Annotated in this window: 43 protein-coding genes, 1 tRNA gene and 2 pseudogenes (1 of these 46 only partly in view); 16 read left to right on the top strand and 30 right to left on the bottom strand. The window is 59.6% G+C overall.

The genetic code is table 11. The features are described from left to right. The 5 genes and pseudogenes from DBR44_RS19825 to DBR44_RS13840 all read right to left on the bottom strand — a co-directional run. Positions 1-214 (bottom strand): annotated as a pseudogene (locus tag DBR44_RS19825) (acid-shock protein); the annotation flags it as partial. Positions 215-350: 136 nt separating this feature from the next. Beyond that, complete coding sequence (gene rquA / locus DBR44_RS13855) at positions 351-1052, bottom strand: rhodoquinone biosynthesis methyltransferase RquA (protein ID WP_124644617.1); 702 nt, start codon at positions 1050-1052, stop codon at positions 351-353. 153 nt (positions 1053-1205) lie between these two features. Continuing rightward, positions 1206-1979 carry an exodeoxyribonuclease III gene (xth, locus tag DBR44_RS13850; RefSeq protein WP_124644616.1) on the bottom strand — a complete coding sequence of 258 codons (774 nt, stop codon included), beginning with the start codon at positions 1977-1979 and terminating at the stop codon, positions 1206-1208. 67 nt (positions 1980-2046) lie between these two features. Continuing rightward, positions 2047-3675: a phosphoethanolamine transferase gene (locus DBR44_RS13845; RefSeq protein WP_124644615.1), complete on the bottom strand. Its 1629-nt coding sequence runs from the start codon at positions 3673-3675 to the stop codon at positions 2047-2049. An 875-nt stretch (positions 3676-4550) separates the two neighbouring features. Next, positions 4551-6587: a M3 family metallopeptidase gene (locus tag DBR44_RS13840; RefSeq protein ID WP_124644614.1), complete on the bottom strand. Its 2037-nt coding sequence runs from the start codon at positions 6585-6587 to the stop codon at positions 4551-4553. A 138-nt stretch (positions 6588-6725) separates the two neighbouring features. Here DBR44_RS13840 and DBR44_RS13835 point away from each other — a divergent pair, with 138 nt between their 5' ends. From DBR44_RS13835 to DBR44_RS13825, 3 genes are all read left to right on the top strand, one after another. Next, the gene (locus DBR44_RS13835; RefSeq protein ID WP_124644613.1) at positions 6726-7268 is read left to right on the top strand and encodes a gamma carbonic anhydrase family protein; all 543 of its coding nucleotides are present in this window, start codon (positions 6726-6728) and stop codon (positions 7266-7268) included. A gap of 221 nt (positions 7269-7489) precedes the next feature. Next, positions 7490-9076 (top strand): methyl-accepting chemotaxis protein, encoded by a 1587-nt coding sequence (locus tag DBR44_RS19520; protein WP_124644612.1) that lies wholly within the window; start codon positions 7490-7492, stop codon positions 9074-9076. 91 nt (positions 9077-9167) lie between these two features. Next, entirely contained in the window at positions 9168-10451 is a 1284-nt protein-coding gene (locus DBR44_RS13825) for a methyl-accepting chemotaxis protein (RefSeq protein WP_124644611.1), read from the top strand. Between the two features lie 75 nt (positions 10452-10526). Here the strand turns inward: DBR44_RS13825 and tpx are convergent, their stop codons facing one another. The 9 genes from tpx to DBR44_RS13780 form a co-directional block, all read right to left on the bottom strand. Further along, positions 10527-11024 (bottom strand): thiol peroxidase, encoded by a 498-nt coding sequence (tpx, locus tag DBR44_RS13820; RefSeq protein ID WP_124644610.1) that lies wholly within the window; start codon positions 11022-11024, stop codon positions 10527-10529. A 109-nt stretch (positions 11025-11133) separates the two neighbouring features. Continuing rightward, positions 11134-11523: a carboxymuconolactone decarboxylase family protein gene (locus tag DBR44_RS13815; protein WP_124644609.1), complete on the bottom strand. Its 390-nt coding sequence runs from the start codon at positions 11521-11523 to the stop codon at positions 11134-11136. A 44-nt stretch (positions 11524-11567) separates the two neighbouring features. After that, complete coding sequence (hisC, locus tag DBR44_RS13810; RefSeq protein WP_124644608.1) at positions 11568-12626, bottom strand: histidinol-phosphate transaminase; 1059 nt, start codon at positions 12624-12626, stop codon at positions 11568-11570. 157 nt (positions 12627-12783) lie between these two features. Beyond that, positions 12784-13686, bottom strand: coding sequence for a DMT family transporter (locus DBR44_RS13805; RefSeq protein ID WP_124644607.1), 903 nt, complete (start codon positions 13684-13686; stop codon positions 12784-12786). Between the two features lie 863 nt (positions 13687-14549). Continuing rightward, a complete protein-coding gene (locus DBR44_RS13800) occupies positions 14550-15413 on the bottom strand; it encodes an MBL fold metallo-hydrolase (protein WP_124644606.1) in 864 nt (287 codons plus the stop codon). Between the two features lie 82 nt (positions 15414-15495). Beyond that, a complete protein-coding gene (locus DBR44_RS13795) occupies positions 15496-16725 on the bottom strand; it encodes a DUF2399 domain-containing protein (RefSeq protein WP_124644605.1) in 1230 nt (409 codons plus the stop codon). 72 nt (positions 16726-16797) lie between these two features. Next, positions 16798-19617, bottom strand: coding sequence for an ATP-binding protein (locus DBR44_RS13790; protein ID WP_124644604.1), 2820 nt, complete (start codon positions 19615-19617; stop codon positions 16798-16800). Beyond that, a complete protein-coding gene (locus DBR44_RS13785) occupies positions 19617-20399 on the bottom strand; it encodes a hypothetical protein (RefSeq protein ID WP_233578560.1) in 783 nt (260 codons plus the stop codon). Before DBR44_RS13785 ends, DBR44_RS13790 begins: the two co-directional genes overlap by 1 nt. 3 nt (positions 20400-20402) lie before the next feature. Continuing rightward, positions 20403-21686: a hypothetical protein gene (locus DBR44_RS13780; RefSeq protein WP_124644603.1), complete on the bottom strand. Its 1284-nt coding sequence runs from the start codon at positions 21684-21686 to the stop codon at positions 20403-20405. A gap of 435 nt (positions 21687-22121) precedes the next feature. Here DBR44_RS13780 and DBR44_RS20100 point away from each other — a divergent pair. Both DBR44_RS20100 and DBR44_RS13765 read left to right on the top strand, forming a co-directional pair. After that, positions 22122-22351 (top strand): annotated as a pseudogene (locus tag DBR44_RS20100) (IS3 family transposase); the annotation flags it as partial. Between the two features lie 906 nt (positions 22352-23257). Then, the gene (locus DBR44_RS13765; RefSeq protein ID WP_124644602.1) at positions 23258-23575 is read left to right on the top strand and encodes a hypothetical protein; all 318 of its coding nucleotides are present in this window, start codon (positions 23258-23260) and stop codon (positions 23573-23575) included. A 65-nt stretch (positions 23576-23640) separates the two neighbouring features. Here DBR44_RS13765 and DBR44_RS13760 read toward each other — a convergent pair whose 3' ends face one another. From DBR44_RS13760 to rplU, 7 genes are all read right to left on the bottom strand, one after another. After that, positions 23641-24408 (bottom strand): ABC transporter ATP-binding protein, encoded by a 768-nt coding sequence (locus DBR44_RS13760; RefSeq protein ID WP_103523493.1) that lies wholly within the window; start codon positions 24406-24408, stop codon positions 23641-23643. Between the two features lie 23 nt (positions 24409-24431). After that, positions 24432-25145 carry an ABC transporter permease gene (locus tag DBR44_RS13755; protein ID WP_124644601.1) on the bottom strand — a complete coding sequence of 238 codons (714 nt, stop codon included), beginning with the start codon at positions 25143-25145 and terminating at the stop codon, positions 24432-24434. Then, positions 25142-25831, bottom strand: coding sequence for an ABC transporter permease (locus tag DBR44_RS13750; protein WP_124644600.1), 690 nt, complete (start codon positions 25829-25831; stop codon positions 25142-25144). The genes DBR44_RS13755 and DBR44_RS13750 overlap by 4 nt, the downstream gene beginning before the upstream one ends. 236 nt (positions 25832-26067) lie before the next feature. Continuing rightward, positions 26068-26847: an ABC transporter substrate-binding protein gene (locus DBR44_RS13745; protein ID WP_124644599.1), complete on the bottom strand. Its 780-nt coding sequence runs from the start codon at positions 26845-26847 to the stop codon at positions 26068-26070. 418 nt (positions 26848-27265) lie between these two features. Beyond that, complete coding sequence (gene obgE, locus DBR44_RS13740) at positions 27266-28468, bottom strand: GTPase ObgE (protein ID WP_124644598.1); 1203 nt, start codon at positions 28466-28468, stop codon at positions 27266-27268. A 149-nt stretch (positions 28469-28617) separates the two neighbouring features. Then, a complete protein-coding gene (gene rpmA / locus DBR44_RS13735; protein ID WP_103523498.1) occupies positions 28618-28893 on the bottom strand; it encodes a 50S ribosomal protein L27 in 276 nt (91 codons plus the stop codon). A gap of 12 nt (positions 28894-28905) precedes the next feature. Beyond that, positions 28906-29217: a 50S ribosomal protein L21 gene (rplU, locus tag DBR44_RS13730; protein ID WP_059284477.1), complete on the bottom strand. Its 312-nt coding sequence runs from the start codon at positions 29215-29217 to the stop codon at positions 28906-28908. 192 nt (positions 29218-29409) lie between these two features. Here rplU and ispB point away from each other — a divergent pair, with 192 nt between their 5' ends. The 3 genes from ispB (at position 29410) to DBR44_RS13715 (ending at position 31540) form a co-directional block, all read left to right on the top strand. Continuing rightward, entirely contained in the window at positions 29410-30378 is a 969-nt protein-coding gene (ispB, locus tag DBR44_RS13725) for an octaprenyl diphosphate synthase (RefSeq protein WP_124644597.1), read from the top strand. A gap of 10 nt (positions 30379-30388) precedes the next feature. After that, a tRNA-Arg gene (locus DBR44_RS13720) sits at positions 30389-30463 on the top strand. 219 nt (positions 30464-30682) lie between these two features. After that, on the top strand, positions 30683-31540 hold the full coding sequence (locus tag DBR44_RS13715) for a formyltransferase family protein (protein WP_158613621.1): 858 nt from the start codon (positions 30683-30685) through the stop codon (positions 31538-31540). A gap of 193 nt (positions 31541-31733) precedes the next feature. Here DBR44_RS13715 and DBR44_RS13710 read toward each other — a convergent pair whose 3' ends face one another. From DBR44_RS13710 to DBR44_RS13690, 5 genes are all read right to left on the bottom strand, one after another. Continuing rightward, the gene (locus tag DBR44_RS13710) at positions 31734-33119 is read right to left on the bottom strand and encodes an efflux transporter outer membrane subunit (RefSeq protein ID WP_168190803.1); all 1386 of its coding nucleotides are present in this window, start codon (positions 33117-33119) and stop codon (positions 31734-31736) included. 5 nt (positions 33120-33124) lie between these two features. After that, on the bottom strand, positions 33125-36226 hold the full coding sequence (locus DBR44_RS13705; protein WP_124644594.1) for a multidrug efflux RND transporter permease subunit: 3102 nt from the start codon (positions 36224-36226) through the stop codon (positions 33125-33127). Then, positions 36223-39321: an MdtB/MuxB family multidrug efflux RND transporter permease subunit gene (locus DBR44_RS13700; protein WP_124644593.1), complete on the bottom strand. Its 3099-nt coding sequence runs from the start codon at positions 39319-39321 to the stop codon at positions 36223-36225. The genes DBR44_RS13705 and DBR44_RS13700 overlap by 4 nt, the downstream gene beginning before the upstream one ends. Before the next feature lie 15 nt (positions 39322-39336). Continuing rightward, complete coding sequence (locus DBR44_RS13695) at positions 39337-40590, bottom strand: MdtA/MuxA family multidrug efflux RND transporter periplasmic adaptor subunit (RefSeq protein ID WP_124644592.1); 1254 nt, start codon at positions 40588-40590, stop codon at positions 39337-39339. Positions 40591-40915: 325 nt separating this feature from the next. Continuing rightward, positions 40916-43171, bottom strand: a complete 2256-nt coding sequence (locus DBR44_RS13690; RefSeq protein WP_233578558.1) for a penicillin-binding protein 1A — start codon at positions 43169-43171, stop codon at positions 40916-40918. A gap of 311 nt (positions 43172-43482) precedes the next feature. Here DBR44_RS13690 and DBR44_RS13685 point away from each other — a divergent pair, with 311 nt between their 5' ends. The 8 genes from DBR44_RS13685 to DBR44_RS13650 all read left to right on the top strand — a co-directional run bounded on the left by DBR44_RS13685 (position 43483) and on the right by DBR44_RS13650 (position 50614). Next, positions 43483-44520: a pilus assembly protein PilM gene (locus DBR44_RS13685; protein WP_233578557.1), complete on the top strand. Its 1038-nt coding sequence runs from the start codon at positions 43483-43485 to the stop codon at positions 44518-44520. After that, positions 44520-45113, top strand: a complete 594-nt coding sequence (locus DBR44_RS13680) for a PilN domain-containing protein (RefSeq protein ID WP_124644589.1) — start codon at positions 44520-44522, stop codon at positions 45111-45113. Before DBR44_RS13685 ends, DBR44_RS13680 begins: the two co-directional genes overlap by 1 nt. Beyond that, the gene (locus tag DBR44_RS13675; RefSeq protein ID WP_124644588.1) at positions 45110-45730 is read left to right on the top strand and encodes a type 4a pilus biogenesis protein PilO; all 621 of its coding nucleotides are present in this window, start codon (positions 45110-45112) and stop codon (positions 45728-45730) included. Before DBR44_RS13680 ends, DBR44_RS13675 begins: the two co-directional genes overlap by 4 nt. A 7-nt stretch (positions 45731-45737) precedes the next feature. After that, positions 45738-46262 carry a pilus assembly protein PilP gene (locus DBR44_RS13670; RefSeq protein ID WP_124644587.1) on the top strand — a complete coding sequence of 175 codons (525 nt, stop codon included), beginning with the start codon at positions 45738-45740 and terminating at the stop codon, positions 46260-46262. Further along, the gene (gene pilQ / locus DBR44_RS13665; protein ID WP_124644586.1) at positions 46262-48382 is read left to right on the top strand and encodes a type IV pilus secretin PilQ; all 2121 of its coding nucleotides are present in this window, start codon (positions 46262-46264) and stop codon (positions 48380-48382) included. Before DBR44_RS13670 ends, pilQ begins: the two co-directional genes overlap by 1 nt. A gap of 66 nt (positions 48383-48448) precedes the next feature. Further along, a complete protein-coding gene (aroK, locus tag DBR44_RS13660) occupies positions 48449-48991 on the top strand; it encodes a shikimate kinase AroK (protein ID WP_137008683.1) in 543 nt (180 codons plus the stop codon). A gap of 3 nt (positions 48992-48994) precedes the next feature. Continuing rightward, positions 48995-50098: a 3-dehydroquinate synthase gene (aroB, locus tag DBR44_RS13655; protein ID WP_124644584.1), complete on the top strand. Its 1104-nt coding sequence runs from the start codon at positions 48995-48997 to the stop codon at positions 50096-50098. Positions 50099-50230: 132 nt separating this feature from the next. After that, entirely contained in the window at positions 50231-50614 is a 384-nt protein-coding gene (locus DBR44_RS13650; RefSeq protein ID WP_233578556.1) for a FimV family protein, read from the top strand. 74 nt (positions 50615-50688) lie between these two features. Here the strand turns inward: DBR44_RS13650 and msbA are convergent, their stop codons facing one another. The 4 genes in view from msbA to DBR44_RS13630 are tightly spaced (each overlapping or abutting the next) and all read right to left on the bottom strand, a layout consistent with a single transcriptional unit that may run on beyond the window. Further along, on the bottom strand, positions 50689-52458 hold the full coding sequence (gene msbA / locus DBR44_RS13645) for a lipid A export permease/ATP-binding protein MsbA (RefSeq protein WP_124644583.1): 1770 nt from the start codon (positions 52456-52458) through the stop codon (positions 50689-50691). Next, positions 52455-53516 carry a glycosyltransferase family 9 protein gene (locus DBR44_RS13640; protein ID WP_124644582.1) on the bottom strand — a complete coding sequence of 354 codons (1062 nt, stop codon included), beginning with the start codon at positions 53514-53516 and terminating at the stop codon, positions 52455-52457. The genes msbA and DBR44_RS13640 overlap by 4 nt, the downstream gene beginning before the upstream one ends. Continuing rightward, positions 53506-54873, bottom strand: a complete 1368-nt coding sequence (locus DBR44_RS13635) for an O-antigen ligase (RefSeq protein WP_158613620.1) — start codon at positions 54871-54873, stop codon at positions 53506-53508. The genes DBR44_RS13640 and DBR44_RS13635 overlap by 11 nt, the downstream gene beginning before the upstream one ends. Further along, a protein-coding gene (locus tag DBR44_RS13630) for a glycosyltransferase family 9 protein (RefSeq protein WP_124644580.1) crosses the window boundary here: on the bottom strand, positions 54857-55440 show its 3' portion. It continues 568 nt past the right edge of the window; 584 of the gene's 1152 nt are visible here — the last part of the coding sequence; its start codon lies off the right edge, out of view; the stop codon is at positions 54857-54859. Before DBR44_RS13630 ends, DBR44_RS13635 begins: the two co-directional genes overlap by 17 nt.

Here is a 55440-nt window from a genome sequence, read left to right as displayed (position 1 = left end):
TGGCAGCCTTTTTAGCCGGGGCGGAAGCGTCAGCAGCTTGGGCTTTCTGAGCAGAAGCTTCTACTTTCTTTTCGCCCTTCTTGGCGTGATGAATCTTGGCAGCTTTGGCTTTCGGTGCGGAAGCAGCCGGAGCAGAAGCGTTGGTGGCGGCGAAACCAGCAGCGGAGCTCAGACCGAAGGCGGCAGACAAAACGAGCAGGGTCAGTTTTTTCATGTTGCGTTCTCCAATATCAAGTGGGGAGTGTTCTTTCCGAGACACCGCAGCGGTGTTTCCATGAGTCGTATCCTAGCCCTGCCCGTCAAGCCCGTCTGTGAGTGCTATGTAAGCCCGTGTAACGCTAAGTACAAAACTAGCGGTGCGTCACGGTGACGACCTGATAAACCCCGCCAAACAAGGTCTCCTTATGCCAGTCGAAGGCATCGGCTTCACTGGCGTAAGCAGAAATCTCGTTTTTCCACAGTGCTTCGGCAAAAGGCTCCAGCACGCGGTTGACCCATTTGAGCAACCAGCCGATCGGTTGCCAGGCTGCCGGCTTGTGATAATCGACAAACACCGCCTTGCCACCCTGGGGGACCTGCGACAGCATGTTGTCGACAATGCGATGCTTCAAATCATCCGGCACTTCATGCAGCAGGAAGAAACTGCAGATCAGGTCTGCCGGCTGCTCCAGCTGATAGCTGGCCGCATCGGCCCGCACCACGCGCGCCTGCGGGTAGGCCGCCAGCTTGCGCGCACCATGTTCGACCTGGACCGGGGTGATGTCGGTCAGCACAAACTGACCGTGTTTTCTGACCTTGGCGGCAGCCTTTTCCACCAGATCGCCATAGACATGGGCGACCTGCCATACCCGCATGCCGGGCCGGATTTGCTGCAGATAGCGGCGCATCAGCCGCTGGTCATTCAAAAACAACAGCGTGCTGACCACCAGATTGCGGTCCAGCAGCGCGGCGCGGCGCGGGTTGACGTAGGCCCAGTCGTAGACTTCGGTCATGTAGTCCGGCACCCCTTCGTAATAGGGGTTGTACGGCAGCGGTGGGTGGTTGCGGCTCATGGTGGCACCTTGGTATTAGCTATTCATCAACAAAGTTTAGCAAATGCTAATATGCAAACTATTGAGCTAGGCCAAGCTTTACCCTGATCCGGCAACATGCTGTTTACCAATGCAAAACGGCCCATATGGGCCGCTGTTGCGAGTCAAAACCATTCAATCCGCCAGGGTCAGCACCACAGGGGTGTGATCGGAGGGCCGCTCCCACTTGCGTGGTGTCTTGTCGATGATGCAGCCGCTGGCGCGCGCCTGCAGGGGCGGGGTAATCAGGATGTGGTCGATACGCACGCCCTTGTTGCGACGGAACATCATGGCACGGTAATCCCACCAGCTGTACTGCTTGTCCTCCTGGTTGAACAGGCGGAAGCTGTCGACCAGCCCCAACGCAATCAGCCCGCGAAAGGCCTCGCGCTCCGGCGTGCTGCACAGCACTTGCTCTTGCCAGCTTTCCGGGTCGTACACATCACGGTCTTCCGGCGCGATATTGTAGTCGCCCAGCAAGGCCAGCTGTGGATGGCGGCTTAATTCATCGGCCACATAAGCATGCAGCTTGCCCAGCCATTCCAGCTTGTAGGGGTATTTGGGTGAATCGACGGCCTCGCCATTGACGAAGTAGCCACAGATCACGCGCACGCCATTGACCGTGGCGGCAATCACCCGCCGCTGCGGGTCGTCGTAACCGGGAATACCCTGCACCACGTCTTCCAGTTGCAAGGGCTGTCGTACCAGAATGGCCACGCCGTTATAGGTTTTCTGGCCAAACCAGGCTGCGCGGTAGCCGGCAGCCTCGATCTCGGCCAGCGGAAACACATCCTGATCCATCTTCAATTCCTGCAGACAAAGCACGTCCACCGGACTATCCGCCAGCCATTGCAGTACCTGTGGCAGGCGGACCTTGAGTGAATTGACGTTCCAGGTGGCTAGTTGCATATCTTCAGTTCTCGTTTACAGATGAAAGTGGCTGCACGGCGGCAGCCACTACATTACATATAAGGTATCAGCCCGGCTGACGGCAGGAGGCAAACATGTCCAGCTGCTTGTCATAGACGCTGGTATGCACCCCGAGCAAGCCCAGCATCGAGTGGAACAGATTGTCGTGCGAGTACGGCTCGGCCTTGCGCCCTTCCAGGCAGCGCTGGTTCAGCCCGACTTCCTGCTGGAAGCTGTCAGAGAACCACATCATCGCCCCGATATGCTTTTGCGCTTCCGGGGCAAACAGATAGGGCGTGCCATGCAGGTACATGCCGTTTTCACCCAGTGATTCGCCATGGTCGGACATATACAGCATGCCGGTGTTATAGCGCTGCTGGTTGGCACGCAGGAAGTCGATGATGCCGGACAGTACGGTATCGGTATACAGGATGGTGTTGTCGAAGCCGTTAACGATCTGCTCACGCGGGCAGCGTGATAGCTCGCTGGTCTGGCATACCGGCTTGAACTGCTCCAGCGCTGGCGGATAGCGCTTGTAATAGGCCGGCCCGTGGCTACCCATCTGGTGCAATACCAGCACCACGTCGCGGTCGGACTGGTCGATCAGCTGCTGGGCATTTTTCAGCAGGATTTCATCCCAGCATTCGCCAGTGGTACACAGCTTGTCATCCTTGCTGTTGCTGACGTCTTCCAGCGTCACGCGGTTGCACACATCCTTGCAGCCCGACTGGTTGTCGCGCCAGATCACGTTGTAGCCAGCCCGCTTGAGCACATCCAGCACGTTTTGCTGCCGTGCCGCCTTGTCGCCGCTGTAATTGTCGCGGCCGATATTGGAGAACATGCAGGGCACCGAGACCGCTGTTTCCGTGCCGCAGGAGTGCACATTGGGCAGATTGATCAAACCGCTCTGTGCCGCTAGTTTGGGATTGGTATTGCGCGGGTAGCCATTGAGCGAAAAGTGATCGGCGCGTGCGGTTTCACCCACCACCAGCACAAATACCGTCTTGCGCTTGTGCTGCTTCCAGCTGGCATCGCGTGTGGCGTCCTCACCCAGCGGGCTGATCGTTACCGGGCCACTATTGTAATGGTCCTGCACATAACCATTGGTGGCCTGGATATAGTTGAAAGGCGTCAGGTAATGGCGCAGCTGGCGGTTGTTGCGGAACAGCGAGGCGAAATCCTGATAGGCCGCAAAGGCGATGCCCAGCAGCACCGCCGCCGAAACCAGCAGCGTCAGTACCCGCACGCCTCCCTCTTTCAAGGGTGAGCGCCATTGTATCTGCCGGCGGCAGATCCACCAGGCGGGCAGTATGCCCAGCACGATGACAAACAGCGCCATCTTGCCGGTCAGCAGGTCGCGCACTTCCTTGTTGTCGGTCTGGACTGCGTTCTGCACCATATGTACATCAATCATCACCCCGTACTGATTCATGAAGTAGGTAATGAAAGAGGTGATCAGCAGTAATAAGGCCATCACGGGCTTGCCGATATACGGCCAGTTGAACAGCGACAACACCAGATTGTAGAAGGCAGTGACCAGCAGGAAGGACTCCAGCAGCAGCTTGATGCCGTGGCCATCCAGCGGCCCGACAATACGCAACATCTCCTGCCAGAATGGCAGGTTGTAGAACAATACCAGCGCGAGCGACACCAGCAGGGTGAGTCGCTCGGGTCGAATGGAGCGGTTGAAAACCATCTTGCCCTCGTCAACAAGGGGCCGCCGCACATCAGCGCGGTACAGCTGGCCCGGCAATGGAACAGACCGGCCACGGCGGCGGCAGCCTGACTTGATTGTTAGGTAGCCATGACCGAACCCGCTAAGCTGGCCGGCATGGCAGAAAATCGACGCCATCTTACCCGATTAGTCGAGTGGCAATATGGCATTTCTGTAGCGATTGTTTTAACAGATATGCATCCCCACGCAGCCTGATGCGCGGATGACTCCACGCGACGCGGCAGCCTGCATGGCTGCGGCTGGCTTGAACAAATAAACAACAGTAAATTTGATCAAATTTGCCGAGCCGCCGTATTGCTGGCTAGAATGGACTCATGTTCATCACCGGTAGAACCAAATTGTCCAGACAAACCAAACCCCTGCAGTCCCAGCAACATCCCCTCTGCCCCACCAAAAACCCCAACCGTTCCACGCTGCGCCCCTTTAGCGACGCCTTTACCCTGCGCACGCCTAGCTTTGCCCATCATCAGCGCCCGCATCGTCCCGACAAGGCAGACAACGAACCTTCCAGTTGATTTTAGTGAAATGGCGATTCAGCCCCGCGCCCGCTTATGTACTGATGCGGCAGCAGGCAGTTTCACCGAGGCGTCATCTCACTGAAAGCACGACCCGACACCGCCTTACGGCGGTTTTTTCATGTCTGCGGTGGATCAGCAGGCAAAAAAATACCCCCAAGGGGGATTGGGGGTAGGGAAAAGACACAATATCGATGTCCTTTGAGGGGCAGAGATAAGCGTCTGGCTCGCTTGCTGCTCTTGGAGATAACCCGTTGAGCAAAGATTAGAGCCAGGGCTAATCAGGGGAGTTCCCTCCCCCGTGTAAATAATTGTCGCGCTTCAGGCTGCCTGTTCCACCATGCCGGAATGGCGCAGCAAGGCGTCGATCTGCGGGTCGCGGCCACGGAAAGCGCGGAAGGATTCCAGTGCCGAGCGGCTGCCGCCGACAGCCAGTACCTCATCCCAGAAACGCTTGCCGGTGGCGGCATTGGCACCGCCCGCCTCTTCAAAAGCGGCATAGGCATCAGCCGACAGCACCTCCGCCCACTTGTAGCTGTAGTAGCCCGCCGAATAACCGCCGGCAAAGATATGACTGAAGCTATTGGGGAAGCGGTTGTAAGCAGGCGGGAAGTTGACTGCCACTTCCTGGCGGACCTCGTCCAGCAAGGCCATCCAGTCGCCGGTACTGGCATCGAAATCGGTATACAGCAGCATGTCGAACAGCGAGAACTCCAGTTGACGCACCGTCATCATGCCGCTCTGGAAGTTCTTGGCCGCCAGCATCTTGTCGAACAGCGCGCGCGGCAAGGTTTCGCCAGTGTCGGCATGGGCGGTCATGCCTTGCAGCACATCCCATTCCCAGCAGAAGTTTTCCATGAACTGGCTGGGCAGCTCCACCGCATCCCATTCCACGCCATTGATGCCGGACACACCCAGCTCCTCCACCTGAGTCAGCATATGGTGCAGGCCATGGCCGAATTCGTGGAACAGGGTGATCACTTCGTCGTGGGTAAACAGCGCCGGCTTGTCACCCAGCGGGCGGGTGAAGTTGCAGGTGAGGTAGGCCACCGGGGTTTGCAGCGTATCGCCCTTCTTGCGGCGGCCACGGGCATCGTCCATCCAGGCACCGGGGCGCTTGCCCTCGCGCGAGTACAGATCAAAGTAGAAACTGCCCACCAACTGGCCATCCTTGAGGATGTCGTAGAAACGGACATCGGGATGCCATACCGGCGCGCTGCTGTCGCGCACTTCCACGCCGTACAGGGTGTTGACCACACCGAACAAGCCAGGCAGCACCTTGCTTTCCGGGAAGTACTGCTTCACTTCCTGCTCGGAGAAGGCATAGCGCGCCACGCGCAGCTTTTCTGCGGCATAGGCGATGTCCCAGGCTTGCAGGTCGGCCAGGCCCAGCTCCTTGCTGGCAAAGGCTTCCAGCTCGGCGCGGTCCTTGGCGGCAAAGGGTTTGGCACGGGCAGCCAGATCACGCAGGAAGGCAATCACCTGCTGCGGGCTTTCCGCCATTTTGGTGTAGAGCGACAGCTCGGCAAAATTGGCAAAACCCAGCAGCTGGGCTTCTTCGCGCGTCAGCTGCAGCTTTTCGCGGATGATTTCGGTGTTGTCGTGTTCCGGCAGGCCAAACTCCGAGGCGCGCTTCACATAGGCGTCGTACAGCTTCTGGCGCAGCGCACGGCTGTGGGCGTACTGCATCACCGGGAAGTAAAACGGGAACTGCAGGGTGATCTTGTAGCCGGTTTTCTCATCAGCCTGGGCGGCGGCGGCAAACAGCGCCAGCGCATCTTCCGGCACGCCGTCCAGCTCGCTGGCATCGTCCAGATACAGGCTGAAGGCGTCGGTGGCGTCCATCACATTCTGTTCGAAGCGGGCGGACAGCTCGGCCAGCTTGCTCTGAATGGCGGCATAGCGCTGGCGCTGTGCTTCCGGCAGCTCGGCACCGGACAGGCGGAAATCGCGTAGATCGTTCTGGATGATTTTCTGGCGGGCGGCATTGTAGCCAGCATAGGCCGGGCTGGCCTCGATGGCCTTGAATTGGCCGAGCAGGTCCAGGTTCTGCCCCAGTTCGGTCCAGAATGCAGAAATGGGGGCGATGTTGGCGTTATAGGCATCGCGCAATTCCGGGGTGTTCACCACCGCGTTCAGGTGTCCTACCACGCCCCAGGCGCGCGACAGCCGCTCGGTGGCATCGGTGAGCGGATCGACCACATTTTCCCAGCTCGGGCTGTCCGCATGCGCGGTCAGCTGTGCCACGGTGTGGCGCGCCTCGGCCAGCAATTGTTCGATGGCCGGGCTGACATGTTCGGGACGAATCTCGGCAAAGCGTGGCAGTCCGGTAAAGTCGAGGAGCGGGTTCTGGCTCATTGTTCACTTCCTGTGGGCAATTGGCAGTGGCTGGCACAGCACTGCGCCGGTATCGAAATCAGGCAGCACACCAGCGAACCGGCGGCAACCATTGCTATATGATAGGGAATCCTGAACCTGTTAGATGAGGACGTTCTGATGAATCGCAATATCCGCCCCTACGATGGCAGCGCACCGCAGATTGCCGACTCCTGCTATATCGACCCGGCCGCCGTGGTGATTGGCGACGTGACGCTGGCGGACGATGCCTCGGTGTGGCCGTTTGCCGTGATCCGGGGCGATGTCAACGCCATTCATATTGGCGAAGGCAGCAATATCCAGGACTTTGCCATGCTGCACGTCACCCACAAGCGCGACAGCGACCCGGTGGGCGCACCGCTGCACATCGGCAAGCATGTCACCATCGGCCATCATGTCACCCTGCATGGTTGCACCATCGGTGACGAAGTGCTGGTGGGCATTGGCAGCATCATTCTGGACCGTGCCATCATCGAAGACCGGGTGCTGATTGGCGCCGGCAGCCTGGTACCGCCGGGCAAGCGGCTGGAGTCCGGCTATCTGTATCTGGGCAACCCGGTGAAACAGGCACGCAAGCTGACCGAGCAGGAACTGGCCTATTTCAAGTATTCCGCCGAGCACTATATCCGCGTGGCCAACAAGCACAAACCGAATCTGGCCTGATCTCCCCGGCCCTGCCTGCCGCTACGTGGCTGCGGGCAGGCGGCTCCGGCCGCGGCAAAATACGACGCGCCAGCATGACTGTTAAAAAACTGTTTAAACAACAGCTTGAATACGCAAGTACATCCCCGCCAATTTAAATCACTTGGCATTAAGTCAGGTAACGGGAATGTCATATCCCGGGTCTACACTGCGCAGCATTATCCGTTCTGAAGCCGCATGACATGTCCCTGATCAAGCGTTTATGGCTGACCATTCTGTTTACCGTGGCCAGCCTGCTTATCGTGCTGGCCGTCACCAGCCAGCAGTTGTTCTCGCTTACCCAGCATGTGGATGACTACAGCCAGCATCAGCAGCTGTCGGCCAATCTCTACCAGTTCAAGGCCGGTGTGCTGAGCCTGGCGCGGGCCGACCCCTTGCAGCCGGATACCGCCCGGCACCTGCAGCAAATCAAGCAGCAAGTCGCACGGCTGAGCGTGAATATCGCAGCCAGCCTGCCCGATGCCCAGGCCAAGGCCTTCAAGGAGCAGACCGGCCAGCTGTGGCAGGAATACGCCCGTAATCTGGAAAGTGCGCTCACCATTGCCCAGAGCGCGCCGCAGGATGCGCTGTCGATTCCGGAGCAAGCCTATCAGCAAAGCCTGGTGCCACTAGTGGCCCTGCTCGACAAACAACTGGAACAAGCCAGCCGCCAGCAGAGCAGCGAAGAAGCCGCCATGCACGGCATGCTGAGCCGTCTGGCCGTTTTCATTCTGGGGCCGCTGGCACTGGCCAGCCTGGCCGTGGTGCTGATCCAGCTGGCACTGGCGCGCCGCCTGAAAGGGCAGATCGCCGCCATGGGCCGGGCCGTCGATGCGCTGAGCGAGGGTAATCTGGCCTCACGCCTGCCGGAAACCGGCAAGGACGAGCTGGCGCAGATGTCGGCCCGCATCAACCGTTTTCTCGAACGCCTGAACGAGCTGCTGACCAATGTGCACCAGCACGCCAGCCGCAACCAGCGCGACAGCCAGCATCTGCAATTACTCACCAGCCAGGCGGCGGATGCCAGCCGTCTGCAAACCGGCAAGGCCAATCTGAGCAATGAGGCCGCCGAGCAGATTGCCAGCCAGGCCGACAGCGTGGCGCAATTCATCGAACAGGCCGAAGCCGGTTCGCGTCAGGCATTGCAGCGCACGGAACAGGCACGCCAGCTGGGCAATGCCAATGCCAGCGCCATGCAGCATCTGGCCGCCCGCATCGGCATTGCCATGCAGGAAATGCAGCAGCTGAACCAGTCGATTGGCGACATTGCCCAGATCAGCACGCTGATCCGCGATGTGGCCGACCAGACCAATCTGCTGGCGCTGAATGCCGCCATCGAGGCCGCCCGTGCCGGCGAACAGGGCCGCGGCTTTGCCGTGGTGGCCGACGAAGTGCGCAAGCTGTCCGAGCGCACGGCCAGCGCCACCTCGCGCATTTTCGACAGCCTGACCAAGGTGGAAACCGTCAAGCAGTCGCTGGGCGATGCCATCGATACCGCCGGCAAGGCCAGCCACGACAACCAGCATGCCCAGCAATCGCTGGATGCCGCCCTCTCCAGCGTGGATGAAACCCTGGCACGGCTGGACGAGCTGATGGGCAATATCAGCCATTCGCGCCAGCAACAGAGCGAGGCCGGCAACAGCATCCGCCAGCACGGCTTCGAACTGGCGCACCTGGCCAGCACCATCGACGAGCAGATGCGCGACGCCAGCCCGGTCATGCGCCAGCTGGCAGAATCGGCCAGCGTGCTGAACCAGGCACTCAGCTGGTTCCGTCTGCACGCAGCCTAGATTGCAAGCTGGGCGAGGCATGACATAAATCCGTCACACCTGCGTCATGATCTTGCCGTAGCGTGTTGGCTTTCATTGTGGACAGCCTGCCATGTCGCTCGTCAAACGCCTCTGGCTTACCATTGCCTTCACCCTGCTCAGCCTGGTGCTGGCGCTGTCGCTGACCGGTGTGCAGCTGTATTCACTGACCCAGCAGTTCGAACAATACCGCCAGCGCCAGGCGCTGTCGGCCCACCTGAATGAACTGAAAGCCGCCATGCTCAGCCTGGCGCGCGCCGACCCCATGCTGGACAGCACCACCCGCCAGCTGGCCGACACCAGCCGGCAGGTGCAGCAACTACGCGGTGACATCCTGCCCGCCCTGCCAAGCGAACGGCGTGACAGCTTCGACCAGACGCTGACCCAGCGCTGGGAAGCCTTTACCCGCCAGATTGCCAGCGCGCTGAAAATCGCCGAAACCTCACCGGAAGATGCGCTGAACATTCCCGATGCTGCTTACAAGATGCACATGCTGCCGCTGATTGCAGCCATCGATCAGCAACTGCAGGCCGAGCACGACGGTCTGGCCGTGGTCGAAGCCGACATGCAAACCACCGTGGGCCGCCTGTTGTTCGCCATTCTCGGCCCGCTGGTGCTGGTGGGCATGGTGGTGGTGCTATTGCAGCTGGCGACTGCCCGCGCCCTGAAAAACCGCATCCTGATGATTTGCCTGGCTGCCGACAAGATTGCCGCTGGCAATACCGCCGCCCGCTTGCCCGATACCAGCCAGGATGAGCTTGGCCAGGCCGCCCGGCATGTCAATCTGGCCCTGGACAAACTGCTGGAGGTGATGCAGGACGTGCATGTCTCGGCCATCCACAGCGAAGGCCAGAGCCAGCAGGTGCTGGAGCTGACCACCCGCGTGGTCGAACAGACCCGCCAGCAAATCCAGTATGGCGAGCAAAGCCAGCAGGTGGCCCAGCTGCTGGCCGGGCTGAGTGCCGATATCCTGCAACAAAGCCGCCAGCCGGGCGGCCTGTCCAGCGAGCGCCTGCAAGCCAAGCTGGAAAGCACGGTGGCCGAGCTGCAAAAGCTGGGCCGTGCCGTCGACGACATCAGCCAGCTGGGGCTGCGCATTCGCGACATGGCGGAACAGAGCAGCCTGCTGGCACACGAGGCCGCCGTGGAAGCCACCAAGGTCAGACGCATGACCGACAAGGAGCTGATTTTCTTCCGCCGCTCCGACGAGCACTACCAGCGTCTGTCGGAACGCCACCGCGACAAGCTGTCGCAACTGGGCAGTCGCCCGGAAGTGCTCAGCAGCACGCAGGGCGAGAGCACCATCCCGGCTAGCCACAGCGGACCGCACACCGCACAGGCCCACGACGCAGGCTGATCCGACCGTTGCGCCATGAAAAACGGCAGCCATTACTGGCTGCCGTTTTACTTTTACGGTGTAGCGACGGGCTGATTACAGCGCGGCCAGGGCGGCGTCGTAATCCGGCTCGCTACCGATTTCGGCCACCAGCTCGCTGTGCAGCACGGTGTTGTCAGCATCCAGCACCACCACGGCGCGGGCAGTCAGACCAGCCAGCGGGCCGCTGGCCAGCTTCACGCCCCAGGCTTGCAGGAAGTCGGCATTGCGGAAGGTGGACAGGTTCACCACGTTGTCGATGCCTTCGGCTCCGCAGAAGCGCTTTTGCGCAAACGGCAGGTCGGCGGATACGCACAGCACCACGGTGTCAGCCTTGCCGGCAGCCTTTTCATTGAACTTGCGGACCGAGGTGGCGCAGGTCGGGGTATCGACGCTGGGGAAGATGTTGACGATTTTCTTCTTGCCAGCGAAATCGGCCAGGCTCACATCAGCCAGATCACCATTGGTCAGCGTCAGAGCCGGAGCCTTGTCGCCCTTGACCGGCAGGGTGCCTGCCACTTCAACCGGGTTACCGCGCAGAGTTACAGATGCCATCAGTCATGTCCTTCAAGCAAGAGCGGCCAATGCTGCGACTGGCCGCCGGGGTGGGGATGCACTCAGTGTGGGGCCTGATGGCAGAAAATCAACCCTGACAGCAGTCCGCCTATTCTTCCAGCTTGAGTCCCAGCTCGTTCAGCACTTCGCGCGCACTGCGAAACGCTTCCACGGCAGCCGGTGCGCCGCCATACACGGCGCTGTGCAGCAGCACTTCGCGGATTTCCACCAGGCTGGCGCCATTATTGATGGCACCACGCACATGGCCTTTCAGCTCGGTGCTGCGGCCCAGCGCCGCCAGCATGGCGCAGGTGATCAGGCTGCGGGTTTTCAGGTCCAGCCCCTCGCGCTGCCAGGTACTGCCCCAGGCATGTTCGTTCAGCCAGTCCTGCAGCGGTGCGGAGAAACCATCCAGATTATTCATGGCGCGTTCGACAAAGGCCTCCCCCATCACCTGGGTGCGGCGGGCCTTGCCAGCGGCGCGGTCTTGTTCGCTCATGTCTGCTCCTTAATAAGGGGATTCTGCTAGGGGTTGGGCGCGGCTCAGGACAGCAGGCTGCCCAGCACTTGCACCAGCCGTGCGCACTCGGCATCGGTGCCGATGCTGATGCGCAGGTACTGCTTGATACGCGGCGCAGTGAAATGGCGCACGATCACTGCCTGCTGGCGCAAGCCGGCAGCCAGCATGGCGGCATCGTGTTGCGGGTGACGGGCAAACACGAAGTTGGCCGCCGATGGCAACACCTCGAAGCCCAGCGCCTGCAATTGTGCAGTCAACTGTTCGCGCGTACGCATGACGGCCTGGCAGGTTTGGCGGAAGTAGTCGTCATCCTCGAAGGACGCCACCGCCCCGGCCAGCGCCAGCCGGTCCAGCGGATAGGCATTGAAGCTGTTCTTCACCCGCTCCAGCCCCTCGATCAGTTCGGCGTGGCCAATGGCGTAACCCACACGCAGGCCGGCCAGCGAGCGAGACTTGGACAGGGTATGCACCACCAGCAGATTGGGATAGTCATTGACCAGCGCGATGGCGCTGCTGCCACCGAAATCGACATAGGCCTCGTCGATCACCACGACTTGATCCAGATGATCGTCCAGCAGCTGGCGAATGGCCGACAGCGGCAGCAGGCGGCCGGTGGGCGCATTCGGATTGGCCAGAATCACCCCGCCGCAGGGCTGGCGGTAATCCTCCACGCGGATGGACAGGCCGTCGTCCAGCGGCACCTGACGGGCTTCAATACCAAACAGTCCGCAATACACCGGGTAAAAACCATAGCTGATGTCCGGCATCAGCAAGGGCTGTTCATGCTTGAGCAGGGCCTGGAACACGATGCCCAACACCTCGTCCGAGCTGTTGCCGACAAATACCTGCTGCTTGCTCACGCCATGGTAGCCGGCAATGGCGTCTTTCAGCTTGTCGCCGCTTGGGTCCGGGTACAGCCGCAGGCTGTCGTCGGTGGCGGCACGAATGGCTTCCAGCACCCGTGGCGAAGGCCCATAGGGGTTTTCATTGGTATTGAGCTTGATCAGCGTATCCAGCTTGGGCTGTTCGCCCGGCACATAGGGCGTGAGCTGATGGACCACCGGACTCCAGAAACGACTCATGATTCAACCTTTCCCGGCCACGCCCAGCGCAGCCTGTAGTTCATTGAGAGCGGCTAACAAAATAGCATCGCGTCCCTGATGCAAGGCGCGCCGACGCAGACAGTACAAGGGTACGGCCAGGAGGCGCAACACAGCAGCAGGGTTTTGTCAGCTGCTCTTAACGTCCTGCGCTGCGCGCCGACAGCAGCACACCACCCAAAATGGTGGCAATCCCCAGCAGGTGATAGCCATGGATGGCTTCACCCAGCAGCAACATGGACAGCAAGGCACCAAAGGCCGGCATCAGGTGGATGAAACTGCCGGCCCGTGCCGCCCCCACCCGCGCCACACCCAGATTGTAAAAATAATAAGCCAGCACAGAGGGCAGCGTGCCGACGTAGGCAAAGCTGGCCAGTGTCGACAGATTCGGCACTGCACGGCGGCCATGCAGCCACTCCAGCCAGAACATGGGCAGGATGACCAGCAGGCCGATGGCCACCAGCAGGGTCAGCAGTCCCAGCCGGTCCAGCCCCGCCGGCAGGCCGCGCAGCAGCAGGGTGTACAGCGCCCAGGCCAGCATGGCGGCAAACACCAGTGCGTCACCCTGATTGATATCCAGCGCAAGCAGTCGCGCCGGCTCGCCATGCGCCACCAGCAGCAAGACGCCGGCAAAGGACAGCAGCACGGCCAGCAACTGGCCACGATTAAGCGGCATGCGGAAGAACAAAGCCCCCAGCAGCACGATCAGGATGGGAATGAAAGAATTGAGCAGCACCCCGTTGGTGGCACTGGTGGACTGCAAACCCAGATACACCAGCGAATTGAAGGCGGCAATGCCCAGCAGGGCCAGCAAGATGATGCGCCGCCAATGCGGCTGCCACAGGGCGCGCTGGGCCAGCAAGGGCTTCAGCCCCAGCGGCAGCAAAATGAGCAAGGCAATCAGCCAGCGGCCAAACGACAGGGTCAAGGGTGGGATGCTGGCATGGACGGCACGGCCCAGCACGAAATTGCCAGCCCAGAACAGGGCGGCAAAGGTGAGCAGGCAATAAGCGACAGTGTTGGAAGAACGCGGTGAAGTCATGGCTTGAACCATGCCATGCCGGGCGGAAAGCTGGCAACTTTTTTGCGATGCAGCATGCGCTGCCCGGATAGCTGCTACGGGATAAAGCATATGCCAAGCCAGTGATTGGGCTGATTTGCACTGTACGACCAGCCGACGGTTGCTTCTGCCACGCGACATGCGCTGTCAGGCAACAAGCCACCTGAGCACGCGGCCAGTCCCCGTGGCGTGCGCCGCTGGAGCCGGGTTGGGCAAGGTCTTAAGCCGCTGCCTGTTTGAGCCATTCGACGCTAGCGAATGGCGAGTTCAGCGGCGCCTTGCCCGGCCTGGAAACTGCGGGAATTCGCACAGCCCCGGGGTCGCCTAGGGGTGCAGGGGAGCTAGCGAGGCAGCTCCCCTGCCTGTTGGCGGGCAGCCCCGCCATGAAAACAGTTCCGCGCAGCGGCACAACAGGCCCTGCCTTGCTTTAGATGACCGAGAGAGCAGCAGCACATAAAAAAAAACCGGAGCCATAGCCCCGGTCAACGACATCCCCCACGAGATGTATTCCCCATCAACAAACTGCAAGGAGCCGCAGCGGCCGCCGCCAGGGCGTGCCGGACAGCATCCAGTCAGAAGCGGTCAGCATAAGCGGGCTGGTGATGATCTGTCGATGTATTTGTGAAATATTTCCAACACAATTGATCAAACATTATTGTATACAATCATACAAACAATAGCTTACCGGAAAGACCATGTCATTGACGGTATTGTTTGATCAAATAATACAATTACTTGCAGAGCAGCCCGGAGAATGGCAGCGAGCCCGATCCAAGAAAATCCGCCGCCAATGAGCACGCGGCAAAGCAGATGCCAGCGTGCAAAATGTTAAACAAATGCCACAGTCAGCTGGCCAGTGCCGTCAGCCGCGCCAGCGCATCGGCCGCTTGAAAACGCCCTTTGCCATCCTGCGCCACCCGGGCCAACGCATGCTGCGGATCATGGGTGAAGAACAGCCGGCCTTGCCGGGAGAGCAAGTCATCCAGCAAGCCACGCTTTTCATCGATCAGCTGTTCCGGGAAACGGTCGTAACCCATGGTGATGGGCACATGCACCCAGGACGCGCCGGGGATGAGGTCGGCGGCATACACCACCGGGCCTTGGCCGAGCGGAATCTCCGTCAGCAGCATGCCGGGGGTATGGCCGTCGCTCAGATGAAAACGGTAATCCGCCGGCAGGCAGTCTGGCGTTTCGCCGTCGGTGAGGATCAGCCGGCCACTGTTTTCCAACAGGGTGATCAGTTCGGGAATGAAGGAAGCGCGGTCGCGGGCATGCGGCTCCTTGGCACGCTGCCAGGCGCTGCGGCTGACCACGAATTGCGCCTTGGGAAACAGCAGCCGCGCCGGGCCGCCATCCCAGGCGGCCAACAGGCCGCCGACATGATCAAAATGCAGATGAGACAGGATGACCACATCGATATCGGCATCGCTGCAACCGGCCGCAGCCAGATTGTCCAGCAACACATGGCCATCTTCCACCACGCCGTAGCGGGTTTTCAGCTCCGGGGCAAAAAAGGCACCGATGCCGGCTTCCAGCAGAATGCGCCGGCCGTCTTCCTCGCGCACCAGCAGACAACGACAGGCCAACGGCACCCGGTGTTGTTCGTCCGGTGCCAGCCACTGGCTCCACATGGCGCGCGGCGCGTTGCCGAACATGGCACCACCATCCAGTTTCTGGGAATTGCCAAGCAGGGAAGTCAGGGTACGCATGGTTGCTCCGCTCAAGATGCAGTGCCGATGATTATCAAGCAAGCGCTCGGTTCTGTCATCCGCTTTGCATACATGTCTATTTTCAGCCCGTCAGCCCCTCGTCGCCATGGCCGATGAACAGCGCCTCCTGCTCCACCTTCAGCTGACGCTCCAGCATGGCGGCGCACAGATCGGCCAGCATGGGCGGCAGCGGCAGGCGGGCCAGCCGGGCCAGTGCCTGCTGGTCTTCCTCTTTCAGTGGCTGGCCGCCATGCGCCAGCGTCAGCTCGTCGGCCTGCATGCGCCAGGGCTGCCAGGCGCAGCCGGCCTGCCCGGCCAGCTCGCCCACCTGCAGGGCGATGGCCACCCCGGCCGGGTCCAGGTCGCAGGCTACCTGCACCGGCAGGCGTAATACTGCCAGCAGATGGCCGACTGCCTGCAGCCAGCGCCGGTGCGGATAGCCCGGCACCCACAGGGTAAGCACCGGTTCGGCCTGTCGCGTCAGCACCTCGAACACGCTGAGGTTTTCCACGATGCGCACCATCTGCACCGGGCCGCGTACCGCATCTACTTGTTGCAGGGCTTCCGGTGCCAGCGCCAGCCCGCTTTGCAACAGCCCGGCCGACAGCAGCAGCTGCCCGCCGGCGTAAAGCTCCAGTGGGCCGGACAAAAACACATGCGGGGTATGGCGCGAGATGCCACAGGCTTCCAGCGCAATGCCGAACTCGGCCAGCCAGCGCCGGTCAGCTTCGCCAAAAGCCTTGCTGCGCCCCAGCGCATATTGCGAGAACTGGCGCTCGGTGCCCCACAGCCCGGCCGTCAGCCAGTTATCCAGCGCCTGGGCGATTTTCAGCCGCCGCTCCAGCGTGGAGGATTGCAGCCGCTGGGCCAGGCTGTCGGCCAGGCCTTGCAGGATGGCGTTTTGCGGCTGCCAGCCACGCCATAGTTGCACCACCTCGTCGCGCGCATCGGCATCCGGCAGGCCGATCAGGCTGCGCAGCTGGTAGACCTCGCGCCAGGTCACCCAAAACGGCTCCCACTGGCCAAGCCGGCCTGGTTCGGCATGCAGCTCCACCTCGCACCAGCCGCATTCCAGCAAGCGGCGCAGCAGGTCTTCCGCCTGGGCCGGATCGCAGCCCTGCCCCAGCAAGCTGGTCCAGCGCTGACGCATGACACGCAGGGACAGCCAGCGCTGCAGCAGGGCCTGATCGGCCTGCGGCAACAGCAGCGGTGTGGGGGCGAGCGTGGGTTGCAGCAGCAGATGGTGGCCGCGTGCGCCAATGGGCAGGCGTTCGACCAGTTCCGGGGAAATACGGGCAAGCCAGCTGGACATGGGGTTCTGCCAGTGAAGGGTGAGAAGAGTAGACCGCCGGCAGCAAACAAGTTTCCTGCCGGCGTGACGACATCAGGCCTGAGCGTCGGGCGCGGCCGCGTCCACGCGGCGGCGGGTTTGCAGGATGGGCGGTGCCCACTGCTCGCCCGGCCGCTTCTTGCGCGTGGCCAGCGTCAGTTCCGATGGCGCAAAGATATTGATGTTGTGGGTGTTGGGCGTGGTGATCAGATACTGTGCTTCGGTCGCCTTGAGGAAGCCCGCCACCCGGTCGATGTTGAAGATGTCCAGGTGGGCGAAAGGCTCGTCGATGAACACGAAGCCGGACGGGTTGGCCTCGTCCATCATCAGGCCGATCAGCAAAATCAGCGATTTCATCACCTGCTGGCCGCCGGAGGCTTCACCATCGTTCATGCCCATCAGGCCCTTCTGGTCGAAGTTGAAGCGCAGCGTCAGCCCGGCCTGGGCCAGCGCGGCATCGTCATTTTCCAGCGTAGGCAGCTCGACATCCACGCCGATGCCGGCCAGTTCGCCCAGACGCTTGATATTGGCGCCATAAGCCCGCACCGTGGCGCGCAGCTTGCCCATATAGGCAGCGCGGGCGTCGTCGGTGAGTTCGCGCGAGCGGTCCACCTCGCTCTGGCGGCGCTGCCGTTCGCGGTCGATCTGCGCCAGGTCGTCGGCCAGCTTGTCGCGCAGCGCCAGCACGGATTCGTCGGTTTCCCACTCGCCGCCTTGCAGGCGCTCTTGCAGATAATTCAGCTGATGGCGCGCATCGGCAGCGCTTTCGTATTCCTCTTCCAGTGCGGCCACATGCGCGGCTGCCAGCGCATCGGCGGGCAGGCGCTCAGCCCATTCGCGCAATTCGGCCAGCAGGCGGCGCAACTGGCGGCGGTGGTTTTCCACCTCCTGGCACTTGCCGTCGTAGCGCGACAGGCTTTCCTGCTCGCGCTGGCAGATGCGGTCGTGCTCCAGCCGGGCATCGCCATAGCGTTGGTCAGCCGCATCCTTGGTGCTGCTGGCTTCGGCCAGCTGTGCGCCCAGTTCCTGCTGTTGCTGTTGCAGGCTGGCCAGACGGGTGGCCAGTGCGGCGAATTCTTCGGCACGGCTATCCAGCTGGCGGATGGCATCCATGCCGCCCAGATACTCGGCCAGGCCGGCCGCTTCGCGAGTGCTGGCCACCAGCCGTTCTTCATCGGCCAGAATGCGTACATTGAGCTGCTTCAGTTCGTCGCGCAATGCCAGCAGGCGCGACTGGCGCGCACCTTCGCCAAAGGCGAATTCATGCGCCGCCACGCCAATATGCCGCGCACCACGCCGTTCGCGGAAATAGCCGTCACGGGTGATCCAGTCTCCGTCCACACCGGCACCAGCCTGGGCGTTTTCCACCCGGCTGACCTTGTTCAGTTGCTGGTACAGCCAGTCCGGTGCATTGGCGGAAAAACGGATCACTTCCAGCAGGCTGCCCTTGCGCGCCGCCGGCGGGCTGCTGCGCTCCGGCACCACAAAATGGCGGAAGCGCAGTTTTTCACCCAAGCGCCAGGCCTCGCCCTTTTGCTGTGGATTTTCCAGCAGCACCACATGGCGGTAGGGGCGCAACATGGCTTCCACTGCGCCCTGCCAGCCAGCGTCCATCACCTCGATGATGTCGGACAACATGGCGTGGCCGATATTGGCTTCGTCCAGCGCGCCCTTGAACTGGCGCACTTCTTCCGGTGAACGACCCCGGCCGATTTCCAGCGCCTCGACATGATTTTTCAGGTCGATACGCTGGCGGTTCAAATCGCGCAGGCCGTCCTTCAGTTGCTCGGACTCACTGCGCAGGCCGGACAGCTTGTCGGACAGCGCGGCGGCATCGGCACCGTATTCGCGGCTGGCCAGCGCCTGCAGGCGGTCGCGCTCTTTCAGCTGACCGCTAACACCGGCGTGCTCGGACTTGGCCGCCATGAACTGCTCCTGCACCTGCACCCGGGCGTTTTCTGCGGCAGCGCGGGCCTCCGCAGCGGCCATCTCTGCCGCCTTGAGCTTGGCCACCAATTGCAGGGTGTCGTGGTGCTCGCGCCGGCTGCGGCTGAGCTGGCCATAGGCGGCGCGGTAGTTTTGCCAGGTTTGGCCCAGCGCGCTCTTGCCATCCAGATAGCCCAGCACCGGCAGGGCTTCGTCTTGCAGACGGCTGATGGTCTGCTGCAGCTGCCGCCACTCCAGAAAACGCCCGGCGCGGGTTTTCATGGTTTCCACGCGCACTTCCAGCGCCTCTTCCTGCCGGGTCAGCGCTTCCAGTTCCAGCTCGGTGGCGCGCTGTTCGTCGCGGGCACGCTGGTAGTTGTCCAGCACATCCTTGTCGCCAAACACCTGGAACACCAGGTCCAGCAGCTGGCGCGGGCTGTATTCGGTGAGCTTGTCGGTATCGCCCTGCTCCAGCGCCAGCACCTCGCCCACCGCCGGGGTAAGGCCGGCCACTTCCAGCCGGCGGCGGTATTCCTGCACCCCCAGCCACTGCGCCTGGGCTTCGGCCAGTTCCAGCGGCACATCGCCATCCAGAATGGCGTAATGGCGCACCCAGTCGCCGCCCTGTTTCTTGATGCGGCACAGCAGAGTGACCGCATCGCTGACGATGGGGAAAAACGGCGTGGGATAGAGGCCACCGGAGGGGCGACGCGGGTTATCCACCACGCCGCGCAGATAGGCAAAAGGCTCGCGGTTGTTGCGCACATAACGCTTGTAATCGCGCTTGCCCGAGCACTTGATGGCCAGCAGGGTGCGCATGGCGTCCAGTAGCGTGGTCTTGCCCGAACCATTGGGGCCGATGATGGTGACAATCTGCGCGTCCAGCGGCACCGACAAACGTTGCCAGAAGTCCCAGTGCACCATTTCTACCGATTTCATCTGGAACATCAGCGGTCTTCCTCTTGCACGGAGGCAGATGTGTCATCTGCCTCATCTTCAGGGCTGGCAAACAGGCTGGTGCCATCGTCGGTCACCGCCGGCTGTGCCACCGCCAGGGCAATGGCGCTGGCGGTCTTGTCGGCCAGGGCGCCGGCGGCCTGCTCGCGGCGCTGGGTCAGCACCTCGGACAAGGCACCTTCGATGATGCGCGGTGCCAGCTGGCTGTAATCGATCATCAGATCCAGCATCGGGCCTTCATCCAGCCATTTGTTGCGACGGACCACAAATCCCAGGTTCACCAGCCGGCCCAGATTGGCATTGAAGCGGGTACGCCCGCCCAGTGCCTTGCCAAAATCAGCATACAGCGCGTCTTCCGACACGCCGGTGGACACACCCTCACCGGTTTCCAGCGGCTTTTGTGCGCCAAACATGTCGCTCTGGTTCTCGCGCCCGGCTTCGACACGGGCAATCTGCCTCTCGCGCTTGGGCAGGATGATCAGCGCCCACAGGATCACCAGCAGCGCCACGCCATCGCGCGGCAGGCCCAGATTATTGTTGAGCCAGGCTTCGCCGCTGCCGAATACCGGCTCGGTCATTTCCGGTAACAGGGCGACGGCGATGTATTCGGCGTAAGGATTTTCCACCAGTCGCAGGCCGACATCGGCCAGCCGCTTGTCCAGCTCCTGGCGGAAAATGTCATCCAGCAGTGCCTTGCGCGCCAGCGCATCGCTGCGCGGTACCACGCGCTGGGCCAGCAGGCGGGCGGTGAGGGTTTTCAGTTGCTGTTCCATCGCTCAGTTCGGGATATGGGGAAGCAGCCGCGCATCAGACAGCGTGGCTACTTCCGGGTGTTCGGGTTCGATCACGGCTTCGCCGCCGTGCAGGGTGAACGGCAGCTTGGCCAGCGCGGCCACGATGCTGGCATCGCCATGGCTTTCCGGATCGCCAATCAGCGATAGCAGCGACAGGCGATAGGCCGTTTCGTTGTAGCTGTCGGCCAGCACCGCCTGCTGGATCGGGATGTGGTCACCACCGGACTCGCCCAGTTGCAGGCCCAGTGTCAGCAGCTCGTCGTACATGGCTTCGGCGGCAAACAGGCGCTCGACTTCCAGTTCGCCGGATAGCGGCGCGGCCACGCTGCCGGGCAAGGTGGTATTGCCGGCCTTGGCCCGTTCGCGCGCCAGCAGCTCGAATTCCGCCATGTCGGCCAGCTCCGGCGTGGCGATAAACGCTGGTTCCGGGTTCATGGACAGGCAGCCGCTCAACTGGTCCGCCAATTGCCCTACGGCCTGATGGCGCAACCAGTCGGCGATATCGGTGGAGGTAAGGCCGGAGCTGCCCAGATGCACGCGCTGGGCCGCCAGTTGCGCCAGACGACGCTCGAAGGTGCCGGCCAGCGCCAGCATGCGGCTTTGCGCCAGTGCGATGGCCTGGGCCTGATTCAGCGCAGACAGGCTGAGCGTGTCGTCGGCAGTCAGGCTGCGGATGACTTCTGTCGATTTGGCCACCCAGCGCCATACGGCTTCCAGCCGGTGCTGGGCGGCGCGGATGCGGAATTCGGATTGCGATTCCAGTGCTTCTTCAAACTCGCCGTACAACTCGTTCAGCCGCGCCAGCAGGTGCCTGAGGGCATCGTCGGACAGCTGCCCCACGGCCTGCCCGGCAGCTACCTGGCTGGTGAGATAGCCCAGTTCGACATCGTCACCGGCAAAGTCGATCAGCGTCGCCAGCGCCGCCAGCGCCACGCGTGCGCCTTCGGACAACTGGTACTGGCCGCCGTCGCTGTCATACACCAGCAACTCGCCCTCGCGCAGCCGGCCCAGAATGGTGGCCAGCTTGGTGTCGTTGAGATAGGCAAAGCGCTGGGCGATTTCCTGCGGTGTCCAGCGCGGGGCATCGGCGCGGCCACCCAGTTCGCGCAGCACCAACAGGCGCATCAGCACCTCCTCGTCACCGCCGCGAAACAGGGTGACGAAGACAGACAGATAGGGCCAGGCCTGTTGCAGGCGATTGACGCCGGACAGCGAATCCGGCGCGATGCCCGGCTGGAAGAAGTCGGCGAGCGATTCCAATGACATTCCGGCATGAGAAAGCAAAAGCGGATTGTCCAAGGCCGGACGGGGGTAAGTCAACGCATCTAGCATTCTAAGTGTGCAGCCATGCCTAGCACGGCGATAACAGCCGGCTCAGACCGGAGCATCCCGTCTAGACGGCCACGACTCTTGCTCGGCGTATCTGCCCACAGCCTGTATCAATGATTGAAACACGACGACCTCAAGCAGGCCAAACCCGCCGAATCAGCGGACCTGTAAGCCGAAATCTATCGTCTCAAGGTAGAACTGAAACGGGTGACCGAGGAGCACGATATCCTAAATGAGACCGCCGCATACTTTGCCAAGTAGTTCGGGTAAGGTATGCCTTCATCTGGCCCCACGCGCGGCGGTGTCCCATTCGACGCCCATGCACTGGTGCATTCCGACCAGAGGAATCACTTCAGCAGTGACGACTAATAGAACTTTCTAAAGTCCCATCGCCTTGTTGCCAGTATGAATCGGCCCGGGAGCTGCCACGGCAATGCCGTGGCAGGGAGTTTCTTCCTATTGCGGAAGCAGGAGCGTATCAAGCGAAAACCTATCACGAGTGGGAGGAAGCTCGGTGTGACATCTTCGATTACATCGAGGTGTTCTACAACCTGAATCGTAGGCAAGGTTTCACAAATGGGCTATCGCCGGTAGATTTTTAAAATAAACATTTCCAACACCACAAGAGTGTCTAGAGACGTCCGGGTTACTCAAAAAATAAATAACGTTGCGACCCACTCAACAATCGAAACCATAACCAAACATCACCCATGCACAATACACATAAAAACTTACTGATCAAATTAAGAATAACTTGCTATCTAATGTTTATCGTAGCCACAGCATCTGGACTGCTAGGAATTATAGGAAAAGGGCTATCAGCATCTGGAGGAGCCGGTGACGGACATATATCAAGCCAGCTACTAACAATAAAAGATTTTTTATTTATCCCCTCCGCAATAATGGCAATCTATTTTCTACTTTCCCCATGGATACATGGAAGGCAGGAGGAAAATTACTTTAAAGCATTAATGCCGTGTCTCTTTGAGATTTGTATTTTATTTATTATTTTTTTGAATTTCTCATAAGAATGTAAGGTACAAAAAAAAGCAGCCAATCTATTGATCGGCCGCTTTGGTATGCCTCAGTAACAGACTGCCTTACTGCAGACTGCCGGAAAGGAAGGCCTTGAGGCGTTCGCTCTTGGTATTGCCGAACACTTCGTCCGGGTAGCCTTCTTCTTCCACCAACCCCTTGAACATGACGTGGTTGGACACATTGCGGGCAAATTCACCACAATCATAGTGCGGCCTTCTTAAGTCAGGGTCTGTACCACCATGAGCACTTCACTCACCCGCCCCCGGTCAGCAGAATCCGATGTGCCACCAGAAGTCAGCAGCCCGGCCCATCCACTGCTCAAACCGGCCGACCACGTGTCGCGGTGCCGTGATTCATCGCCAATTGGCAACTGCTGCCACAGAGGAAAACGTTGCTAGCAAACCGAAATAACTAATCTTCCAATATACAATTCAATTCAACCTACAACTAATCAAACTGGAATTTTATCGATGCAGAAAGCACATAAAACCTTATCAACAAGATTAAGAGTTACTTGCTACATGACATTCCTCTGCGCAATTGCATCTGGATTCTTTGGAATAATGCTAGCAGGAGCATCAGCCTCTGGAAGCGGAGGTGGTCAAAATATAATTGATAAACTATTTTCAATAAAAGATGTTTTATTTATTTTTTCGGCAATCATGGCAGCCTACTTGATTATCTTATCATGGCTAGAAAGCCGGCAGAATTTAAATTACGCCAAATCATTACTATCTAGCCTGTTTGATATTTTCATTTTGTTTGTTGTATTTTTAAATTTTTCATAATTGGGTAGAGCATAAAAAAGCGGCCCCCGAACGGGAAGCCGCTTGTGATCTGGCAGGGAAGTGCCTTACTTCAGGCTGCCGGAGAGGAAGGCCTTGAGGCGTTCGCTCTTGGTATTGCCGAACACTTCGTCCGGGTGGCCTTCTTCTTCCACCAGCCCCTTGTGCAGGAACATGACGTGGTTGGACACATTGCGGGCAAAGCCCATTTCATGCGTCACCACAATCATGGTGCGGCCTTCTTCGGCCAGGGTCTGCATCACCTTGAGCACTTCACCCACCAGTTCCGGGTCCAGTGCCGAGGTGGGCTCGTCAAACAGCATCACCTCCGGCTCCATCGCCAATGCGCGGGCAATCGCCACGCGCTGCTGCTGACCACCGGACATGTGCGCCGGATACTTGGCCTGGGCCTGGGCATCCAGCCCTACCTTGCGCAGATACTTTTCGGCGCGGGCAATGGCTTCGTCGCGACTCAGGCCCAGCACGTGGATGGGGGCTTCGATGACGTTTTCCAGCACCGTCATGTGACCCCACAGATTGAAGTGCTGGAACACCATGGCCAGCTTGGAGCGCATGGTTTGCAGCTGCTTCTGGTCGGACGGAATCAGTTCGCCCTGCTTGTTTTTCTGCAGGCTGATGTCAACGCCACTCAGGCTGATGCTGCCGGCGTTGGGCTTTTCCAGAAAGTTGATGCAGCGCAGGAAGGTACTTTTGCCGGAACCGGAAGAACCGATGATGCTGATTACATCGCCGGCCTTGGCCTTGAGCGAGATGCCCTTGAGCACTTCATGGCTGCCATAGCTTTTGTGCAGGTCTTTGACGACTAACTTTTCCATCTTTGCTTATCCTTGCGTGTTGCTCAGGCCTTCATCGGGCGCAGGTGCGCCAGCCACTTGCTTTCCGCCTTGCGGAACAGGGCCACCAGAATGAAGGTGATGCACAGGTAAATCAGCGCCGCCAGACCGAAGGCATTGAATGAGTCATAGGTAGCGGCATTCACGTCGCGCGCCACTTTCAGGATGTCCGGCACGGTGGCGGTAAAGGCCACGGTGGTGGCATGCAGCATCAGGATCACTTCGTTGCTGTAGGCCGGCAGGGCACGGCGCAGTGCGGAAGGAATGATCACGCGGCGGTACAGGGTGAACTTGTTCATGCCATAGGCGCGGCCAGCCTCGATCTCGCCATAAGGCGTCGCCTTGATGGCGCCAGCGAAGATTTCGGTGGTATAGGCGCAGGTATTCAGGCCAAAGGCCAGAATGGTGCAGTTATACCCTTCGCGGAAAAAGTGATTGAGGATGTCCACATCGCGCACCATATCCAGGCTGTACATGCCGGTGTAGAAAAACAGCAGCTGGATGTACAGCGGGGTGCCGCGAAACACATAGGAGAACAGCCATACCGGGCGCGACAGCCATTTGGAGCGGGACACGCGGGCGATGGCCAGCGGAATGGAAGCGCAGAAACCGAAAGCAATGGAGACCACCAGCAGCCACATGGTGACCGCCAGGCCGGACAGATGGTAGCCATCGGTCCACAGGAAGGCTTTCCAGTATTGTTGGATGATGTCGATCACAGTTCAGCCTCCCGCACGCCGGTGGAATAGCGACGTTCCAGCCACATCAGTACCAGGCTGGAAACCGACGTCAGAATCAGATAAATGGCACCCGCCACCACGGTGAAAAAGAACACCTTGTAGGAGCTCTTGCCGGCATCGATCGACGCCTTCACCACATCGGACAGGCCGATGATGGAGACCAGGGCGGTGGCCTTGAGCATAACCTGCCAGTTATTCGAGATACCGGGCAGGGCAAAGCGCATCACCTGTGGAAACTGGATGCGGGAAAAGGTTTGCCAGCCGCTCATGCCATAGGCAATGCCAGCTTCGATCTGGCCTTTGGGCACGGACAGGAAGGCACCACGGAAGGTCTCGGTGAAATAGGCCCCGTAGATGAAGCCCAGGGTGAACACGCCGGACACGAATGGATTGAGGTTGATCTGCTCCAGGCCCTGCCATTCGGTCAGATGGTTCATGCCGATCTGCAGGCTGTAGAAAATCAGCAGCATCAGTACCAGATCCGGTACGCCGCGAATCAATGTGGTGTAGAGCGTGGCAATGCCCTTGAGCAACGGGTTGCTCGACAACTTGGCGCCAGCGCCTCCCAGACCAATGATGAAAGACACCAGGAGCGACATTACCGCCAGCTCCAGCGTGACCCATGCACCGTCCAGGATGATAGGCCCGAATCCATCCAGAAACATGGCCGTTTCCCCTGTATGTTTATGCCCTTGCACACGCAGATCGCAGGCAGCCCTAAGCCATGCCGCAGGCCGCCACAGGCAAGCAGTGGCAGCACAGATAGCTGCAGATCAGTGGTGTGCAAGACAACATGGATACGGACGTAACAGTGGGTGTTACGCATCTCCTCCGTACCCGTTATGAAAACGCGCCCCGGTCAGACTCCGCCGGGGCGCTGTGCTTCAGTCTGTGTTACGGCTTATTTGCCGTATACGTCAAACTTGAAGTATTTCTTTTCGATTTTCTTGTAAGTGCCGTCTTTCAGCATGCCGGCAATCGCCTTGTCGATGGCAGCCTTCAGATCGGTATCTTCCTTGCGCAGGCCGATGCCGGCACCGGTACCCAGGGTTTTCGGGTCGTTCAGGTCACCACCGGCGAAAGCAAAGCCCTTGCCTTCCGGCTTTTTCAGGAAGCCTTCATCAGCCTGGATGGCATCTTGCAGCGAGGCGTCCAGACGGCCGCTAGCCAAGTCGGCCAGCACCAGAGTCTGGTTCTGGTAAGGAACCACTTCTACACCGCCCGGTGCCCAGTGCGCCTTGGCATAGGCTTCCTGAATGGTGCCTTGCTCAACACCTACACGCTTGCCCTTCAGCGAAGCAGCAGTCGGTTGCAGGCCGGAACCAGCCTTGGCCACCATGCGGGTCGGGGTATTGAACAGTTTGGCCGAGAAGTTGATTTCTTTCAGGCGCGCTTCGTTGATGGACATGGAAGACAGCACGCCATCAAATTTCTTGGCCTTCAAGGCAGGGATCATGCCGTCAAAGTCATTTTCCACCCAGACACACTTGGCCTTCATGCGTGCACAGATTTCGGTGCCCAGATCGATGTCAAAGCCGACCAGCTGACCACTTGGTGCCTTGGACTCGAACGGAGCGTAGCTGGCATCAACACCGAAACGAACTTCCTTCCAGTCCTTGGCGAATGCGCCAAAAGAAGTGGCCATCAGTGCCAGAGAAACGGCGGTAATCACTTTTCTCATCAGACTTCTCCTTACTGCTTTGTTTTATTTGTTCACAACATGCCGGGCAGCCCCTGCCACCGCGACATACCGATACGCCGCATCAACATGCCCTGCCTTTTGGGCAGATCAGCTGATTGCCTGCATGGTTATATGAATAGCGCAAATTGTCCAGAAACTCGATTCCGGATACAGGATAAATAACGCATCCACCCTGACCGGAGACGACAGCAGGCAAAGTAAACGCCCAGAAATGGAAAATCAAGTCGCATTCGATTGTATTTTTGAGTACAAAATACAACAAGCGCAAGTAAAAACACTTAGCTCACGCCAGCAGCCACGCTCAGCACCCGTCATTCGCCCTCAAACTGCCGCGCCGCAGACGCAAAAAAGCCGGCTCCCACCAGGGAAACCGGCTTTTCAAACCGCCGCCAGCTGCTTACTTGTCTTCGCCGGCAGCCTTAGCCGCGGCAGCAGCGGCCTTGGCGGCCTCGATCTCTTCCTGTCGGGCACGGGCAGCTGCCTTGCGTGCCAGGCGGGCCTCTTCGGCCAGACGCTCGGCTTCTTCGGCCGCAGCGCGGGCGCGGGCACGCATGATGCGCAGATAGTTGTCGATGGCGCGCACCAGTTCGCGGGTGCCCTCGTGGGTCAGCGCAGAAATGGCGAACACACGCGGCGTGTCCACATCGAAACCCAGGCTGTCGTCCGGCTGGGTCTTGGGCCAGCCATAGGCCTCCAGGAAGGCCGACACGGTGAGGTTGCGCTCTTCTACCGGCAGCATGTCCAGCTTGTTCAGCACCAGCCAACGCGGCTTGCCATGCAATTCGTCATCATACTTTTCCAGCTCGGCCACAATGGCACGGGCTTCACGCACCGGATCAACCTCCGGGTCGAACGGTGCCACGTCCACGATATGCAACAGCAGGCCGGTACGCTGCAGATGCTTGAGGAAACGATGGCCCAGGCCAGCGCCTTCCGCCGCGCCTTCGATCAGGCCGGGAATGTCGGCAATCACGAAGCTGCTGGTATCGTCCATGCGCACCACACCCAGATTGGGGTGCAGGGTGGTAAACGGATAATCCGCCACCTTGGGGCGTGCCGCCGATACCGAGCGGATAAAGGTGGACTTGCCGGCATTCGGCATGCCCAGCAGGCCCACATCGGCCAGCACCTTCAGTTCCAGCTTCAGCGTACGCTGTTCGCCCTCTTCACCCGGCGTGCTCTGACGCGGCGCGCGGTTGGTCGATGATTTGAAATGGATATTACCCAGGCCACCTTTGCCGCCACGGGCAATCATCACCCGCTGGCCGTGGTGAGTCAGGTCGGCCACCACCTCGCCGGTATCGTGGTCGGCAATCACCGTGCCCACCGGCATGTGCAGTTCGATATCGTCACCGCCCTTGCCGTAACAGTCGGCACCGCGGCCACGTTCGCCATCCTGCGCCAGGTATTTTTTGACGAAACGGTATTCCACCAGGGTGTTGACGTTTTCATCCGCCACCGCATACACGCTGCCACCCTTGCCGCCATCGCCACCGTCCGGGCCACCAAAGGGCACGTACTTTTCGCGACGGAAACTGGCGGCACCATTGCCGCCCTTGCCCGCCATCACTTCAATACGGGCTTCGTCGATAAATTTCATAGATCCTCCTTGAGGAGTCAGGCGTCAAGGTTGCGATGCTGCATCCAGCCCTCACGCCTTGCCCCTCGCCAGGCCTGCTGCGTGACAGCAAGCCAGATAAAAAAAAGCCCTATCTCACAGGATAGGGCTTTCTTGTCTGCAGAAAGCGATTATTCGCCGTCTACACCGGTGTACGGAACAACGGTAACGATCTTGCGTTGCAGAGCACCCTTGATGGTGAACTGAACGTAGCCGTCAACCTTGGCGAACAGGGTGTGATCCTTGCCCAGACCAACGTTTTCACCTGCGTGGAAACGGGTACCACGCTGACGTACGATAATGGAACCTGCCGGAATCAGTTCGCCACCGTAAGCCTTAACGCCCAAGCGTTTGGCTTCGGAGTCACGACCGTTGCGGGAGCTACCGCCTGCTTTTTTGTGTGCCATGACTGTTTATCCTTACTTCGAAATCGCGTCGATGCGGATTTCGGTGAAGTTCTGACGATGACCCTGATGTTTCTGGTAGTGCTTACGACGACGCATCTTGAAGATGCGGATCTTGTCGCCACGACCGTGGGAAACGACAGTAGCCGTAACGGTGGCACCAGCTACCAGCGGGGCGCCTACAACAACCTGTTCACCGTCAGCGACCATCAGCACTTCTTCGAGTACGATTTGGCTGTCGACGTCTGCAGGTATCTGTTCTACTTTGAGTTTTTCACCGATGGCAACTTTGTACTGCTTGCCGCCGGTTTTTATGACCGCATACATTCGCTTAGCTCCTAAAGAGGGATCTTCACCGCATCACGCGAGAAGAACGCGAAACTATACGCAGTCGATTCAAAGTTGTCAATAATTTCATCAGTTTAGCCGCACAGCCAGACTGGGCATGGCTGTCTGCAAGGCTTTTCTGGTAACATTCCGCGCTTCTGGCTTCGCTAAAACCAACAACTGGCTAAAACCGTGTCCACCCCGCTATTCCGTACCCTGATCGCTGAAGACATGCAGACCGTAGATGGCGTCATCCGCGCGCGCCTGCATTCCGATGTAGTGCTTATCCGCCAGGTGGCGGAATACATCATCTCTGCGGGTGGCAAGCGCCTGCGCCCGGTACTCACCCTATTGTCCGGCAAGGCGCTGGGCTACGAAGGCGCGCATCTGTACGAACTGGCCGCCATGATCGAGTTCATCCACACCGCCACCCTGCTGCACGACGACGTGGTGGACGAATCCGACATGCGCCGTGGCCGCGAAACCGCCAATGCCCTGTTCGGCAATGCCGCCAGCGTGCTGGTGGGTGACTTCCTGTACACCCGCGCCTTCCAGATGATGGTCACCACCAATAATATGCAGATCCTGCAGGTGATGGCCGAAGCCACCAACATCATCGCCGAAGGCGAAGTATTGCAGCTGTTGAATATCGGCAATACCGCACTGTCCGAGCAGGACTACCTGCAGGTCATCCAGTACAAGACCGCCAAGCTGTTCGAGGCTTCTGCCCGCGTCGGTGCGCTGATTGCCGATGGCAACGAGGCGCAGGTCAAGGCACTGGCTGATTACGGCATGTACCTGGGCACAGCTTTCCAGATCATCGACGACGTACTGGACTACAGCGGCGACGCGGAGACCATCGGCAAGAGCCTGGGCGACGACCTGGCCGAAGGCAAGGCCACCCTGCCGCTGATCTACACCATGCGCCAGGGCGATGCCGCCGCTGCCGACGTGGTACGCCAGGCGCTGGAAAACGCCAGCCGCGACCGTTTCCACGATGTGCTCCGTGCGGTACAATCCTGCGGCGCGCTGGACTACGCCAAGGGCGAGGCCATCAAGGCCGCAGAACAGGCCGTGCAAGCCATTGCCGAGCTGCCGGACACCCCGGTGAAACAGGCACTGGTCGAACTGGCCCGCCTGTCGGTCGAGCGCAACGCCTGAACCCCTTTCTGTCTCCATAGTTAAATGGATATAACTTTCCCCTCCTAAGGGAAGATTGCAGGTTCGATTCCTGCTGGGGACACCAGATACGGCTCCATGCCACCCGGTAAAAACCGCCTGTCAGCAGGCGGTTTTTACATTCATGCTCGCCATCTTTCCCGCCAATCATCTGCTCTTCCCCTCGCCAGCACACCAATGCCACACCAGCAGACCTGAGCGCATATTTGTTAAGTTATTTGTAAAGAATGACAGCGCTGCCTGCTTAGCTGGTATACCTGCAAGTCTCCCCCCGCAGGAATCTGCCATGCGCTTTGCCATTACCCTGACCGACCGTTTCAAGGTGCTGCTCGATATCGCCTTGCAAGCCGGCTGGCGGCCATTGAAGATTTTCACCTCACCGCTGGATGGCAAAATCCATGACAACCGCCAGGTGATCGAGCAGGCTGCGCGGCTGGGCATTCCGCTGCAACTCTCCCCCATCACCGACGCCGATCTGGCCACGCTGGCCGCGCAAGGTTGTGACACCTTGTTGCTGGGTAGCTACGACTGGCGGGTGCCGGACTGGAGGCCCCATCTGGCGCATGCGGTGAATTTCCACCCTTCCCCGCTGCCGGAGGGCCGTGGGCCGTATCCACTGGTGCGGGCGATTCTGGAAGAAAGGCCGGAGTGGGGTGTGAGCTGCCATGTGGTGGAGCAGCAATTTGACAGCGGAGCAGTGCTCGACCAGCAACTGTTTGCCATGGCGGCGGATGAAACGCTGAGCACGCTGGAGTGGAAATGCCAGCTGGCACTGGAGCAGCTGGCGCGGCGGGTTATTCCAGAATTCGCCACGCAATGGCAACAGGCGCAGCCACAGGCCGCGGGCAGCTACTGGCCGCGCTGGAGCGAGGCCGAGCGCACGCTGGATTTGTGCGGTCCGCTGGCCAGCATCCAGCGCCAGCTGCGCGCCTTTGGCGACATCAACTGTCTGGCCGAAGCCAACGGGGTGGGTTTCGTGGTGCACCGCGCGCAGGGCTGGCTGGAGCCTCACGCCTTCAAGCCCGGCACGCTGGTACGCAGCGTGGACCTGTCCATGCTGTTTGCCGTGGCTGATGGCTTTCTGGTGATCAGCGAGTGGAGCGTGCAGGCGCCAGGGGTGGTGAGCGGCCGGCGACCGTTCTGAGCGCCCTCCCCAAAAAACAGCCCGCAACGGGCGAATGCCGTTCACTTAAGGATTTTGGGGCTGATTTTCTGACTTGAAGAGTGTCTGAAACCACAAAAAAAGCACCGTTTCCCCATGCGAGGAGACGGTGCTTTTCAGTTAAGTGAGCGGCATTACCGCAACGGGCTGTTTTGCATGGTGGAAATGACCCGTACTACCACTTGCCGCCCAAGGCAGACACCAGTGCCACACTGGCGGTGTACTGACGGTTTTTCACACTCCACAGGCTGTTTTCCGCACTGATGCGGCTGTTCTGCGCTGTCAATACATTCAGATAGCTCACCACCCCGGCACGGTACTGGTTCTGGGTAATGCCTTCTGCCCTTTGCGCAGCCTGCAGCGCAGACTGCTGGTATTGCGCCTCTTCCTGCAGCAGCGACTGGGCTGACAGATTGTCCTCCACCGCCTGGAAGGCACTCAGCACGGTCTGGCGATAGCTGGCGACACTGGCATCGTAGCTGGCGATGGCGGCTGCGGTCTGGGCACGGCGCAAGCCACCGTCAAACAGGGTGAGTGCCAGTTGCGGTCCCAGACTCCAGATGCGGTTGGGCAGGCTGACCCAGTCGGCAAAGCTGCTGCTCTTGTAGCCGCCGCTGGCGGCCAGCGTCAGCGTGGGGAAGTAGGCGGCCTTGGCAATGCCGATTTCGGCATTGGCCTGCGCCACCGCCCGTTCCGCTGCAGCAATGTCCGGGCGACGTTCCAGCAAGGTAGACGGCAGGCCCGGCGGTAATTGCGGCAGATGGGGCAAGGTCTTGCTGGCCGGCAGCGAGAAGCTGGCTGGTGCCACGCCCAATGCGGCGGCAATGGCATGTTCCAGCTGGGCGCGGCTCAGCTGCTTGTCCACCCGGGCGGCCTGGGCGGTTTTCCAGCTGCTTTCGGCCTGCGCCACGCTGTCATCCGACACCATGCCCACGGCAAACTGGTTGCGCGTCAGCTGCAGGTTTTGCAGCAGATTGGCCTCGCTGCCCTGCAATTGCTTGAGCTGCACATCGGCCACCACCAGTTGCAGATAGGCCGTAGCCAGCTGCGCCTGGCTGCTCAGGCGGATGGCTTCCAGCTGGGCGGCACTGGCGGCTTCCTTGGCACTGCCCGCTTCTACCGCACGACTGACCGTGCCCCACAGGTCGACTTCCCAACTGGCCGTGGCGGCCAGATTGTACTGATTGCCAACGCTGCCACCGGCAGTGCTGACGCCGTGGCTCTTGCTGGCGGTGGTGCCAAGCGTGGGCCACAGGCTGGCTTCGGCCTGATCCAGCAAGGCGCGGGCCTGACGGTAGTTGGCCTCGGCCTGGGCAATGGTGGGGCTTTGCCGGTTCAGCGTGGCCATCAGGCTATCCAGCTGCGGGTCCTGATAAACCTCCCACCAGTTACCGCGCGGGCTGGCGTCTTGCGGGGTGGCACTCTTCCAGCGGCCATCTTCCTTGAAGGCCGTGGGGATATCCATCTTGGGCTTGCTGTAGTCGGGGCCGATGGCACAGCCAGCCAGCACCAGGGCCATCAGGCAGGCGGCCAGCGCCGGCCGCGTGGATAAAGCAGTCATGCGCGTCATTCCTTGTGTCCTGCAGCGGCCTGCGCCCGTGTGCTGTCGCGCCATTGCAGGCAGCACAGGCGGAAACGGTCCAGATAAAGGTAAACCACCGGTGTGGTATAGAGGGTCAGCAGCTGGCTGAGCAGCAAGCCGCCCACGATGGAAATGCCCAGCGGCGTGCGCATCTCGGCACCATCGCCATGGCCCAGCGCCAGTGGCAGTGCGCCAAACAGCGCGGCCAGCGTGGTCATCATGATGGGGCGGAAACGCAGCAGGCAGGCTTGCAGGATGGCCTCGTGCGAACTCAGGCCCTGCTCGCGCTCGGCGCTGAGGGCAAAGTCGATCATCATGATGGCGTTTTTCTTGACGATGCCAATCAGCAGCAGCACGCCAATCAGCGCAATGATGTTGAACTCACCGCCAGTCGCCAGCAGCGCGAGCAAGGCCCCCACCCCGGCCGAGGGCAGCGTGGACAGGATGGTCAGCGGATGCACTACGCTTTCGTACAACATGCCCAGCACGATATACACCGCCACCAGGGCGGCCAGAATCAGCACCGGCTGGCTGTCCAGCGAGTCCTGGAAGGACTTGGCCGTCCCCTGAAAGCTGCCGTGGATCGACGAGGGCAGGCCGATCTCGGCAGTCACCTTGCCAATGGCGGCCGTGGCATCCGACAAGGAGGTTCCCGGCGGCAGGTTGAAGGACAGCGTGGTGGCGGCAAACTGGCTCTGGTGGTTGACCGATAGCGAGGTATTGGTGGGTTCCCAGCGGGCAAAGGCCGGCAGCGGCGTCGGGCTGCCGGATGGTGTCTGCAGGTAGATGCTGCGCAGGCCTTCCGGGTTCTGCCAGAACTGCGGTGCCACTTCCAGCACCACATGGTACTGGTTGAGCGGATTGTAAATGGTGGACACCTGGCGCTGGCCAAAGGCATCGTTCAGCACGGCGTCAACCTGCGCCTGGGTCAGCCCCAGCCGGGCCATGGCATTGCGATCAAAGGTCAGCGTGGTCTGCAGGCCCTTGATTTCCTGGTCGCTGCTGATATCCGCCAGCATGGGCAGCTTTTGCAGCGCCTGCTGCACCTTGGGCGTCCAGCTGCGCAAGGCGTCCAGGTCGTCCCCTTGCAAGGTGTACTGGTACTGGGCATTGGCCGCCCGGCCGCCGATGCGGATATCCTGCACCGACTGCAAGAACAGCTGCGCCCCCGGCTCACGCGCCAGGCTCTTGCGCAGGCGGGCAATCACCTGATCCGCCGACTCGCTGCGTACCGACATGGGCTTGAGACTGACAAACATATTGGCGGTGTTGCGCTGGCCACCGCCGGTAAAGCCAATCACCTTGTCCACTGCCGGGTCCTTGCCCACCACATCGATAAAGCGTTGCAGCTTCTGCTGCATGGCCTGGAAGGAAATGCTCTGGTCGGCCTTGATCATGCCGGTCAGCCGGCCGGTATCCTGCTGCGGGAAAAAGCCCTTGGGCACGATCATGTAGAGATAGACATTCAGGGCAATGGTAGCCCCCAGTATCAGCATCATCAGCGGGCCATGACGCAAGGCCCAGCCCAGACTGCGCCGGTAGCCGGCCAGCATGCGGTCGAACAGGTTTTCGCTCCAGCGGAACAGCCGGCCCGGCGGCCGTTCGGCATGCGGCTTCAACCAGCGCGCGCACAGCATGGGCGTGGTGGTCAGCGACACCAGCAGCGACACCATGATGGCCACCGACAGGGTGACGGCAAACTCGCGGAACAGCCGGCCGATGATGCCGCCCATCATCAGGATGGGAATGAATACCGCAATCAGCGAAATACTCATCGACAGCACTGTGAAGCCCACCTCACGTGCGCCGCGCAGTGCCGCCTGCATGGGTTTCATGCCGTTTTCGATGTGGCGCGAGATGTTCTCCAGCACCACGATGGTATCGTCCACCACAAAGCCGGTGGCAATGGTCAGCGCCATCAGGCTGAGGTTGTTGAGCGAAAAGCCGCACAGATACATCACGGCAAAGGTGCCGACCAGCGACACCGGCACGGTGATGGCCGGAATGGCGGTGGCGCGGCCATTACGCAAAAACAGGAAGACCACCAGGATCACCAGCCCGATGGAAATGACCAGTGAGCGCTCCACCTCGGACAAGGAGGCGCGGATGGTGGAGGTACGGTCCATCACCACCTGCATCTTGATGGCGGCGGGAATGGACGCCTGCAGCTGTGGCAACAGCGCATTCACCCGCTCCACGGTTTCGATGATGTTGGCACCGGGCTGGCGGAACAGGATGATCATCACCGCCGGCTGCTTGCCCAAGAGGCCGGCATTGCGCACGTCCAGCACCGAATCCTTCACCTCGGCCACATCCGATATCCGCACCGCCGCACCGTTTTTATAACTCACCACCAGCGGCAGATAGTCACTGGCCTTGCCGGCCTGGTCGTTGGCCTGCACTTGCCAGTGGCGCTGTTCGTCTTCCAGATAGCCCTTGGGCCGGTTGGCATTGGTACTGGTGATGGCGGCACGCACCGTCTCCATGCCGATGCCGTAGTGGTTCAGCTGCAGCGGGTTCATCTCCACCCGCACCGCCGGCTGCGCCCCGCCACCGATATTCACATCGCCAATACCCTCCACCTGGGCTAGCTTCTGGCCGAGGATGGAATCCGCCGCGTCATACATCTGGCCACGGGTGAGCGAATCCGAGGTCAGGCCAATGATCATGATGGGCGCGTCGGCCGGGTTCACCTTGCGGTAGGTCGGGTTGGACGGCATGCCGGTGGGTAATAGCGAACGAGCCGCGTTGATGGCGGCCTGCACATCGCGCGCTGCGCCGTTGATGTCGCGGTTAAGGTCGAACTGCAAAGTAATGCGGCTGGAAGCCAGCGAGCTGGACGAGGTGATTTCGGTCACCCCGGCAATGCGCCCCAGCGCCCGCTCCAGCGGCGTGGCCACGGTGGAGGCCATGGTTTCCGGGCTGGCACCCGGCAGCTTGGCACTGACCGAGATGGTGGGAAAATCCACCTGCGGCAAGGGCGATACCGGCAGCAGCTTGAAGGCCAGGAAACCCGCCAGCAGGATGGCCAGCGTCAGCAGCGTGGTGGCAATCGGCCGGCGGATGAAAGGTTCGGACGGAATCATGCCCCAGCCTCATCAGCCACGGTTTCCGGCTTGCGGCGGAAACGCTGCGCCAGCCGGTCGAAGGCCAGATAGATCACCGGCGTGGTAAACAGCGTCAGCACCTGGCTGACCAGCAGCCCGCCCACCATGGTCACCCCCAGCGGCGAGCGCAATTCGGAACCCATGCCACCGCCCAGCATCAGCGGCAGCGCGCCCAGCAGCGCCGCCATGGTGGTCATCAGGATGGGACGGAAACGCAGCAGGCAAGCCTGATAGATGGCATCGCGCGGACTCATGCCTTGCTCGCGCTCGGCCTCCAGCGCGAAGTCAATCATCATGATGGCGTTTTTCTTGACGATGCCGATCAGCAAGATGATGCCGATGATGGCAATCACCGACAGGTCATCGCCGCTCACCAGCAAGGCCAGCAAGGCACCGATGCCGGCGGAGGGTAGCGTGGACAAGATAGTAATGGGATGAATATAGCTCTCGTACAGCACGCCCAGCACGATGTACATGGTGACGATGGCCGCCAGGATCAGCCACAGCGTATTGCTGAGCGAGGCCTGGAAGGCCAGCGCCGCCCCCTGGAACTTGGTATCGAGGCTGGCCGGCATGCCCAGTTCGGCCTCGGCCTGACGGATGGCCTCCACCGCCGGCCCCAGCGCCGCACCCTTGGCCAGGTTGAACGACACCGTGGTGGTGGGGAACTGCCCCAGATGGTTGATGGTGAGCGCGGTAGGACGCTCCTCGATGCTGGCCACGGTATCCAGCGGCACCGGGCCGCCGCTGGCGGTGGGCACATAAATGCCCTTGAGCGACAGCGGGCCACGCTGGCTTTGCGCATCCACTTCCAGCACCACGCGGTACTGGTTGGTCTGGGTGAAAATGGTGGAAATCAGCCGCTGGCCAAAGGCATCGTACAAGGCATTGTCGATGGCGGCGGTGGTGACGCCCAGCCGGGCGGCCGCGTCGCGGTTGATATTGACGTAGGCCTGCAAGCCCTTGTCCTGCAAGTCGCTGGCGACATCGGCCAGCTCCGGCAATTGATTCAGCTTGTGCACCAGCTTGGGCACCCACAGCGACAGGTCGTCCGGACTGGTGGCCTGCAGGGTGAACTGGTACTGGGTGCGGCTGACACGGGTATCGATGGACAGATCCTGCACCGGCTGCAGATACAGCGACATGCCCGGCACATCGGCCGCGTGCTGCTGCAAGCGCGCCAGCACGGTGCGGATGTCATCCCGCTCGCCCTTGGGCTTGAGGTTGATCTGCAGGCGGCCACTATTGAGCGAGGCATTATTGCCATCCACGCCAATAAAGGACGACAGGCTGTCCACCGCCGGGTCTTTCAGCAAGACCTCGGCCAGTTGCTGCTGCTTCTGCGCCATGGCCGAGAAGGAAATGGTTTGCGCCGCTTCGCTGCTCCCCATGATGGCCCCGGTATCCTGCAGCGGGAAAAAGCCCTTGGGCACGGCCATATACAGCACCACGGTCATGACCAGCGTCCCTACAGCCACCAGCAAGGTGAGCTTTTGCCGCTGCAGCACCCAGCTCAGCAGTTGACCATAGCGGGCAATAATGCGGTCGAAGAAGGCCCCGCTGGCATGGTAGAAACGGCCCTGTTTTTCCTCCGGCACATGCTTGAGCAAGCGTGCGCACATCATCGGCGTCAGGGTAAGCGAAATGAAGGCGGAAATCAGGATGGACACCGCCAGCGTGATGGCGAATTCACGGAACAGCCGCCCCACCACATCGCCCATGAACAGCAGCGGAATCAGCACCGCGATCAGCGAAAACGTCAGCGAAATGATGGTGAAACCAATCTGCTGCGAGCCCTTCAGCGCCGCTGCCATCGGTTTTTCGCCTTCCTCGATGTAGCGGGCGATGTTTTCGATCATCACGATGGCATCGTCCACCACAAAGCCGGTGGCAATGGTCAGCGCCATCAGCGTGAGGTTGTTGATGGAAAAGCCGGTGAGGTACATCACGCCAAAGGTGCCGACCAGCGACAAGGGCACGGCCACCGCCGGGATGATGGTGGCCGGCACATTACGCAGAAACACGAAGATCACCATCACCACCAGGGCAATGGCCAGCAGCAGTTCGAACTCGACATCTTCCACCGAGGCACGGATGGTGACGGTACGGTCACTCAGCACTTTCACATCCACCGCGCCCGGCAGGCTGCCTTGCAACTGCGGCAGCAGCGCCTTGATGCGGTCGGTGACCTGGATGACATTGGCACCCGGCTGGCGCTGCACATTGAGGATGATGGACGGCGTGCTGCCAGCCCAGGCCGCCAGCCGCAGGTTTTCCGCGGCATCGACAACGTTGGCGACATCACGCAGCCGCACCGCAGCACCGTTCTGGTAGGCCACGATGACGTCTTTGTATTCCTCGGCCGATTTCAGCTGGTCGTTGCCATCGACGGTGGAGGCCTGCTGCGGGCCATCAAAACTGCCCTTGGCCTGATTCACATTGGCATTGCCAATGGCGGTGCGGATGTCCTCCAGCGTCAGACCGCGCGCCGCCAGCGCCTTGGGGTTGCTCTGGATGCGTACTGCCGGCCGCTGGCCGCCACTGAGGCTGACCAGCCCCACACCCGGCACTTGCGATAGTTTTTGCGCCAGCCGGGTATCGACCAGGTCTTCCAGCTTGGTCAGCGGCAGCGTGTCCGAACTGACGGAAATGGTGAGGATGGGCGTATCCGCCGGATTGACCTTGCTGTAGATCGGCGGATTGGGCAGGTCGCTGGGCAAGAGATTACCGGCGGCGTTGATCGCGGCCTGCACTTCCTGCTCGGCTACGTCCAGCGTCAGCTCCAGGCTGAACTGCAGGGTAATCACCGAAGCACCACCGGAGCTGGTGGAAGACATCTGGGCGAGGCCGGGCATCTGGCCGAACTGCCGCTCCAGCGGCGCGGTGATCGACGACGTGATCACCTCAGGGCTGGCTCCCGGGTACTGGGTCACCACCTGGATGGTGGGGTAGTCCACCTCGGGCAGCGCCGACACCGGCAGCAGCTTCCAGGCGACCAGGCCAGACAGCAGGATGGCCAACATCAGCAAGGTGGTGGCCACCGGCCGCAGGATGAAGGGACGTGAAGGATTCATACCGTATCCCCGGGTTTAGTTGGCAGCGCTGGCGGATTGGTGTTTGCCGCCACTGGCATCCTGCTGGCGGTGTTTGCCCTTGCCTGCCCCCTCGCCACCAGCGGACAGTTGCGCCGCGCGGTCGATCACTTTGACCTGGGCACCGTCACGCAGCTTGTCCAGCCCGTCCACCACCACTTTCTGCCCTGGCTTCACCCCTTCTTCGATAATGGTGTTGTCGCCAGACACCGCCCCCAGCTTCACCTTGCTGATGCTGACGGTCTGATCCGGATTGACGGCATAGACATAGCTGCCCACCTTGCCCAGCTGCAAGGCCACACTCGGCAGCAGCGTGGCGCCAGCTTGCACGCCCAACTGTAAATGAACGTTAACAAACTGATTGGGAAACAGCGCCTCATCGCTATTGGCGAAGCGTGCCTTGAGATTGACCGTGCCGGTACTGGTGCTCAGTTGATTGTCGATAGCCAGCAGCTCGCCATCGGCCAGCTTGTGTCTGTTGTCGCGGTCCCAGGCTTCCACCTGCAATTTGCCCTTGGCCGCGCGCGCCGCCGCCAGCACCTGGCTGAGGCTGACCTCCGGAATGGCAAACACCACATTGATGGGCTGGGTTTGGGTAATCACCACCACGCCATTGGTATCGCTGGCGTGCACGATATTGCCCGGATCGACCTGGCGCAGACCGGCGCGGCCGGCTACCGGAGCAGTCACCCGGCTGTAATCCAGCTGCAGGCGGGCATTGGCCACCGCGCCCTGATCCAGCTTCACCGTACCCTGGTACTGGCGCACCAGGGCTTGCTGGGTATCAACCTGCTGTTTGGCAATGGAATTTTGGGCCAGTAGCTGCTGGTAGCGTGCCAGATCGAGCTGAGCGTTTTGCAGCAGGGCCTGATCCCGCAATAGCTGGCCTTCGGCCTGGGTCACCGCCGCCTGATAGGGGCGCGGGTCCAGCTCGGCCAGCAACTGCCCCTTCTGGACCGGCTGCCCCTCGTCAAAATGCAGCGCCATCAGTTGGCCATCCACCCGGCTGTGCACGGTAACGGTATTGGGCGAGGTCACCGTGCCCAGCGCGCTCAGCTGCAGCGGCGCATCCTGCCGGCTCACCATGGCCACCCCCACAGCCACCGGCCCACCCCCTTTGCGCTGCGCACCGGCGGCATCTGCAGCGGCCGTGCGATGGCTGTTCCACCACCACCCGCCAGCCGCCAACACCAGCAAAAGCAGGGAAACATTGCGCACGGTATGTGTGGACTTGGCAGCGGTATCGGACATGATGGATTTCCGGGATGCGCTCCCGGCATCAAGCGGGGAACGGTCAGCAGTGGCAAACAGGGCGGCAGGCCCACCCTGAAACAAGCAGCGATGATAGGCAATGGACATGACACTGCCTATAGCCAACATGTTTATAGATGTTAATCGGCGTGAAGCCACCACGCCAGCATAAGCCGGCTGGCGGCTCCGCCGCGTGATGAAGGCTCGCCGCCATGCAGGCAAGACATGGCTGCCCTGCCGTCGCAAAAAAAACCGCCCTGCATGGCAGGGCGGTATCGAGATCAAAATAAGGCGCGTTGCAGAATTTGCGAGCCGTAGCTGCCGTCTAGAACAGCAGCTCCTTGACGTTCTCCACTGCATCCTTGGCTGCCGGAGCATTCGGATCCTTGGCGGTCGCATCATCTACCGCAGCATCCGAGGCATTGCTGCCAGGCACCGTGCCGTGATTGTCGATCTTCAGCTCCGGATTGGTTTTCTGGAACTCTTCATAGTAGTACTCATCGCCACCGCGCTGGCCGGCACCCGGTTTCACCACAATGCTGGTCGGCACTGGCAGCTCCACCTCGGGCACACCCTTGAGCGCATTGGCCATGTAGTTCATCCATACCGGCAAGGCCGCCGTACCGCCATAGCCGTAGCGGCCCAAGGAGCGCGGCTGGTCGTAGCCCACCCAGGTGGCCGCCACCAGATTCGGATTGAAGCCGACAAACCAGGCATCTTTCCAGTCACTGGTGGTACCGGTCTTGCCGGCCAGATCCATGCGCCCCAGGCTCATGGCCTTGGCCGCCGTACCATAGCGCACCACATCCTTCAGCATGGAGGTCATGATGAAGGCATTACGCGGGTCAATGGCCTGCGTGGCGTTCTGTCCGGCCACCGCCGGCTGGGTCTTGGCCAGCACATGACCTGACTGGTCTTCAATGCGATCAATAAAGAAAGCCTTGATACGGTAGCCGCCATTGGAGAACACCGAATAACCCTCGGCCATCTGCAACGGTGTTGCCGCACCGGCGCCCAGCGCCATGGTCAGATAGGCTGGATGCTGCTTGGGCGAGAAACCGAAACGCTGGATATATTGCTGGGCGTAATCCGTCCCCACCGCCATCAGCAGCCGCACCGACACCAGGTTCTTCGACTGGGTCAGCGCACGACGCATGCTGATCAGACCGGCGAACTTGCCATCATCGTTCTTCGGCTCCCAGCTGGGCGAACCCGGGGCTCCTGGCACGGTCAGCGGCGCATCGTTGAACAGGGTGGACGGCGTAATGCCACGCTCTACCCCGGAGGAATAGATAAAGGGCTTGAAGGTGGAGCCGGGCTGACGCCAGGCCTGGGTCACGTGATTGAAGCTGCGACGGTTGAAGTCGAAGCCACCCACCAGCGACTTGATGGCACCGCTACGCGGGTCCATCGAGACAAATGCCCCCTCCACATCCGGCATCTGCACGATTTCCCAGTAACCCTTATCATGGGCACGCACCCGGATGACCGCACCGCGACGGATCTGCTTGTCGGCTGCCAGCTTGGGACTCAGTGCACGACGGGCAAACTCCAGCCCGGCGCCCTTGATGACGGCCACCTTGCCGCCGCGCATATAGGCGCGCACTTCGGTCGAGCTGGCCGACAAGACGATTGCCGCCTGCATGTCGCCGCTGTCGCGAATTTCAGACAGTGCATCATCCAGTACTTCGGTCTGGTCTTCCCCTTCCGCCGAGGCCAGATCGATATAGCTTTCCGGTGCGCGATAGCCCTGCTTGCGATCGAAGTCGAGCAGGCCGGCACGCAGCGCGTCATAAGCCCATTGCTGGTGATGGCTGTCCAGCGTGGTGTACACCTTGTAGCCCTCGGTGTAGGCCGCATCCTTATAGCGTTCGTACATGGCCTGACGCACCATCTCCGCCACATACAGGGCAGGCTGGTTGCTGTCCACCGTGGCGCTGGCCAGCTGCAGAGGCTCTTTTACGGCAGCGTCATACTGATCCTGAGTAATGAAATTCAGCTCGCGCATGCGCCGCAGCACATACTGCTGGCGCAAGCGGGCACGGTCAGGATTGACGATGGGGTTGTAGGCCGACGGAGCCTTGGGCAGGCCGGCCAACATGGCCATCTCGGCCACGCTCAAGTTGGTGATGGGCTTGCCGAAATAAGCCTGCGCCGCAGCGGAAAAACCGTAAGCGCGCTGCCCAAGATAGATCTGGTTGAAATACAACTCGAGAATCTGATCCTTGGACAAGGTGTGTTCTATTTTGAAAGCGAGCAAGGCTTCATTAAACTTGCGCGTGAAAGTCTTTTCACTGGACAGGAAGAAGTTCTTGGCCACCTGCATGGTGATGGTACTGGCACCGGAACGGGCATGACCGGACACCAGATTGCCGACGGCAGCGCGCAGAACCCCCATGTAGTCGATCCCGCTATGCTGATAGAATCGCTCGTCCTCAGCCGCCAGCAGGGCCTGCTTCATCAGTTGCGGCACTTCATGGATGCGGGCAAAGGAGCGACGTTCCTCGCCAAACTCACCCAGCAACTGGCCATCTGCCGAGTAGACGCGCAGTGGAATTTTTGGACGGTAATCCGTCAGCACATCAAGACTTGGCAAACGCGGGTAGGTTATGATGATCGCAATGGCTGCCGCACCGGCTGCCAGAACGGCCCCACCAATAACAAGACCGGCCAAAATCGCAAGAAGTCGTTTGAACATAATTACAAATAGGCTTTCGGAAGAAAGCGGATTATAACGTCTTGTGGGAATAAGCAAGACAAACATTGACCGCGACGGTGCAAAAACTGTCGCACTAGACCTATTCGGGGCCTTAACTGATGCTATCCGACAAATTACGGTTCGGGACAGATTGGCTGGATCAGCTTGGATTGGGGAAGTCCAAGAGCGTTCCCTTGCTCGGTCTTGATATCAGCACCACGTCCATCAAGCTAGTCGAGCTTTCCAGATCCGGCAAGAATTATCAGATTGAGCGTTACATCATTGAGGCCCTGCCCAAGGACGCGGTGTCCGAAGGCAATCTGGTCGATATCGAAGGTATTTCCGACGCGGTGCGCAAGGCCTGGAAGCGTCTGGGCAGCCCGATCAAGAATGTCGCCATCGCCATCCCCACCTCGATGGCGATTTACAAAAAGTTGCTGGTACCGGTCAGCCAGTCCGAAGACATGGAAGGCATGATCGAATCGGAAGCCAACCAGATCATTCCCTTCCCGCTGGAAGAGGTGAATCTGGATTATCAGGTGCTTGGCCCCTCCAGCAGCAGCCTGGATGACCTGGAAGTGCTGCTGTGTGCCGCCCGCAAGGAAAAAGTGGAAGAACGCGTGGCCGTGGTGGAAATGGCTGGCCTGCGCGCCCAACTGGTCGATGTCGAATCATTTGCCATGATGACCGCTTTCGAGCAGATCCAGCAGCAATTGCCCGATCACGGCATGAATCAGACTTTCGCCCTGTTCGATATCGGCGCCACCAAAATTCATTGCAACGTCATCCGTAACGGCCAGCAAATCTATTACCGCGAACAGGTATTCGGTGGTCAGCAGCTGACCCGCGATATTCAACGCCGTTATGGCATCAGCTTTGACGAGGCCGAAAACGGCAAACGCAGCATGGCGATGCCGGACGGCTACGAATCTGAACTGATGCATCCTTTCGTCGATTCGCTGGCACAGGAAATCCAGCGCGCGCTGCAATTCTTTTACACCACCGTCAGCGTGTCGCAATATCTGCGCGTGGACTACATCCTGCTGGGTGGCGGTTGCAGCATGTTGCCGGGGCTGGATGATGCCGTGGCTTCGCGCACCCAGATCAGCACCATGATCGCCAACCCCTTTACCTCCATGGTGCAATCCAGCTCGATTCGCCTGAAAGAACTGCTGCTGGATGCACCGGCACTGCTGATTGCCTGCGGTCTGGCCATGCGGAGGTTCGACTGATGATACGCATCAACCTCCTGCCGCACCGCGAGCAGAAAAAAGCCGCCCACCGGCTGCGCTTCCAATTGCTGCTTGGCGGTGCTGTCGCGGCCGCCCTGCTGGTCATCGGCATCAGCTATTTTGTGCTGGACTCGCGCCAGTCACGCCAAGAAGAACGCAACCAGTTCCTGCAGGCTGAAATCACCAAGCTGAACCAGCAGATCAAGGATATCGGCATGCTGAAAAAGCAGCGCGATGACCTGCTCGCGCGCAAACAACTGGTGGAAAGACTGCAGCAAGGACGCAATGACGCAGTCCATGTATTCGACCAGCTGCTGCGCCAGACCCCGGATGGCATCTATCTGAAGAGCTTCAAACAGACCGGCAATACCTTTTCCTTCTCCGGCTATGGACTGTCCGGAGCCCGGGTATCCAACTATATGCGCACCCTGGCGCAATCACAGATATTCAGCGAACCGCAACTGATCGAAGTGAAGTCCGCCGTGGTCAACAACCAGCGGGTCAGCGAGTTCAGCCTTACCAGCACGCTGAAACTGCCAGTGGTCGCCAGTGCGCCGGCCAGCCAGGTGGCACCGCAGGGAGCCAAGCCATGACCCTAGACGAGTTTCGTAATCTCGACCCCAAGGAAATGCCCAACTGGCCGCTACCGGCACAGCTGGTCGTGCTCACCTTCATGGCCGGGGTCTTTCTGTTTCTGGGTTATCTCTTTGTGCTGAGCGACCAGATGGACAAGCTGAACAACGCCCATCAGCAGGAAGAACAACTCAAGCAGACTTTCATCGACAAGAAACGCCAGGCCATCAACCTGGAAGCCCTGCAACAGCAGCTGAAAGAAATCCAGCTGTCGTTTGGCGCACTGCTCAAGCAACTGCCCACCAAGGCGGACATGGACGCATTGCTGACCGAGATCAACCAGGCCGGCATTGGGCGTGGCCTGCAGTTCGAGTTGTTCCGTCCCAACGGCGAGGTCAAGACGGCAGAAATGGCGGAAGTGCCTATTGCCATCAAACTGACGGGCAACTATTCCGAACTGGCCGCCTTCGTCAGCGATGTCGCCCAGCTATCGCGCATCGTCACCATCGGCGATATCGGCCTGACCCCGGGTCAGGGCAAGGACGCGGCGCGCATGACGATGGAAGCCACCGCCAAAACCTATCGCGCGCTCGAGCCGGAAGAGCGTATCGCAGCGGCCCAGCCGCCGAAGAAGTGAGAGTGAAATGACGCTGAAATCAACTCTCGCCGCCCTGTTGTGCCCACTGCTGCTCAGTGCCTGCGGCTCTGGCAACACCGATGACTTGCGCGCCTGGATGCAGCAGGCCAGCCAGGGGCTGCGTGGACAGATCGACCCGCTGCCCCAGGCGCAGGCCTACCAGCCCTTTGCCTATAGCGCTTTTGACCTGCCCGATCCATTCAACCCCATCAAGCTGCAAATGGCCAAGCGGCAGAATTCGGCCAATGCGCCGGATTTCAAGCGGCCACGTGAGCTGCTGGAAAACTATGATCTGGACAAGCTGAAGATGGTTGGCCTGCTCAAACGCAATGGCATGACCTATGCCCTGATTCGCACGCCGGAAAGCAGCATTTACCGCGTGCAGCCAGGCAATTTCATCGGCCCCAGCTTTGGCCAGATCAAGCGCATCAGCGATACCGAACTCGTGCTTTCCGAGACTGTGGAAGATCTGAACGGAGAATGGGTACAACGCGAAACCAGCATGTACCTGGATGAACAAGGGCAGAAATAATGAAAAACCATTCAATCAAACTGTTATCCGGGCTGGGTCTGTCCATCGCATTTTCCGTCGCCCACGCCGCATCCATCACTGCGATCGACGTTGCCCAGACCGATGGCGACAGCCAGTTGCTGCAAGTCACCTTCGACGGACCTGCCATCAAGCCCAACAGCTTCGCCATCGCCAACCCGGCACGGGTTGCCTTCGACTTTGCCGACACCCAGGTCAAGCTGCCGAAGAACTTCGTCGACCTGGGCAACCCCATCATCAAGTCTGCCGTGGCCGTAGAGGCCAATGGCCGTTCGCGGCTGGTACTGAACCTGGCCCACAATGTGGCCTACAGCACCACACTGTCAGGTAACAAACTGCTGGTCCGCATCAGCAACAATATGGCCCCGGTACAGCAAAGCGCCACCTCGCAGGAACAGCCCACCCGTAGCAGCACGGCGGCCAGTGAAGCCAGTGCGCAAGCTGCCGTGGCCACCACGCCGCTGGGGCTGGACTTCCGCCGTGGCAAGGCTGGCGAAGGCCGGGTGGAAATCATTCTTCCCGCCGACAATACCCCGGTGGATGTGCGCCGTGACGGTAAAAACCTGGTGCTGGACGTGATGGGCGCCAGCCTGCCACGCGCATTGGAAAAGCGCATGGATGTCAGCGATTTTGGCACCCCGGTGGACAAGGTGATCGCCAGCAATCAGGGCCGCAACAGCCGGATACTGATCCAGCCGCAAGGCGACTGGGAATTCTCTTCTTACCAGACCGAACGCAAGCTGGTGGTGGAAGTGCGCAAGGCCGTGGTGGAAAGCGCCAGCAAGACCGAACTGAACAGCAAGCCGCAATACAAGGGCGACAAACTGTCGCTCAACTTCCAGAACATCGAAGTGCGCACCGTACTGCAGGTGATTGCCGAATTTACCGGCCTGAACATCGTCACCAGCGACTCGGTCAGCGGCAATATCACCCTGCGCCTGAAAGATGTGCCATGGGACCAGGCACTGGACCTGATTTTGCAAACCAAGGGCCTGGACCAGCGCCGCAATGGCAATATCATCAACATCGCCCCGCGTGAAGAATTGCTGGCCCGCGACAAACAGGTGCTGGAAGGCAAGCAGCAGCTGACCGCGCTGGAGCCGGTACGCTCGGAAACCTTCGTGTTGCGTTATCGCTCGGCGGAAGACTTCAAGAAGATTCTGGACGGCAGCAGCACCACCAGCGGAGCCAATAATACCGCCGCTAACGGGCTGCTTTCATCGCGCGGTAGTGCGCTGATCGATCCGAAAACCAACACACTGATCATCAACGACACGCAAAGCGTGATCGACAAGATCCGCGATCTGGTCACCAAGACCGATATCCCGGTCAAACAAGTGCTGATCGAAGCGCGCATCGTCGAAGCCACCGATGACTGGAGCAAGAGCCTCGGGGTCAAGCTCAGTGTTGCCAGAGCCGGATCCGGTTTCAGCCTGGGCGGCACCGTTGCTGATGCCATCACCAGCCACAATATCGGCACCGGAAGCACCACAGGGACCATTCCGCTCAACTCCGGGGTCAACCTGGGCTTGTCCGGCACTTACAACTCGATTGGCGCCGTATTTGGAGCGGGCTCGCGGGCTGCCATCGGGCTGGAACTGGACGCGATGGAAACCGGCGACAAGGGCAAGGTCCTGGCCAACCCGCGCATCATGACAGCCGATCGGGTGGAAGCCAGTATCGAACAGGGCACGGAAATTCCTTACCAGGAAGCCAGCTCCAGCGGTGCCACCTCGGTATCGTTCAAAAAGGCCAACCTCAGCCTGAAAGTGACACCGCAGATCACCCCGGACAACCGCGTACTGATGGAAATCCAGATCAACAAGGACACGGTCAGCAGCACCCTTATCGTCAACAGCACCCCAGCCATCGATACCAAGGTCGTCAAAACTCAGGTGATGGTGGAAAACGGTGGCACGGTGGTCATCGGTGGCATTTACCAGCAAACGCTGGATAACACCACCAACAAGGTCCCGCTCTTGGGTGATATCCCCTTCCTTGGCGCGCTGTTCCGCAGCAGGGTGGAGAAGAACAATCGCACGGAACTGCTGGTTTTCATCACCCCGCGCGTGGTGGAAGACCTGAATCTGCAAAACCGCTGAGAACGAACCGGGGCAAGCGATTTTGTCGCCTGCCCGCGCAGACAGACCCAGCCTGCATCAGCTACAATGCCTGCCATGGAGAACATGGCAGGCAATTTTTTTCTTGTCGGGCTGATGGGCGCCGGCAAGACCACCGTTGGCAGAGCCCTGGCGCGCAAGACCGGCAAAACCTTCTACGACTCGGATCATGAAATCGAGGCGCGCACCGGCGTTCGCGTTGCCACCATATTCGATATCGAAGGCGAACTGCGCTTTCGCGACCGGGAAAGCTCAGTCATTGCCGACCTGGTCAGAATGGACAATATCGTCCTGGCCACCGGTGGGGGCGCAGTGCTGCGGCCGGAAAACCGTGCCGAACTGTCCCGTCACGGCGTGGTGATCTATTTGCGGGCATCCATCGACGACCTCTTGGCCCGCACCATGCACGACAAAAACCGCCCCCTGCTGCAGATTGCTGACCCCCGCTCCAAGCTGCAAAGCCTGCTGGAGCAGCGCGATCCGCTGTATCGCGAGGTCGCCGACATCGTAGTCGATACCTCGCAGCAAAACGTCAACCTGCTGGTCAGCCGCCTGCTCGATCAGTTGCATACTATCCCAGCCAAGACCTGACACATGATCACGCTCGACCTGACCTTGCCGGACACCCGCTACCCCATTCACATTGGCCACGGACTGCTCGATCAGGTCGAGCTGATCCTGCCCCACCTGCGCATTCCGCAGGTGGCCATCATCACCAATGATGTCGTCGCTCCGCTCTATCTGCAGCGCCTGACCCAGCAGTTGGAAAAGCATGGAGTACGCACCATTTCGGTCGTGTTGCCGGACGGTGAAGAGCACAAGAACTGGCAAACGCTGAATCTGATTTTCGACGCACTGCTGGCTGCCAATGCCGAACGCAAGACCACGCTGATTGCCCTGGGTGGCGGCGTGATCGGCGACATGACCGGCTTTGCCGCTGCCTGCTATCAGCGCGGTGCACCCTTCATCCAGATTCCCACCACCTTACTGGCACAAGTCGATTCCTCGGTGGGTGGCAAAACCGCCATCAACCATCCACTGGGCAAGAACATGATCGGTGCGTTCTACCAACCCCAGTTGGTTGTCGCCGACATGGACCTGCTCGCCACCCTGCCAGAACGTGAACTGTCTGCAGGTATCGCCGAAATCATCAAATACGGCCTTCTGGGCGATATCGACTTCCTCGGCTGGCTGGAAGCCAATATGGACAAGCTGCGCGCACGTGACCCGGCAGCACTGCAATATGCAGTGCGCCGTTCCTGCGAAATGAAGGCAGACATTGTCGGCCAGGATGAAAAGGAACAGGGCGTACGTGCCCTGCTCAACCTGGGCCACACCTTCGGCCACGCCATCGAAGCCGGCCTGGGCTACGGCAAATGGCTGCATGGCGAAGCGGTAGGTGCCGGCATGGTGCTGGCAGCTGCAGCCTCGCAGGCCATGGGCTGGCTGGAGGAGAAAGATGTAGCACGCGTGCAAGCGCTGATCGCCGCCGCTGGTCTGCCAATACGCAGCCCGGACTTTGGCGCAGCAGAATGGCTACGCCACATGGGCCACGACAAAAAGGTGGAGAGCGGAGTCATCCGTTTTGTCCTGCTCCAGCAACTGGGACAAGCCATCATCCAGCCCGGTCTGACACCCGCATTGCTCGACAAGCTGTTCAGCAGCCCGCATATCGACCCGACTCTGGCGCTCCAGTAAAAGCCCCTCCCAGCCCGCAAACGTTAAAACCTTTACGCCATTAAGGAGTTCTACGGATTGCGGGGATGCCCGGCTACCCGAATAATCGACTGCATAATTCAAGCAGAGAGAGAATCTCGGAGGGAAGCCCAGGTGGATGCCATTACCGCATTGACGGCCAGTTTCGGCCTGATGAGCACTTACTACCTTGCCCGCCAGCTGTGGCGCAAGGCAACGTATAAAAAGCCGCGCGCCCGCGGAATCGACCCAGTGGGCGAAGCTGAAGTTTTTCTGGCTTATGGCCGTACCGGTGATGCCGTGCGGGTCCTTAAAGACGCCATGAAAGACGAGCCGCACAATCTATCGATCAAGGTCACGCTGCTGCGAGCCTACTCCTCCGAAGGCAATGGCAAGGCTTACTGCCGTCTGGCACGAGATATCCAGGCCCAGGTCAAGGATCAGCCGGTATGGCACACCATCCAGGAGGCCGGCCGCCAGTTGGCTCCACAAGACCCCTTGTTTGCCGCCAACGCCTGATCCCTACCCTGCGACTACCATGAAAACAGGCTGCCTAAGGGCAGCCTGTTTTATTTCGCCAACGGCTCAAACCATCAGACCGCGCCCGCCTCCGGTTCACGGAACTGCAGACTGTGCAGGCGGGCATACAACCCATCCAGCGCCATCAATTGCTGATGACTCCCCTGCTCCGCCACCCGACCCTGATGCATCACGATGATGCGATCCGCATTTTCGATGGTCGACAAACGATGGGCGATGACGATGGTGGTACGGTTCTTCATCAGATTTTCCAGAGCAGCCTGCACCAGTCGTTCAGACTGGGTATCCAGTGCCGAAGTCGCCTCGTCCAGAATCAGCAATGGTGCATTCTTCAGCAGCGCACGGGCAATCGCCAGCCGCTGGCGCTGACCGCCAGACAGACGTACACCGTTTTCGCCAATCTGCGTGTCCAGCCCTTCAGGCATGGCCTCAATGAATTCCAGCGCATTGGCCGCCCTTGCCGCCTCGACGATCTGCTCACGGCTCACCTGATGACTGGAGCCATATGCGATATTGGCGGCCACGCTGTCATTGAACAGCACCACGTCCTGGCTCACCATGGCGATATGGTGGCGCAGGTCCGCCAATGCGATATCAGCCAGCGCCAGACCATCCAGAGTAATCTGCCCCGACAAGGGTTCGTAGAAGCGTGGAATCAGGCTGACCAGCGTGGTCTTGCCACTGCCAGAGGAGCCCACCAGCGCCACGGTCTCACCCGAATTCACGGTCAGATTGATGTCCTGCAGCACCACGCGCTCGGCATTGGGATAACGAAACGAGACGCCTTCAAAGCGCAAGCTACCTTGCGTAGCAGGCAAGCGCTTACGACCGTGATCCGGCTCGCCCGGCTCATCCAGAAAGGCAAAGACACTCTCCGCCGCAGCGAGGCCACGCTGCATGGCCTGCGAGATGCCGGTAATGCGCTTGACCGGTGCAAACAGCAGCATCATGGCGGTGAGAAATGACATGAAGTCACCAGCGGTAAATGCACCATGCTGGGCGCGCATCGCGGCGAAATACAGAATCGCCGCCAGCGCGCAGGCAATCATCAACTGCGTCACTCCGGTATTGGCCGAACTGGCAGCGCTTTGCTTGACGGCATTTCGGCGAATGGCCTGGGCTGCGCTATCAAAGCGTGCCTCTTCATACTGCTCGCCACCATACACCTTGATCACTTTTTGGCAATCCACGCCCTCGCCCAGAATCTGGGTCAGGTCCGCCATATGCTGCTGATTTTCCAGCGCCAGACCACGCAAGCGCTTGGCCACGATACGCATGCACACCGTCACCACCGGCATCACCAGCAGGCAGATCAACGTCAGCTGCCAGTCGATGTACAGCAGCCAGGCCAGCAGGCTGACCGCCGTCACACCATCTTTTACCGTGACGGTAATGACATTGAAGCCGGCCTCGGTCACCTGATTGACGTCAAAGGAAATGCGCGACACCAGCCGCCCGGACTGATTATCGGCATAGTACTGCACCGGCAGGCGGAGCATTTTGGCAAACATCTGCTGCCGCAGCGTTTGCACCAGATGCCCGGCCAGCCAGCTGGAGGTGTACTCGTTGATGAAACTGGTGACGCCACGCACCAGGAATACACCGATGATGGCCATCGGCACCCAGATGATGACCTGCGGGTCCTTGTTGACAAAGCCGCCATCAATCAGCGGTTTCATCAAGCGGGCAAACGCCGGCTCGGTCAGGGCCGCAATGGTCATGGAGACCAGCGACAGGGCGAAGACCTTCCAGTACTGCCAAATGTAGCGAATCAGGCGACGATAGGTTGTCCAGCTGTGATTCCAGTTGTCATTTTTACTCATGCAGAAACTTCCGTGCGCACCAGGTCGATATCCTGCCCCACCAGTTGTCCATAAGCGGACAACAGATCTGTGACCGAAAGATCGATCACATTTTTGCTTACCGGCTGCAAAACCTTATATGGAACTCCCCAGGGGTGCCATTTAGCCACATCGCTATCACCGAACATGCAGACAATCGGCTTACCAAGGCCAGCAGCGACATGCATGGCACCACCATCACTGCAGATCAGGACGTCAAGCAATGACAATCCACTCATCAACTCGTCAAGTTGATGGGTAGGCAAAGGTGTCAGCGGCAACCCCGCACAGCCCTCCATAATGAGGGCCGCCTTTTCATCATCCCCAGGATGAAATGGATTATCTGCGCTACCTGGTGACCAAAACAGCATGAGATGAACAGAGGTATCTTTGGCAATGGCATGTGCCAACTCAATGAAACGCTGAGCAGGCCACTGCTGGCTTGGTTTGCGAGCACTGATATGCAAGCCAACTAATCTTTTCCCCACAAGATCAGGTAATTTTCCCCGTATTGCTTCTGCCAGATCTGTCGCTGCCACCAAAGAAAGACCAGGGGTTGACACAGGCTCGTCTGTCAGCGGCTGCATCAGGTTCATCAGCATCTCAACCTCATGCATGACTTGAACAGGACTGGCGACAGGCAAATTGATCTGACTGGCGAGCGGGCTACCCGGTTCAGTGAAACCTAGGATATGGCGGGCACCAGTCTGCCTTGCCCAGCGCAAGGGCCTGGGCATACATCCTCCGTTCGCCAGCACCGCGACATCATAACGGGTACTACGCATTTTCAGCAGCAGCAGCAGTCGCTTCCAGTAAACCCCCAAGGCGCTCTCGCCTTTTTCTCGGTGCTTTGCCTTGGTATAAACATAAAGATTATCGACATCCGGGTGCCCTACCATAAGTGGGGCATTATAGCTATTCACCAGCAAATCCAGCCTAGCTTTTGGAAAGCGTGTCCTCAGAGCATGAATCAACGGTGTAGTACAAACCAGATCACCAATATTATCCCGCCGGATGACCAGAATTTTTTCAGGATTCACTCGAGTCCCTTTCCAAAGAAAAAACAAGCATCATGCAAAGCAAAAACATAAACTGTTCCAGCATATGGTCGCGGATATTACTATCCACCAGACTACGTCCAAAAAAACCAGTCACAACAAATGCCAACAACAATCCTTGAGAAGAATGATTTTTAAAGAAAGTCAATAAACCCTGCTGAAAACAAATCCACAAAAGGGCAATAAATATAATTAACCCCGGAATGCCATTCGCAATGGTGAAATCAAGTATTCCGCTATGAGAATGTGCCGTTTCAACCAGATCCGGATGTATTTTCTTTAACGCAACGCCAAATGCACTGCGATTATATCCAACGCCAATCGGTTCACGCGCGATCTGAAGTAGTGCTTCTTTTGCCCAGACAATACGTTCGTAATTTGATCCGCTCACTGGGCTCCCATCTGCCAGCAAGGGGTACTGACGATGAATCCACTCCTGATGGTCCTGTGTATCCCAAGCAATCGGCACGGTTTCGAGTAGTGACGCCCAGCGGGGATCAGATTTATAAGCAAACCAACCCAAGGTGGCGACCCCTGACAACACGAGCAGAACCAGACTAGCAACCAATATATTGTTGGTATTTTTCCGTTTAACAAACCAAAAAAGCAGTGAACAGGAAACCAGCAATGCCAAGGTACCAATCATGCCATTCCTGGTTTGCAAGGTGTAAGAGGCAAAAACACAAACAAGCCCGATAAATACAAAGAAAATACCAGGCAAAGGCATGTAGCGCCGCTTGAATAGGACTCGCCCCATTAGCTCTGCCGCAGAAAATGCCAGTAACAAATTGACGACATAAGTAAGAACCGTTCTGCTTTCCAGAATTCTGGTTTCACCCAACGGAATTTTTCCTGTTCTCACCCACTGCAATAACATATCTACATCATGCAGCATAACTTGTGAAAAAATTGCCAACATAAGCACTGTTAACACTGACGCAGAAGAAAGGCGCAACCGGCGACTAACCGACAGCGATGCCAACATGAAACCCATAGCACCGGCTAGTGCACTGCGTATCCATTGCCCCCATATTTCATGAAAGCTCACGACACGATTGTCGGAAAATAAAAAAGCGCACAAGACAATCCACAATGTCAGCACGCAATATATCTTCAAAGGCAAAACCGGAAAAAATCGACGCCAACCTCCATTACGTAAAATAGACCATACCAATGGAAAACAGATAAGCAAATCAACAGCCAACAGGCTATTACGCAATCCTGTGAGGTTTGGCATTGACCACACAAACATCAATGAAGCCGCCACCATAACAAGGATAATTTCCAGATACAGAGGGACACGCCGTACTGTACCCATTGAGTCAAATATCTTGTTCATTAAATTCATTCTCTTCAGGCAGTAACTGAACTAACGCTTGCAGCACCATAGATGGCTGCACTACCGCCATACACTGCGGCTTGTGACACTGCTCTGGCTTGTCACCCACCGTCCGGTAGCAACGCATCACCCATTCGGTCTGGCGATAATGCATATCACGCTGAATACGGCAAGGAAACCAAGCGGCACCCACACCTATACAGGGGGTGGCACTGAAAAAACGGCTGGCACCAAATAGGGTTTCGCTGCCAGGACCGAATAACATCACTTGTGGTGCAGCAGCAATCTTCGCCAGATGCGCAACGCCGGTATCCGGACAAACCGCTGCACGCGCGCCATGCAACAGCGCACGTAATTGAACCAGACTGAGACTGCCCGCCATCGTCACATCATCCGGTTCGGGCCGGATTTCATCCAGCAGCCGCTCTTCCCCGGGGCCGCAGGACCACACCACCGTTAGCGCTCTGGCACGTAGGTAAGCCGCCAGTTCACGCCAGTTGGCAGCCGGCCAGTAGCGGGTGGGCGAACTTGCGCCAACATGCAGTACGACATAAGTTTGGCCGAAAA

It is taken from the genome of Aquitalea sp. FJL05 (assembly GCF_003852595.1).
GTDB lineage: Bacteria > Pseudomonadota > Gammaproteobacteria > Burkholderiales > Chromobacteriaceae > Aquitalea > Aquitalea aquatilis.
Note: the sequence above shows the minus strand (reverse complement) of the source record. Positions and strands in the feature narration are given on the sequence as shown.

Excerpts from the sequence above, each read along its gene's own strand:
- rquA (WP_124644617.1), bottom strand. The coding sequence starts at position 1,052 with ATGAGCCGCAACCACCCACCGCTGCCGTACAACCCCTATTACGAAGGG.
- xth (WP_124644616.1), bottom strand. The coding sequence starts at position 1,979 with ATGCAACTAGCCACCTGGAACGTCAATTCACTCAAGGTCCGCCTGCCA.
- DBR44_RS13845 (WP_124644615.1), bottom strand. The coding sequence starts at position 3,675 with ATGGTTTTCAACCGCTCCATTCGACCCGAGCGACTCACCCTGCTGGTG.
- DBR44_RS13840 (WP_124644614.1), bottom strand. The coding sequence starts at position 6,587 with ATGAGCCAGAACCCGCTCCTCGACTTTACCGGACTGCCACGCTTTGCC.
- DBR44_RS13835 (WP_124644613.1), top strand. The coding sequence starts at position 6,726 with ATGAATCGCAATATCCGCCCCTACGATGGCAGCGCACCGCAGATTGCC.
- DBR44_RS19520 (WP_124644612.1), top strand. The coding sequence starts at position 7,490 with ATGTCCCTGATCAAGCGTTTATGGCTGACCATTCTGTTTACCGTGGCC.
- DBR44_RS13825 (WP_124644611.1), top strand. The coding sequence starts at position 9,168 with ATGTCGCTCGTCAAACGCCTCTGGCTTACCATTGCCTTCACCCTGCTC.
- tpx (WP_124644610.1), bottom strand. The coding sequence starts at position 11,024 with ATGGCATCTGTAACTCTGCGCGGTAACCCGGTTGAAGTGGCAGGCACC.
- DBR44_RS13815 (WP_124644609.1), bottom strand. The coding sequence starts at position 11,523 with ATGAGCGAACAAGACCGCGCCGCTGGCAAGGCCCGCCGCACCCAGGTG.
- hisC (WP_124644608.1), bottom strand. The coding sequence starts at position 12,626 with ATGAGTCGTTTCTGGAGTCCGGTGGTCCATCAGCTCACGCCCTATGTG.
- DBR44_RS13805 (WP_124644607.1), bottom strand. The coding sequence starts at position 13,686 with ATGACTTCACCGCGTTCTTCCAACACTGTCGCTTATTGCCTGCTCACC.
- DBR44_RS13800 (WP_124644606.1), bottom strand. The coding sequence starts at position 15,413 with ATGCGTACCCTGACTTCCCTGCTTGGCAATTCCCAGAAACTGGATGGT.
- DBR44_RS13795 (WP_124644605.1), bottom strand. The coding sequence starts at position 16,725 with ATGTCCAGCTGGCTTGCCCGTATTTCCCCGGAACTGGTCGAACGCCTG.
- DBR44_RS13790 (WP_124644604.1), bottom strand. The coding sequence starts at position 19,617 with ATGTTCCAGATGAAATCGGTAGAAATGGTGCACTGGGACTTCTGGCAA.
- DBR44_RS13785 (WP_233578560.1), bottom strand. The coding sequence starts at position 20,399 with ATGGAACAGCAACTGAAAACCCTCACCGCCCGCCTGCTGGCCCAGCGC.
- DBR44_RS13780 (WP_124644603.1), bottom strand. The coding sequence starts at position 21,686 with ATGTCATTGGAATCGCTCGCCGACTTCTTCCAGCCGGGCATCGCGCCG.
- DBR44_RS13765 (WP_124644602.1), top strand. The coding sequence starts at position 23,258 with ATGCAGAAAGCACATAAAACCTTATCAACAAGATTAAGAGTTACTTGC.
- DBR44_RS13760 (WP_103523493.1), bottom strand. The coding sequence starts at position 24,408 with ATGGAAAAGTTAGTCGTCAAAGACCTGCACAAAAGCTATGGCAGCCAT.
- DBR44_RS13750 (WP_124644600.1), bottom strand. The coding sequence starts at position 25,831 with ATGTTTCTGGATGGATTCGGGCCTATCATCCTGGACGGTGCATGGGTC.
- DBR44_RS13745 (WP_124644599.1), bottom strand. The coding sequence starts at position 26,847 with ATGAGAAAAGTGATTACCGCCGTTTCTCTGGCACTGATGGCCACTTCT.
- obgE (WP_124644598.1), bottom strand. The coding sequence starts at position 28,468 with ATGAAATTTATCGACGAAGCCCGTATTGAAGTGATGGCGGGCAAGGGC.
- rpmA (WP_103523498.1), bottom strand. The coding sequence starts at position 28,893 with ATGGCACACAAAAAAGCAGGCGGTAGCTCCCGCAACGGTCGTGACTCC.
- rplU (WP_059284477.1), bottom strand. The coding sequence starts at position 29,217 with ATGTATGCGGTCATAAAAACCGGCGGCAAGCAGTACAAAGTTGCCATC.
- DBR44_RS13715 (WP_158613621.1), top strand. The coding sequence starts at position 30,683 with ATGCGCTTTGCCATTACCCTGACCGACCGTTTCAAGGTGCTGCTCGAT.
- DBR44_RS13710 (WP_168190803.1), bottom strand. The coding sequence starts at position 33,119 with ATGACTGCTTTATCCACGCGGCCGGCGCTGGCCGCCTGCCTGATGGCC.
- DBR44_RS13705 (WP_124644594.1), bottom strand. The coding sequence starts at position 36,226 with ATGATTCCGTCCGAACCTTTCATCCGCCGGCCGATTGCCACCACGCTG.
- DBR44_RS13700 (WP_124644593.1), bottom strand. The coding sequence starts at position 39,321 with ATGAATCCTTCACGTCCCTTCATCCTGCGGCCGGTGGCCACCACCTTG.
- DBR44_RS13695 (WP_124644592.1), bottom strand. The coding sequence starts at position 40,590 with ATGTCCGATACCGCTGCCAAGTCCACACATACCGTGCGCAATGTTTCC.
- DBR44_RS13680 (WP_124644589.1), top strand. The coding sequence starts at position 44,520 with ATGATACGCATCAACCTCCTGCCGCACCGCGAGCAGAAAAAAGCCGCC.
- DBR44_RS13675 (WP_124644588.1), top strand. The coding sequence starts at position 45,110 with ATGACCCTAGACGAGTTTCGTAATCTCGACCCCAAGGAAATGCCCAAC.
- DBR44_RS13670 (WP_124644587.1), top strand. The coding sequence starts at position 45,738 with ATGACGCTGAAATCAACTCTCGCCGCCCTGTTGTGCCCACTGCTGCTC.
- pilQ (WP_124644586.1), top strand. The coding sequence starts at position 46,262 with ATGAAAAACCATTCAATCAAACTGTTATCCGGGCTGGGTCTGTCCATC.
- aroK (WP_137008683.1), top strand. The coding sequence starts at position 48,449 with ATGCCTGCCATGGAGAACATGGCAGGCAATTTTTTTCTTGTCGGGCTG.
- aroB (WP_124644584.1), top strand. The coding sequence starts at position 48,995 with ATGATCACGCTCGACCTGACCTTGCCGGACACCCGCTACCCCATTCAC.
- msbA (WP_124644583.1), bottom strand. The coding sequence starts at position 52,458 with ATGAGTAAAAATGACAACTGGAATCACAGCTGGACAACCTATCGTCGC.
- DBR44_RS13635 (WP_158613620.1), bottom strand. The coding sequence starts at position 54,873 with ATGAACAAGATATTTGACTCAATGGGTACAGTACGGCGTGTCCCTCTG.